General features: G+C 43.9%; 49 protein-coding genes and 2 riboswitches (1 of these 51 running past the window's edge). Of the genes, 28 read left to right on the top strand and 21 right to left on the bottom strand.

The window, feature by feature from the left end:
* The 12 genes from Q8W40_RS11415 to deoD form a co-directional block, all read left to right on the top strand.
* Positions 1 to 1323, top strand: the 3' portion of a protein-coding gene (locus Q8W40_RS11415; RefSeq protein ID WP_305397264.1) for a sugar ABC transporter ATP-binding protein. Its footprint begins 192 nt before the window's first position; 1323 of the gene's 1515 nt are visible here — the last part of the coding sequence; its start codon lies beyond the left edge, outside the window; it ends in the stop codon at positions 1321 to 1323.
* Positions 1320 to 2312 (top strand): ABC transporter permease, encoded by a 993-nt coding sequence (locus Q8W40_RS11410; RefSeq protein WP_305397263.1) that lies wholly within the window; start codon positions 1320 to 1322, stop codon positions 2310 to 2312. Before Q8W40_RS11415 ends, Q8W40_RS11410 begins: the two co-directional genes overlap by 4 nt.
* A gap of 26 nt (positions 2313 to 2338) precedes the next feature.
* Positions 2339 to 3346, top strand: a complete 1008-nt coding sequence (locus Q8W40_RS11405; RefSeq protein WP_305397262.1) for an ABC transporter permease — start codon at positions 2339 to 2341, stop codon at positions 3344 to 3346.
* A gap of 34 nt (positions 3347 to 3380) precedes the next feature.
* Complete coding sequence (locus tag Q8W40_RS11400) at positions 3381 to 4157, top strand: SDR family NAD(P)-dependent oxidoreductase (protein WP_305397261.1); 777 nt, start codon at positions 3381 to 3383, stop codon at positions 4155 to 4157.
* Between the two features lie 89 nt (positions 4158 to 4246).
* Positions 4247 to 5821 carry an FGGY-family carbohydrate kinase gene (locus tag Q8W40_RS11395; protein ID WP_305397260.1) on the top strand — a complete coding sequence of 525 codons (1575 nt, stop codon included), beginning with the start codon at positions 4247 to 4249 and terminating at the stop codon, positions 5819 to 5821.
* Positions 5822 to 5887: 66 nt separating this feature from the next.
* Positions 5888 to 6922 (top strand): zinc-dependent alcohol dehydrogenase, encoded by a 1035-nt coding sequence (locus tag Q8W40_RS11390; protein ID WP_305397259.1) that lies wholly within the window; start codon positions 5888 to 5890, stop codon positions 6920 to 6922.
* A 17-nt stretch (positions 6923 to 6939) separates the two neighbouring features.
* Positions 6940 to 8490 carry a xylulokinase gene (locus Q8W40_RS11385; RefSeq protein ID WP_305397258.1) on the top strand — a complete coding sequence of 517 codons (1551 nt, stop codon included), beginning with the start codon at positions 6940 to 6942 and terminating at the stop codon, positions 8488 to 8490.
* A gap of 104 nt (positions 8491 to 8594) precedes the next feature.
* Complete coding sequence (locus tag Q8W40_RS11380; protein WP_305397257.1) at positions 8595 to 9371, top strand: TatD family hydrolase; 777 nt, start codon at positions 8595 to 8597, stop codon at positions 9369 to 9371.
* A 206-nt stretch (positions 9372 to 9577) separates the two neighbouring features.
* The gene (locus tag Q8W40_RS11375; protein WP_101113207.1) at positions 9578 to 10840 is read left to right on the top strand and encodes a NupC/NupG family nucleoside CNT transporter; all 1263 of its coding nucleotides are present in this window, start codon (positions 9578 to 9580) and stop codon (positions 10838 to 10840) included.
* Positions 10841 to 11265: 425 nt separating this feature from the next.
* Positions 11266 to 12042, top strand: coding sequence for a deoxyribose-phosphate aldolase (gene deoC / locus Q8W40_RS11370; protein WP_305397256.1), 777 nt, complete (start codon positions 11266 to 11268; stop codon positions 12040 to 12042).
* Between the two features lie 214 nt (positions 12043 to 12256).
* Positions 12257 to 13585, top strand: a complete 1329-nt coding sequence (gene deoA, locus Q8W40_RS11365; protein ID WP_305397255.1) for a thymidine phosphorylase — start codon at positions 12257 to 12259, stop codon at positions 13583 to 13585.
* A 187-nt stretch (positions 13586 to 13772) separates the two neighbouring features.
* A complete protein-coding gene (gene deoD / locus Q8W40_RS11360) occupies positions 13773 to 14489 on the top strand; it encodes a purine-nucleoside phosphorylase (RefSeq protein ID WP_101113204.1) in 717 nt (238 codons plus the stop codon).
* Between the two features lie 84 nt (positions 14490 to 14573).
* Here the strand turns inward: deoD and Q8W40_RS11355 are convergent, their stop codons facing one another.
* Positions 14574 to 15188: a YtjB family periplasmic protein gene (locus Q8W40_RS11355; RefSeq protein ID WP_305397254.1), complete on the bottom strand. Its 615-nt coding sequence runs from the start codon at positions 15186 to 15188 to the stop codon at positions 14574 to 14576.
* A 98-nt stretch (positions 15189 to 15286) separates the two neighbouring features.
* On the opposite strand from Q8W40_RS11355, the gene serB reads away from it, so the two are divergent.
* Complete coding sequence (gene serB / locus Q8W40_RS11350; RefSeq protein WP_305397253.1) at positions 15287 to 16255, top strand: phosphoserine phosphatase; 969 nt, start codon at positions 15287 to 15289, stop codon at positions 16253 to 16255.
* Positions 16256 to 16448: 193 nt separating this feature from the next.
* On the opposite strand, the gene Q8W40_RS11345 is transcribed toward serB, so the two are convergent.
* Positions 16449 to 18791, bottom strand: coding sequence for a PilZ domain-containing protein (locus Q8W40_RS11345; protein ID WP_305397251.1), 2343 nt, complete (start codon positions 18789 to 18791; stop codon positions 16449 to 16451).
* Positions 18792 to 18929: 138 nt separating this feature from the next.
* On the opposite strand from Q8W40_RS11345, the gene radA reads away from it, so the two are divergent.
* Positions 18930 to 20309, top strand: a complete 1380-nt coding sequence (radA, locus tag Q8W40_RS11340) for a DNA repair protein RadA (RefSeq protein ID WP_305397250.1) — start codon at positions 18930 to 18932, stop codon at positions 20307 to 20309.
* 75 nt (positions 20310 to 20384) lie between these two features.
* On the opposite strand, the gene Q8W40_RS11335 is transcribed toward radA, so the two are convergent.
* From Q8W40_RS11335 to Q8W40_RS11325, 3 genes are all read right to left on the bottom strand, one after another.
* Positions 20385 to 21863: a hypothetical protein gene (locus tag Q8W40_RS11335; protein ID WP_305397249.1), complete on the bottom strand. Its 1479-nt coding sequence runs from the start codon at positions 21861 to 21863 to the stop codon at positions 20385 to 20387.
* A 31-nt stretch (positions 21864 to 21894) separates the two neighbouring features.
* A riboswitch (cyclic di-GMP riboswitch) is annotated at positions 21895 to 21988 on the bottom strand.
* 182 nt (positions 21989 to 22170) lie between these two features.
* On the bottom strand, positions 22171 to 23688 hold the full coding sequence (locus Q8W40_RS11330) for a hypothetical protein (protein WP_305397248.1): 1518 nt from the start codon (positions 23686 to 23688) through the stop codon (positions 22171 to 22173).
* 39 nt (positions 23689 to 23727) lie between these two features.
* Positions 23728 to 23826: riboswitch (cyclic di-GMP riboswitch) on the bottom strand.
* A 196-nt stretch (positions 23827 to 24022) separates the two neighbouring features.
* Positions 24023 to 25525 (bottom strand): hypothetical protein, encoded by a 1503-nt coding sequence (locus Q8W40_RS11325; protein ID WP_305397247.1) that lies wholly within the window; start codon positions 25523 to 25525, stop codon positions 24023 to 24025.
* Between the two features lie 538 nt (positions 25526 to 26063).
* On the opposite strand from Q8W40_RS11325, the gene Q8W40_RS11320 reads away from it, so the two are divergent.
* Positions 26064 to 26945, top strand: coding sequence for an HAD family hydrolase (locus Q8W40_RS11320; RefSeq protein WP_305397246.1), 882 nt, complete (start codon positions 26064 to 26066; stop codon positions 26943 to 26945).
* Between the two features lie 350 nt (positions 26946 to 27295).
* On the top strand, positions 27296 to 29380 hold the full coding sequence (gene fusA, locus Q8W40_RS11315; protein ID WP_101113196.1) for an elongation factor G: 2085 nt from the start codon (positions 27296 to 27298) through the stop codon (positions 29378 to 29380).
* 100 nt (positions 29381 to 29480) lie between these two features.
* On the opposite strand, the gene Q8W40_RS11310 is transcribed toward fusA, so the two are convergent.
* Entirely contained in the window at positions 29481 to 30020 is a 540-nt protein-coding gene (locus Q8W40_RS11310; protein WP_305397245.1) for a dihydrofolate reductase family protein, read from the bottom strand.
* A gap of 103 nt (positions 30021 to 30123) precedes the next feature.
* Here Q8W40_RS11310 and Q8W40_RS11305 point away from each other — a divergent pair, with 103 nt between their 5' ends.
* Positions 30124 to 30693: a TetR/AcrR family transcriptional regulator gene (locus tag Q8W40_RS11305; RefSeq protein WP_305397244.1), complete on the top strand. Its 570-nt coding sequence runs from the start codon at positions 30124 to 30126 to the stop codon at positions 30691 to 30693.
* 17 nt (positions 30694 to 30710) lie between these two features.
* Here the strand turns inward: Q8W40_RS11305 and Q8W40_RS11300 are convergent, their stop codons facing one another.
* On the bottom strand, positions 30711 to 31658 hold the full coding sequence (locus Q8W40_RS11300) for a LysR substrate-binding domain-containing protein (protein ID WP_370693385.1): 948 nt from the start codon (positions 31656 to 31658) through the stop codon (positions 30711 to 30713).
* 109 nt (positions 31659 to 31767) lie between these two features.
* On the opposite strand from Q8W40_RS11300, the gene Q8W40_RS11295 reads away from it, so the two are divergent.
* Positions 31768 to 31977 (top strand): DUF1127 domain-containing protein, encoded by a 210-nt coding sequence (locus tag Q8W40_RS11295; RefSeq protein ID WP_370693381.1) that lies wholly within the window; start codon positions 31768 to 31770, stop codon positions 31975 to 31977.
* Positions 31978 to 32114: 137 nt separating this feature from the next.
* Here the strand turns inward: Q8W40_RS11295 and Q8W40_RS11290 are convergent, their stop codons facing one another.
* Positions 32115 to 33050 (bottom strand): LysR substrate-binding domain-containing protein, encoded by a 936-nt coding sequence (locus tag Q8W40_RS11290; RefSeq protein WP_305397242.1) that lies wholly within the window; start codon positions 33048 to 33050, stop codon positions 32115 to 32117.
* Between the two features lie 111 nt (positions 33051 to 33161).
* Between Q8W40_RS11290 and Q8W40_RS11285 the strand changes: the two genes are divergently transcribed.
* On the top strand, positions 33162 to 33374 hold the full coding sequence (locus Q8W40_RS11285; RefSeq protein WP_305397241.1) for a hypothetical protein: 213 nt from the start codon (positions 33162 to 33164) through the stop codon (positions 33372 to 33374).
* A gap of 165 nt (positions 33375 to 33539) precedes the next feature.
* On the opposite strand, the gene Q8W40_RS11280 is transcribed toward Q8W40_RS11285, so the two are convergent.
* Positions 33540 to 35231, bottom strand: coding sequence for an AMP-binding protein (locus Q8W40_RS11280; RefSeq protein WP_305397240.1), 1692 nt, complete (start codon positions 35229 to 35231; stop codon positions 33540 to 33542).
* Between the two features lie 370 nt (positions 35232 to 35601).
* On the opposite strand from Q8W40_RS11280, the gene Q8W40_RS11275 reads away from it, so the two are divergent.
* A complete protein-coding gene (locus Q8W40_RS11275; RefSeq protein ID WP_101113188.1) occupies positions 35602 to 35808 on the top strand; it encodes a Flp family type IVb pilin in 207 nt (68 codons plus the stop codon).
* A gap of 159 nt (positions 35809 to 35967) precedes the next feature.
* Positions 35968 to 36552: a hypothetical protein gene (locus Q8W40_RS11270; RefSeq protein WP_305397238.1), complete on the top strand. Its 585-nt coding sequence runs from the start codon at positions 35968 to 35970 to the stop codon at positions 36550 to 36552.
* A gap of 9 nt (positions 36553 to 36561) precedes the next feature.
* On the opposite strand, the gene Q8W40_RS11265 is transcribed toward Q8W40_RS11270, so the two are convergent.
* Together Q8W40_RS11265 and chrA are read right to left on the bottom strand one after the other, a co-directional pair.
* The gene (locus Q8W40_RS11265; protein WP_305397237.1) at positions 36562 to 37716 is read right to left on the bottom strand and encodes an HD domain-containing phosphohydrolase; all 1155 of its coding nucleotides are present in this window, start codon (positions 37714 to 37716) and stop codon (positions 36562 to 36564) included.
* Positions 37717 to 37915: 199 nt separating this feature from the next.
* Positions 37916 to 39070, bottom strand: coding sequence for a chromate efflux transporter (gene chrA, locus Q8W40_RS11260; RefSeq protein ID WP_305397236.1), 1155 nt, complete (start codon positions 39068 to 39070; stop codon positions 37916 to 37918).
* 170 nt (positions 39071 to 39240) lie between these two features.
* On the opposite strand from chrA, the gene Q8W40_RS11255 reads away from it, so the two are divergent.
* On the top strand, positions 39241 to 40152 hold the full coding sequence (locus Q8W40_RS11255) for a LysR family transcriptional regulator (protein ID WP_305397235.1): 912 nt from the start codon (positions 39241 to 39243) through the stop codon (positions 40150 to 40152).
* Between the two features lie 11 nt (positions 40153 to 40163).
* Here Q8W40_RS11255 and Q8W40_RS11250 read toward each other — a convergent pair whose 3' ends face one another.
* Positions 40164 to 40523: a hypothetical protein gene (locus Q8W40_RS11250; protein ID WP_101113183.1), complete on the bottom strand. Its 360-nt coding sequence runs from the start codon at positions 40521 to 40523 to the stop codon at positions 40164 to 40166.
* Positions 40524 to 41024 carry a type VI secretion system amidase effector protein Tae4 gene (locus tag Q8W40_RS11245; RefSeq protein WP_305397234.1) on the bottom strand — a complete coding sequence of 167 codons (501 nt, stop codon included), beginning with the start codon at positions 41022 to 41024 and terminating at the stop codon, positions 40524 to 40526.
* Between the two features lie 156 nt (positions 41025 to 41180).
* On the opposite strand from Q8W40_RS11245, the gene Q8W40_RS11240 reads away from it, so the two are divergent.
* Positions 41181 to 41993, top strand: coding sequence for a LysR family transcriptional regulator (locus tag Q8W40_RS11240; RefSeq protein ID WP_305397469.1), 813 nt, complete (start codon positions 41181 to 41183; stop codon positions 41991 to 41993).
* A 47-nt stretch (positions 41994 to 42040) separates the two neighbouring features.
* Here the strand turns inward: Q8W40_RS11240 and Q8W40_RS11235 are convergent, their stop codons facing one another.
* The 3 genes from Q8W40_RS11235 to Q8W40_RS11225 form a co-directional block, all read right to left on the bottom strand.
* The gene (locus Q8W40_RS11235) at positions 42041 to 43072 is read right to left on the bottom strand and encodes an HlyD family secretion protein (protein ID WP_305397233.1); all 1032 of its coding nucleotides are present in this window, start codon (positions 43070 to 43072) and stop codon (positions 42041 to 42043) included.
* On the bottom strand, positions 43069 to 43632 hold the full coding sequence (locus Q8W40_RS11230; RefSeq protein ID WP_305397232.1) for a magnesium transporter: 564 nt from the start codon (positions 43630 to 43632) through the stop codon (positions 43069 to 43071). Before Q8W40_RS11230 ends, Q8W40_RS11235 begins: the two co-directional genes overlap by 4 nt.
* A gap of 126 nt (positions 43633 to 43758) precedes the next feature.
* Positions 43759 to 45264, bottom strand: coding sequence for a hypothetical protein (locus Q8W40_RS11225; RefSeq protein WP_305397230.1), 1506 nt, complete (start codon positions 45262 to 45264; stop codon positions 43759 to 43761).
* Positions 45265 to 45786: 522 nt separating this feature from the next.
* Between Q8W40_RS11225 and Q8W40_RS11220 the strand changes: the two genes are divergently transcribed.
* Together Q8W40_RS11220 and Q8W40_RS11215 are read left to right on the top strand one after the other, a co-directional pair.
* Positions 45787 to 46155: a helix-turn-helix domain-containing protein gene (locus tag Q8W40_RS11220; RefSeq protein ID WP_305397229.1), complete on the top strand. Its 369-nt coding sequence runs from the start codon at positions 45787 to 45789 to the stop codon at positions 46153 to 46155.
* 257 nt (positions 46156 to 46412) lie between these two features.
* The gene (locus Q8W40_RS11215) at positions 46413 to 47018 is read left to right on the top strand and encodes a response regulator transcription factor (protein WP_305397228.1); all 606 of its coding nucleotides are present in this window, start codon (positions 46413 to 46415) and stop codon (positions 47016 to 47018) included.
* A 61-nt stretch (positions 47019 to 47079) separates the two neighbouring features.
* Here Q8W40_RS11215 and Q8W40_RS11210 read toward each other — a convergent pair whose 3' ends face one another.
* The 5 genes from Q8W40_RS11210 to Q8W40_RS11190 all read right to left on the bottom strand — a co-directional run bounded on the left by Q8W40_RS11210 (position 47080) and on the right by Q8W40_RS11190 (position 52234).
* The gene (locus Q8W40_RS11210) at positions 47080 to 48702 is read right to left on the bottom strand and encodes a hypothetical protein (protein WP_305397227.1); all 1623 of its coding nucleotides are present in this window, start codon (positions 48700 to 48702) and stop codon (positions 47080 to 47082) included.
* 219 nt (positions 48703 to 48921) lie between these two features.
* Positions 48922 to 49479, bottom strand: a complete 558-nt coding sequence (locus tag Q8W40_RS11205; protein ID WP_305397226.1) for a hypothetical protein — start codon at positions 49477 to 49479, stop codon at positions 48922 to 48924.
* Between the two features lie 251 nt (positions 49480 to 49730).
* Entirely contained in the window at positions 49731 to 49880 is a 150-nt protein-coding gene (locus Q8W40_RS11200) for a hypothetical protein (RefSeq protein WP_022611397.1), read from the bottom strand.
* Positions 49881 to 50029: 149 nt separating this feature from the next.
* The gene (locus tag Q8W40_RS11195) at positions 50030 to 50179 is read right to left on the bottom strand and encodes a hypothetical protein (protein ID WP_022611398.1); all 150 of its coding nucleotides are present in this window, start codon (positions 50177 to 50179) and stop codon (positions 50030 to 50032) included.
* A 66-nt stretch (positions 50180 to 50245) separates the two neighbouring features.
* On the bottom strand, positions 50246 to 52234 hold the full coding sequence (locus Q8W40_RS11190) for a PatA/PatG family cyanobactin maturation protease (protein ID WP_305397225.1): 1989 nt from the start codon (positions 52232 to 52234) through the stop codon (positions 50246 to 50248).
* A gap of 334 nt (positions 52235 to 52568) precedes the next feature.
* On the opposite strand from Q8W40_RS11190, the gene Q8W40_RS11185 reads away from it, so the two are divergent.
* The 3 genes from Q8W40_RS11185 to Q8W40_RS11175 form a co-directional block, all read left to right on the top strand.
* Positions 52569 to 53684, top strand: a complete 1116-nt coding sequence (locus Q8W40_RS11185) for a hypothetical protein (RefSeq protein WP_305397224.1) — start codon at positions 52569 to 52571, stop codon at positions 53682 to 53684.
* Positions 53685 to 54150: 466 nt separating this feature from the next.
* Positions 54151 to 54762 (top strand): phage tail protein, encoded by a 612-nt coding sequence (locus tag Q8W40_RS11180; protein WP_305397223.1) that lies wholly within the window; start codon positions 54151 to 54153, stop codon positions 54760 to 54762.
* Positions 54763 to 54816: 54 nt separating this feature from the next.
* On the top strand, positions 54817 to 57671 hold a 2855-nt coding region (locus Q8W40_RS11175; protein ID WP_305397222.1), incomplete at its 3' end, for an MBG domain-containing protein.

Raw genomic sequence — 57671 nt, 5'->3', positions numbered from 1 at the left:
GACGGGCAAGAAGCGGATCTTGGCACCCCGAGTGCATCGTTGCAGCAGGGCATAGTTTCTGTGCAGCAGCACCCCGAAATGATCGATGATTTTACAGGGTATGAAAACATCTTTTTGGGAAGGGAAAACAACAGCTTTGGTCTTTTCTCTTTTTTCAATAGTAGCGTTCTAAAGCGCAGAGCCGATGCATTGCTGGAAAAACTACCCATTCCGGTCAATCTGGATAAAACCATTGCTGAAATGAATCCGGTGGAAAAGGAAGCCACCGCGATTTTGCATTCAATGGTTAACGACAAAATCACCGCTCTTATTTTAGATGAACCGACCTCGACCTTGACAGAAAAAGAAAAGCAGCACTTGTTTGAGTTGATGTCGATCCTTAAATCCAGCGGTGTATCCATTATTTACATTACTCACCGCCTTGAAGAGGTGGAACAGATAGCGGATCGCTTCACTGTGTTTAGAAATGGCAAAAATGTAGGTTGCCATGATGTGACGCGAGAAGCGTTGTCTCCAGCAGCCATTGCCGAGCTAATCCTAGGGAAATCGGTCGAAAATTTGTTTCCACCAAAGTTGGAACAGGCTTGCGACGATGAAGTGTATTTAAAGGTGGATAACCTCTCTTTTGACTCATTTCAGAATGTCTCCTTTGATGTCAGGAAGGGTGAGATTTTAGGCATTTTTGGCTTGGTTGGTTCAGGCATTGACCATTTGTCTAAAGTGATATTCGGAGCAAGAGTCAAAGGTGGCGGCAGTATTCATGTTCGCGGTAAAGAGGTGACGTTCGAAACCACTCAAGACGCATTGAATCATAAGTTGTTTTTGCTTCCCGGTAACCGTTTGAAAGAAGGGTTAGTACTGGAAGAAAACGTGGTATTCAACATTTCACTGGCCAACCTTGATCGTGCCTCTTCGGGTATGGGCGTGCTCAATTCAGAACAAACTCATGAAGATAGCCTTGATTTGGTTAACCTAACTGAGCTTCATCCCGCGGAATTGGACGAAGCCGCAAGTAACTTTAGCGGCGGAAACCAGCAGAAAATTGTGATGTGCAAAGGCTTGTATGCTGAGGCCGAAATTTATGTGTTTGTCGAACCCACTATTGGTGTCGACATCGGTGCTAGAGCGACTATCTACCGTCTACTGAGAAAGCTTTCGCAAACAGCCGCGGTTGTCGTGATGTCTTCGGATTGTGATGAAGTACATGGCGTGTCGGATCGTATGTTCGCTTTATACAAAGGCGAGCAGGTATCGGAACCCGTGAGTGATATCAGTAGAGATGAGTTGTTGATTGCTGGCATATCAGGGGAGTACCGAGTATGACCAAGACTAATGCTAAGAAAGCCGCTTTTATTCGAGTTGGGCTGTATTTGATTATCGTCGCTTCCATTACATTGACGTTTTATCTGCTTGAACCTAGGTATGTCACTACGTCTAACATTACCGCTGTTTTACGCCATTTAGCGGCAACAGGCTTGGCTGCATTAGGGCTAACGTTTGTAGTGGTTTTGAAGAAGTTTGATCTCTCATTCCCTGGCGTCATCTCTTTTGTGGCGATGACAATAGGGTTTGGTATCGCAGCGGGTATTGACTTGTATTTGTCGATCTTAATCGGGCTCGTCGTTAGTGTCGCATTTGGGCTGATAAACGGTTATGCGGTCAGCTACCTCAAGTTACCCGATATCGTGACCACCATAGCGGTTGGGTCGATAGCCGGAGGCGCAGCTTTCTTATTCAGTGGTGGACCATCTTTATTCCGCAACTTCTTTACATCGGGTTTACTCGACATCAACGACGGGCGCTGGTTCGGAGTGAACTATTCCACTTATCTGCTGGTGGCGGTGTATGCGCTGTCTTGGTTCTATCTGCACCGTTCTCGCTTCGGTAATAGCTTGTACGCTGTCGGGTATAATGAAAAATCGGCATTTTACTCTGGAGTAAACGTACGTAAATACGTCTGCATTGCTTACGTGATCTGCTCCACTCTGATGCTGTTTTCTGCCTTATTGGTGATCGCTGAAACCGGCAAATCAGAACCCATAGCGGGTAATGGATTTTTAATGCCTGCCTTTGCCTCTGTATTTATTGGTATTGCGTTTTTTGGTAAAGCCTCAGTACTTGCCACTCTTGCAGGGACGGTATTGATTTCCATGGTTTTGAACGGGTTTACTCTGATCAATATTCCTTACTACTGGAGCGATGGCGCCACCAGTATGTTGATGCTAGTGGGCAGTATTCTATTTAGCCCCGACACCCGAGAAAGAGTGACAGGGTGGGTCAAGGCGAGAGTCCGTCTTGTTTCCCACGCTTAGATTTCGCAGAAATGAGGTTTTTGACCATGAGTAACAGTAACAGAGTAACCACTTGGCTGATGAAATATGGTGTGCTGGTGGGGCTGTTTATCCTTTTGTTTGGGTTTGCCTTTGTCAGGCCGAATATCCTTTTGCCACAGAACATCACCACCATTTTCGCAGCAGCCAGTATTTCATTCATTATGTTTTCGGGGGTGACATGGATTTTCTCCATTGGGGAAGTCGACGTTAGTTTCACCAACATTGCTGCGCTTTCCAATGTCGTAACGGCTTGGTCGGTTCAACAAGGTATGGGGTGGGGTACGGCCATTCTAGCGGGGCTAATGGTTGGTGTGGTGTTTGGTATTTTAAACGGTGTATTGGTTGGGTATTTGCGCTTGTCGTCATTGGTGACCACGATAGCGACGGGTGGGCTGACTCTCTCTATTGCGAAAGCCATTGGCGCAGGCGCATCTTTTAGGATTGACGATACAGGCTTCATGGGCGATTTGGTGAATGCGTCGTTTGGCATTTTCCCTGTCACCATGCTTTTGGCACTGCTTATCGCGTTTGTCTTATGGGTGTGTCAGGAAAAATTGCTTCTGGGACACTATATTTATGCACAGGAGTCCAATTATAAAGCCGTACACGAAGCGGGTATTCCGGTTAAAAAGCTGAATGTTTATCTCTTTCTTTTTGCTGGCGTCATGGCGGCGTTGTCGGGGTGTTTTATCGCGGCGAGCTTGTCTTCAGGGCAGCCTGGCATCGGTAATTCCTACTTCATTGACGGGTTGACCGCCATATTTCTGGGCAGCTTAGCGTTCAGGCAAGGGAAAGCCAATGTCTTAGGCACTCTGATTGGAGTCTTGATCCTCACGGTATTAACCAATGGAGCGGGTTTGTCTGGTTGGGCAAATTATGAAAGGGATATGGTGAAAGGGGGGCTGTTACTGCTTGGGGTGTTTGTGCTGATCCGCGGAGGACGCATTCACGCGCTAAAGCCTAAAGAGAAACAGCTTTACGAAGCCGATAAATCGGTGCTTTCGTCAAAATAAGACCAAGGTCAACAGACACTAGGGATGGTGAAAAATGCAAAATACGAGTCGATTCGACGGTCGAACGGCCATCATTACCGGAGCCGGGAATGGTATTGGTCGAGCGTGCGCACTCAAACTGGCGAAGGATGGCGTAAAGATCCTGATATGTGACATTAACAACAAAGGGCTCGAAGAAACTCAGACGCTTATTGAAGCCGAAGGTGGATGCTGCCACTTACAGGCATTCGATATCTGCAATGAAGATCAGGTGTCGGAATCGATTGGACGCTGGGTGTCGGAATTCACAGTGGACACGCTAATTAACTGCGCAGGGATAGTGCAGGAAAGCAGTTTTGTTGATATCTCGCTTTCCGAATGGGAGAAAGTATTTTCCGTTAACTTAACAGGGGTATTCCTGGTCACACGTGCTGTTATCCCGTCCATGTTGGAAAACAACTACGGAAAAATCGTCAACATCTCTTCTCAGTCTGGCATCTTCGGTAGACCTAGGCGCGTGGCGTACAGTGCGTCTAAGTTCGGTTTGAATGGATTAACACAGGCGTTGGCGCTGGAATTGGCTCCGCACAATATCAACGTAAATGCCATCTGCCCCAGTCGAATCGAATCGAAAATGACCGAGGAAATACTCGAGTCTCGGGTTGAAAGCACCGGTGAAGATTACGCCTCGGTTCGTGCAAAGTACGAGAAAAGCGTACCCATTGGACGGTTAGGAACTCCAGAGGATGTCGCCTCTTTAACGGCTTATCTTATCAGTGACGAGTCGTCCTACATTACAGGGCAGTTCATTTCATCGTCGGGTGGTCGCTAAGTGATCTTTAACCAAGAGATAGGTTTAAGCTAGGGACAGGTTTTAACAAGAAATGGGCAGACGTTATCTTTTTGAAGGAATAAATAGATATGAGCGCAGACAACAATGCAGAACCTTTGGTTATGGGGATTGATGCTGGGACGGGTGGTTTAAGAATTGGCGTATTCAATGCTAAAGGTGAATGCCGATACCTGCGAAATCAAGATTACGCCACTTGCTTCCCCAAGCCAGGGTGGGCAGAGCAGAGCCCAGAAGATTGGTGGAGTGCGTTAGTAAACTCTGTTCAAACACTGTTTTCAGAATCTGACATTAAACCCGAGCAAATCCGTGCTATTGCTGTGGATGGAACCGCGAGTACCGTGGTATGCGTGGACGATAATGGTGAATCCATAGGACCTGCTATTTTATGGATGGATGCCCGTGCCAGCGATCAGGCTGAGAATATCTTTCGCACTGGACATCCCATTTTAGAGCGATCAAGTGCTGGGGTCAGTTCTGAGATGATGTTGCCCAAGTTATTGTGGCTGAAAGAGAATGATCCAGAGCGTTTCGAGCAGTCCCGCTATTTTATGGAAGAAGTGGATTATCTGACGATGAAACTCAGTGGTGTTCCTGCGTTGAGTATCAATCACATTACGCATCGATGGTTTTACAACCCTCGTACAGGAGGTTGGCCGCATGACTTTTATCAACATATTGGGCTCGGCAATATTGTTGAAAAATTTCCAGAACGTGTGCTGCCAATGGGAGAGTCGGTCGGTAAAATTTCGAACGATGTCGCGGAGTTAACAGGGTTATCGCCCGATACCTTGATAGCCATGGGCGGCTGTGACGCTTACGTAGGAATGTTAGGGCTCAATGCCGTAAGAAAGAATCAAGCCGCGTTGATCACAGGATCTTCCCATGTATTTTTGCCTGTATCAGACAGCACGACACCGATTAAAGGGGTGTTTGGACCTCATCCAGATTGTGTGATCCCCGGTTTAACGGTGTATGAAGGGGGACAGGTTTCGAGTGGTTCGATCATTAAATGGTACAACGACAACTTCATTCATGAAGCGATGTTCGACAACCCCGGGTTACCGGAAAAAAACATAGATAAGTTAGAGAAACTGACTCAAGAAGCCAAACAGATCTCGATTGGGTCTGAAGGGGTAATTGTATTGGATTACTGGCAGGGAAACCGAACGCCGCATACCGACTATAAAGTTCAAGGTGCCATTTGGGGGCTGACGTTGAAACACAGTAAGGCCCATGTGTATCGAGCGATTTGTGAATCTATTGCCTACGCGACAGAAAGTATGCTGACTCGGCTTCGGAAAAACGGTGTCCACATCAATGCCATGTATTTTGGGGGGGGATTCTCTAAAAGCGAATTCAGTTTGCAGCTTCATGCCGATGTTAGCAACGTCGATATTTATGTTCCTGAGTTTACGGAAGCAACCGTGCTTGGGTGTGCAATCTGCGCGGCTAAAACTGCTGGGTTTTACGGCGATTTGGTCACCGCTTCCGACAATATGGTCACCATCACCAAGGTCATTAAGCCTAACCCGAAATCTCACCAAGATTATCAATTCTATTTTGATTTGTACGAAAAAACGTACGACGCGATGATGCCTCTCATGCACGAGATGGCGGAGCAACCGGATTCTGAAAGTACGTAGAACCCGAACGATACCCAATTGAAACAGGTCAACAGACCTTAATTATTCTATCTACGCGAGGCATACATGAAAGCGCTAGTAAAAACTCAGTCAGGCGTTGGGCACCTGAGGTTATCTGACATCCAAAAACCCGATCCTCTCGCCAATGAAGTATTGGTAAAAGTCAAAGCAGCAGGAATATGTGGAACCGATCTTCACATCAAAAAAGATACCTTTATTAATTTTCCACCTGTGACTTTAGGGCATGAGTTTTCTGGGGAAATAGTCTCTGTTGGAGAGTCGGTAACGGGCTTTCAGGTAGGCGAACGTATTGTTTCCCAACCCCATAAAGGCGGCTGTGGTCATTGTCGATATTGCAAAAATGGACAGGTCGAGATCTGCCCAGAGAAAAAAGCCATTGGTTACAAAATTGATGGCTGTTTTTCTGACTATATATGTATGCCCGCGGCGTCGCTACACCGCATACCCGACTCGTTATCTTTTGAAGAAGCCGCGTTAGCCGAGCCACTTGCTGTCGGCGTGAAAGCTGTGTTAGAGCGCTCCAAAGTTGAACCCAACGATGTCGTGGTGGTGCTTGGTTGTGGTGCGATAGGGCTGCTTGCAGCTGCCGCAGCTAAAGCCAGTGGAGCAAAAAAAGTTTTGGTAACAGGCATGGACAGTGATCTTGATGTCCGGCTAAGGATTGCTAAAGAGATGGGTATGGACGATGCGGTGAGCGTTCAGCAGGTGGATATCAAAGAGAAGATAGCGGATTGGACGAATGGATTAGGTGCCGACTTAGTGGTGGAAGCCAGCGGGGCTCCTGCTGCTATTAGCCAAGCATTTGAATTAGTGCGCCGAGATGGTCGAATTTGCGCCATTGGATTAACGGGAAAAGAGTCGGTGCCTGTTCCTTGGAACCTTGCGATGCATAACTCCGTTACTTTATCGTGCAGTTACAGCACCAGTTGGACCAGCTGGGAGACCGCGATTTCGTTACTGGATTCAAAGCGCGTCAATGTCGCGCCTTTGATGTCAGGAACGTATTCACTCCACGAGTATGAAGATGCGTTTCGACAGCTTGAAAACCTCCAAGCCGTAAAAAACTTATTCGTTTTCTGAGAATATGAGAGGGTAGCATGAACAAAAATGAAAGATTGCTCATTGGTGTAGACTGCAGTACCAGTGCAACCAAGGTAATTGTGTTTTCTATGTCGGGGAGAATTGTTGCTCAGAGTGCTCATAGCTACCCTCTTATTATGGAAAAACCGGGTTGGGTAGAGCAGAAAGCTGAAGATTGGTGGAATGCGTTTATTGCAGGGTGTCAGGACGTGATGTGTCACCCAGATGTAGATGCGAGGAAAATTTCTGGCATCGGTATTACTCATCAACGGTTCACTTTTGTTCCCGTTGATTCAGATATGAAACCGCTTCGAAATGCCATTTTGTGGAACGACATTCGATGCAGTGAAGAGGCAGAATTTGCTGGAAGAGAAATTGGTGCACAACTGATATTCAGTAAAACAGGGTATGCGCCAGGGCAATGGACTTTGTACAAAGCTTTGTGGTTAAAGCGCCACGAACCGGGCTTGTATTCACGAACGTTTAAACTGATGCTGGTGCAAGATTACTTGGTTTACCAACTTACTCGCCAATTGGTTACCCTTAGCGGTGCGGCAACCATGACAGGTGCCCTCGATATCGAAACACCGACTCAATGGGCGAGCGAAATTATTGGTGCTCTAGGTGTAAGAAAAGACATATGGATTGATACGATATTACCCGGTTGTAGCTCTGCGGGAGCCGTCACGAAAGAAGCTAGCCAGATAACAGGGCTGCCTGAAGGGATTCCCGTTGTGGTGACGGCCGGGGATCAACCATGTGGCATTCTTGGTGCGGGTGTTACGGAACCGGGTGAGATTGGTATCAACGGTGGTACATCTTGCACCAATGAAATGCTGGTGAAAAGTTTGCCCTCCCGAGATCGGCAAGATTACATTATTGAACTCAGCCCTTCTGGTAACTATGTGATGGAAAATTACATCTCAAGCGGTGGCTCGGCACTGATGAAGTGGTATAGAAATAATTTTTGTTTGAGTGGTAATAACGAAGAAGTGTGCCCTGATTGGAGTGATGTTTATCGATATGCGGAGCGAAGCCCCGTCGGGAATAGTGGCATGATGATTGTGCCGTATTTTCAGGGAGCAAACGGACCTTATTGGGATTTAAATGCACGTGGGATGGCGTTCGGGCTTCACACTGAACATGGTCAACCACAGATGGTTCGCGGAATCATGGAAGGGCTGGCTTATGAGTCGAGACGGCAAGGTGAGCTGATGGAAGTGGGCGCGAAAACGGTAATAGAACAGATTAAAATGTACGGAGGCTCTGCGCGAAGTGATGTATGGAATCAGATTTTCGCTGATGTGTTTAACAAGCCCGTACTCGTTCCTAATACCTCAGAAACCACCGCCTTGGGTGCAGCGATTTGTGCCGCTGTCGGTTGTGGTGAATACAACGATTGCAAGTCAGCTGCAGAAAACATGGTGTCGGTAAAATGCTGCTTCAATCCGATTTCAAAGAATGTTGATATCTACAATGAGTATTATCAGAAAGTGTACTTACACCTTCACGACGCCGTGAAAACCTTATCTAAAACCAATGCTCAAATTACCTCGAATCTCGTTTGAAAGCCCAACAAAAGGCTGCGGCAGCAGATATAGCCTTACCCCTGCATTTTGAGCTGGTTTGGGTATAAACTAAACGAAGAATCTCAGCACAATGTAGTCAGTCCATGTCTTCACTCTTTGATACCCATTGCCATTTCGACTTTGATGTTTTTTCTGATATTGATGCAGAACTTGCATTAGCCAAACAATCTGATGTAGAGCGAATCTTGATTCCTGCTGTTGGCTTGGTTAACTGGGATAAAGTGAACGAGCTTGCTTCTAGCCACCAAGAAATTTACTTCGCATTAGGGCTTCACCCTTATTTCATCGACCAACATCTGGATACGCATTTGGAACAGCTGGACGACAGGCTCCAAGATCGCAGTGACAAATGTGTTGCCGTTGGTGAGTGTGGGTTGGACTTTTATTCCGGTAGCGATACCCAAGCGAAACAAGAAGCGCTCCTTCAGGGGCAGATTGAATTGGCAAAGCGACACCAGCTTCCACTGATTCTTCATCAAAGAAAGTCCCATCAATCGATGGTATCGATGCTCAGAAAGTCACGATTTGATGGTGGGGGAGTGATTCATGGTTTCAGTGGTAGCTTTCAACAAGCCAAAGATTGGATTGATCTCGGGTTTGCTATTGGTGTTGGTGGGACAATTACTTACCCAAGAGCTCAAAAAACACGCAATACGATCACCAAATTACCCCTCGATTCCTTGGTGCTAGAAACCGATGCACCTGATATGCCTATGAATGGATATCAAGGAAAGCCAAATCACCCTAAGTACTTACCTCTAGTCTTGGAATGTCTTGCGGAGCTCAAAAAAAGAACAAAGCAAACGATTGCGCCACAGCTGTGGATTAAAAGCAATTTAGTGTTCGGAATTTGTGAATAAATCGCCATCTTCACTGAAAGTTCCGCAAGCATACGATTGCTTTGTGTGATTGTTGTCACAATTTATAATGATACAAGAGTGAATAAGGCACGAATTTGTGACTATGCCATTACTTTATTTATAGCGGGGTGCTTATAATGCCCACGCTTCATATAAGCGCCAATTTGTAACACGCCAATAAATAACTAATAAGGAAGTCATAAACTATGAGCCTGTTTATGAGCCTCGTCGGTATCGTTGTACTGCTAGGAATTGCAGTACTGTTATCCGGCAACCGCAAAGCAATTAATTTCAGAACAGTGGGTGGCGCTTTTGCTATCCAATTCGCACTCGGTGCTTTTGTTCTATACATCCCTTGGGGTCGTGATCTTCTGGCTGCATTCTCTGCAGGTGTTCAGAATGTGATCGACTACGGTAAAGACGGAACAGGTTTCCTGTTCGGTAGCTTAGTTAACTTCTCTGTTGACGGTATTGGCTTCATCTTTGCTTTCCAAGTTCTACCAACACTAATCTTCTTCTCTGCACTTATCTCCGTTCTTTATTACGTAGGTATCATGCAGTGGGTAATCAAGATTCTTGGTGGTGCTCTTCAAAAAGCATTGGGCACATCTCGTGCAGAATCCATGTCGGCAGCAGCTAACATTTTTGTAGGTCAAACAGAAGCACCTCTAGTGGTTCGTCCATTCGTACCTAAAATGACTCAATCTGAGTTGTTCGCGGTAATGTGTGGTGGTCTAGCATCTGTAGCAGGTGGTGTACTAGCAGGTTACGCATCAATGGGTGTACCTCTAGAGTACCTTGTTGCCGCGTCCTTCATGGCAGCACCTGGTGGTCTTCTGTTCGCTAAAATCATCATGCCTGAAACTGAAAAGGCAAAAGATGACCTTGATTCTGATATCGATGGTGGCGACGACAAACCAGCTAACGTAATTGATGCAGCAGCAGGCGGTGCCTCTGTTGGTCTTCAGCTAGCACTAAACGTTGGTGCAATGCTATTGGCATTCATCGGTCTTATCGCTCTAGTGAACGGCGTTCTTGGTGGCGTTGGTGGCTGGTTCGGTATGCCTGAACTGACTCTAGAACTTGTTCTTGGTTGGGTATTCGCTCCTCTTGCATTCGTTATTGGTGTGCCTTGGGAAGAAGCAACACTCGCTGGTTCATTCATCGGCCAGAAGATTGTTGTAAACGAATTCGTTGCTTACTTGAACTTCACACCATACATCGGTGAAGGTGCGAAAGTTGTAGCGGAAACAGGTCTGCCAATGTCTGAGAAGACGACAGCAATCATCGCATTTGCATTGTGTGGTTTCGCGAATCTTTCATCTATCGCGATTCTACTTGGTGGTCTAGGTAGCCTTGCACCTTCACGTCGTCACGACATCGCTCGTATGGGTGTGAAAGCGGTTATTGCAGGTACGCTATCTAACCTAATGGCAGCGACCATCGCTGGTCTATTCTTATCTTTCTAAGTGTAAAGAGAAAGATTATATAGACGCCACGAAAACCAACCCCGTAGCAAGAAATTGCTACGGGGTTTTTTTGTTTTAAATGGACTGAATTTTTTGAGATACAAACCGTTTGCGTCACATGGAATGCTATTGTTTTGAACAAATAGAGCGTATTGTATAGATCGTGAAAAGGTCAGACCTTTGCAGGAAGCAAAGAGACCAGAATTTGTGAAAAACGTTAGCCACGACTTAGGCATAAAAACTTAACGTTGTGCCATAGACCTTATGGGTACTGTGCGGTGACAGGGATAGCAATTGAACTCGACATCTCGCTTTCTAGTAATGCGAAAATGAATGAGTTTAAGTCTTCAGGGAACCAAGTCCGTTCATGTTGTGATGAGTTACCAAACTCACTTACTAATTGAATAAACTGATCGGAGATAGAAATGAGCGATTTAAAAGCAGCAGCTCTACGTGCACTTAAACTGATGGATTTGACTACGCTGAACGATGATGACACTGATGCGAAGGTTGTTTCGCTATGTCATAACGCAAAATCAGCAGTCGGCAACACGGCCGCCATCTGTATTTACCCTCGCTTTATTCCTATTGCTAAGAAGACACTGCGCGAGCAAGGTACACCAGACGTTCGCATCGCGACCGTTACCAACTTCCCACACGGCAACGACGACATCGAAATTGCGGTTGCTGAAACCAAAGCAGCCGTCGCCTATGGTGCTGATGAAGTTGACGTTGTTTTTCCATACCGCGCACTCATCGCAGGTAATGAGAAAGTCGGCTTCGAACTGGTTAAACAGTGCAAAGAAGCGTGTGGTGATATCCTTCTTAAAGTGATCATTGAAACAGGTGAACTTAAAGAAGAAGCATTGATCAAGAAGGCGTCTCAAATTTGTATTGAAGCGGGCGCTGACTTCATCAAAACCTCTACGGGTAAAGTACCTGTCAATGCCACTCCTGAATACGCGCGCATGATGCTGGAAGTGATCCGCGACATGGGCGTAGCAGAAACCGTTGGCTTTAAACCAGCAGGTGGTGTTCGTACTGCGGAAGACGCAGCAGCATACCTAGCAATGGCAGATGAGATCCTAGGTGATAATTGGGTAGATGCTCGTCACTACCGCTTTGGTGCATCAAGCCTGCTAACCAATCTACTGAATACATTAGAAGTAACAGACAAAACGGCTGATCCAGCTGCGTATTAATATTTGAAGCTTCAGCGTTGCTGACTGCGTAAGTTCATCCTAATCACATAGGAAATCTATGCTCATACGGATGAACTTACTTGTCGCCTAGCTGCAACTCCAACTATTTAGAGTATAAAAAAAGATCTGTTTGATTGTGGGCGATGTTCTCTCGCCCATATTCTGCCTCTATTCCCTACAAAGCCGGACCAATAGAGTCCGGTAGGAACTGACAATGTATTTACCTCAAGAAATTATCCGTAAAAAACGTGACGGCGAAGTGCTGTCTGCGGAAGAAATTCAATTCTTTATCCAAGGTGTTGCGAAAGGTGAGGTGTCTGAAGGGCAAATTGCTGCGTTCGCGATGGCCATTTTCTTTAATGAAATGAGCATGCCCGAACGAATTGCACTGACTTGTGCGATGCGAGATTCCGGCATGGTGATTAACTGGGATCACATGAACTTTGGTGGCCCGATCGTCGATAAGCACTCCACTGGTGGTGTAGGTGATGTGACGTCTCTCATGCTTGGTCCAATGGTGGCTGCGTGTGGCGGTTTTGTACCCATGATATCTGGTCGAGGTCTCGGTCATACTGGTGGCACACTGGATAAGCTGGAATCCATTCCGGGCTACAACATTACGCCAAACAACGATGTGTTTGGTGACGTAACCAAGGATGCGGGTGTGGCGATCATCGGTCAGACAGGCGATCTCGCGCCGGCCGATAAGCGTGTTTACGCTACCCGTGATATCACGGCAACGGTCGATAACATTTCCCTGATTACTGCTTCTATTCTGTCTAAGAAACTGGCTGCCGGTCTGGATTCACTCGTGATGGACGTGAAAGTGGGTTCCGGTGCGTTTATGCCGACTTATGAAGCGTCGGAAGAACTGGCGAAATCAATTGTTGCGGTTGCCAATGGTGCTGGTACTAAAACGACTGCCATCCTTACAGACATGAATCAGGTGCTTGCGTCTTCTGCAGGTAACGCAGTGGAAGTACGTGAAGCGGTGCAGTTCCTGACAGGTGAATACCGCAATCCACGTTTGCTAGAGATCACCTTAGCACTGTGTAGTGAAATGCTGGTACTAGGCAAGCTTGCAGAAGATACCGAAGATGCGCGCAAAAAGCTGATTGCAGTCCTAGATAATGGAAAAGCGGCTGAATGCTTTGGCAAGATGGTGGCTGGCTTAGGTGGCCCTGTCGACTTCGTAGAAAACTACGACAATTACCTCGAAAAAGCCGAGATAATCAAACCAGTTTATGCCAAAGAGAGCGGTATTGTTTCTTCGATGGACACCCGAGCGATCGGCATGGCAGTTGTGGCGATGGGCGGTGGTCGTCGCGTGGCAACCGACAGTATCGATTACGCGGTTGGCTTTGATCAATTCGTTCGCCTTGGTGAAGTTGCAAGCAGCGAGAAGCCACTGGCGATGATCCACGCACGGACTGAAGCGCAGTGGAATGAAGCGGCGGATGCATTGCACAGAGCCATCACAGTTGGTGGCGAATATCAAGAGACGCCAGATGTATATCGTCAGTTCCGTTCACAAGACGTATAGACAAATCTCTTTATGGAAAAAAGCCTTTCATGGATAACAAAATGAACCGTGCTTTCTTTCATTTTATTTACTCATAATAAGAGCGTAGGCAAAGGTGTTACCGAACGTAAATTGGGTTGATCTCATTAAGCGATAAACGGTATTTTGCCTGCATCGAACATTTATTACTTTTATAAGGACCACTTCAATGGCTACTCCTCATATTAATGCTGAAATGGGTGCATTCGCAGACGTTGTATTGATGCCTGGCGACCCGCTACGTGCCAAATACATCGCAGAAACATTTCTGGATGACGTTGTACAAGTCTGCGATGTTCGCAATATGTTTGGTTACACGGGGACTTACAAAGGTCGTAAGATCTCTGTTATGGGACACGGTATGGGTATCCCTTCGTGCTCAATTTATGCAACAGAATTAATCAAAGATTTCGGTGTTAAGAAAATCATTCGTGTAGGCAGCTGTGGTGCAGTAAACGAAGACATTAAAGTGCGTGATGTGGTAATTGGCATGGGCGCTAGCACGGATTCAAAAGTAAACCGTATTCGTTTTAAAGGGCATGACTTCGCAGCAATTGCGGATTACCAGATGGTAAAAAATGCTGAAGAAGCAGCGAAAGCTCGTGGTATCGATGTGAAAGTCGGCAACTTGTTTTCGGCAGAGCTATTCTACACGCCTGATCCAGACATGTTCGACGTGATGGATAAATATGGAATCGTTGGTGTAGAAATGGAAGCAGCGGGCATCTACGGTGTATGTGCGGAATACGGTGCAAAAGCGCTGACGATCTGTACTGTGTCTGACCACATAAAAACGGGTGAGCAAACCACTTCAGAAGAACGTGCAACGACGTTTAACGAGATGATTGAGATTGCGCTAGATTCTGTTTTGCTTGGCGATAAGTAAGCCAAGAATTTATGAATTAAAAAGCCCCGCTAAGTTGGTTTAGCGGGGCTTTTTTTGTTATTGGAACTCGCCAATATGTTCCGACTAAGATGCGACATTCTTGAGCAGTAAATTTTCACCTTTTTGGCGGCTACGACGCTGGCGTCGGAACAAAATCGCAATCAATATGCCGCTGGCAAAACTCATCAAAATCATTAAGTACATAAGGCGGTCACTGTTGCGATAGTGGTGATCCGATATCGCGGTCACACGACCTTTTTCAAAGGTAATGCGCATAAAGCCAATCATGGCACCATCGTTGTAAATCGGTTCAACCAACTGCTGACGCCCAATGGCTGCGGTGCCTAATGGGGTATCTAGCCCTAACACTTCACGCACGGGTTTCGCTTCGTGACTGGCGGCCAGCTTAACGCCTTCCGCATCATAGATTGTTGCATCGAGCACAAGACGATCTTTAGACAGTTGCTGAGTCAGCTTAAGCAGGTTTTCCTGATCTTGATTTACCAGCATATCACTGGCAGACAGCGCTGCTTGGGTGACCAAAACATTGGTCAGCGTTTCAAGCTGTCGAGCCTGAATCGCTTCGTTCCCCTTACTGATAACCACGCTGTTTTGCACCATGGAAAAAACCAGCAAAGCGAGCACGATCATCGCGATAATGCGTAAGAAGGCGCGGAATGAAAATAGGGAACTGCTCATATAAAGGTTCGCCACTCGTTAAGATTTAAATTGATCATAAACTTGCGTTTCCAAATTGCAATAGGTTAAGTTTACGTTCACTACAGGATTAAACTGTCATGGACGCAATGAAAACTCTGCCAATTAAGAAACACATCACACTACTTAAACGTCTTCCAGAAACACGATTTGCCTCTCGCATCGATTTACAACGCGCGAACTGGATCATTTTTGCTGATTACCTTTCCCCTAACCATTTTGACGACATTGATTTTTATACCGGAACCTACAATGCCGTAGTGGCAACATGGAAAGTCGGCAAATACGAAGTGGCGTTGATGACGGGCGAACTGACCAGTGAGCATGAAACCATTTTGCAAGCGCTATCCCTCGATTACGCCAATTTGCATGATGTTCCGGATCTCAGCAAGCCAGGGTTGGTCGTGATGGATATGGACTCCACTGCTATTCAAATCGAATGCATTGATGAGATCGCTAAGTTAGCAGGTGTGGGTGAGCAAGTCTCCGAAGTAACAGAGCGCGCAATGCAAGGTGAGCTGGACTTTGAAGAAAGCTTGAGACAACGCGTCGGCGTGTTGAAAGATGCCGATGAAAGCATTCTAGAAGCGGTGAGAAGCGATTTGCCAATGATGCCAGATTTACGTGAGTTCGTTGCTAGCTTGCAAGCGTTTGGCTGGAAAACGGCAATAGCGTCTGGCGGCTTCACGTATTTTTCCGATTACCTAAAAGAGACGCTCAACCTAGACCATGCTCAATCCAATACGTTGGAAATTGTGGGTGGTAAACTGACAGGGCAAGTGCTGGGCGATGTGGTATCGGCTCAGACTAAAGCAGAAATCCTCAGTGAGCTTGCTGAACAGTACGACATTGAAACCCACAATACTATTGCCGTTGGTGATGGTGCCAACGACTTAGTCATGATGAATGCTGCGGGCTTAGGTGTGGCGTATCACGCTAAACCTAAGGTGGAGCAACAGGCGCAAACTGCCGTCCGTTTCAGTGGATTGGGTGGAGTGCTTTGTATTTTAAGTGCAGGGCTGGTGAAACAACAGAAAGTGGCGTGGTAGCAATAAACCTACTTGGTGACACCCCTGCTTTAATTTAAAAACACGCGACATTCAAAATCAAAAAGCGGGCAATGTAAGCCCGCTTTTTGTTTTCAGGAATATTTCTATCTGTTCTCATAAGTAATTAACTATCGGGTCCCATAAAATAACTATCTGTTCCCATAAAATAACTATCGGTTCCCATAAAACGAAGTTAGGTCAGTTCTAGCCTTATCAGAACTTCTTCCGTAATATCACTGAATTCACCGTACCCAACGAGGCTGGTAAATTCTTTCTCTAACGCTCTAGCATGGTGAATAGTCGCTTTGGCCAAGCTGCTCAACTCCTCATTGAGTAAGTTGGTTAGTGAATCGAAAATGGGCATGCCAGAGATACGAATAACATAAAACTGACCGATAGATTTGGCTTTCTTTACAAATCGCATGCGTTCTTTTATCGATTCAAAATCACTGATTAAGCGAGTGTGGATTTCTTCGATCTGCTTGCCATTTTGAGTGACTGCTATATACAACTCATGAAACGCTGGCTCTGCTCCTTCAATAGGGCGCATAGGTGTTGCTAGCAACGTATTTGTTCGGTTCTTAAAGATAGGTTCGAGTGAGAGTTTGCCACCATGCCCTAAAGACTGGAAAATTTTAGCGAGACCATCCATTGGGAAATTCACACCAATGGCTCTTGGTTGCAATATCCGGTCTTTCTTTTCAATGTAGAAAGGAACGGACACCATTCTTCCTAGTAATAAATGATGCATGGTGCTCAGCAGCTCTGAAGAGGGGATGGGTTCATTGTCTTCTTCAAGCTTACCCTGATTATGGGTAATCAAACGTTTTAAGAAATTTAGGCTGCGTGTACTTTGAGGGTTTTCAATGATCGATAGGTGGACATTTTTACAATCTGGGCTGAGCTTGATCACCTTGTACGGCACTTCTGACAACGGCACTCCACTGTCGTAGCGTTGAAGCTCAATATAGTTCACATTGATTTCGTCGCCGGCTTTGGCCTGCATAGGCGTTGCCAGTTGAATGTTCAACCCTCTACTGGAAAAGTCGATGGTTTTCCCTTTTAACGGTTCTGCACTTTCCAATTGGGCTTCGACGGGGGAATCAAATACAAACCTTGGCTCTGTACGACGAGAACTGGAATCAAAGTATATGCCTTGTGGCGAACCCACTATCTGACGAGTATGGCGGAATCGATTGAGCTCTGAGCTTGGTATGCTGGGCTTTTCTGTTAACAAATAGTCGTGGCTGGTTTGCGCGTCGCTCACTTCTTGTAAAATGCCAGTGTGTGTCAGAGTTTTGATGGTTTCTGACATTTCTGGTGCCACTTCCAATAAGTGCGAGATCTCGTCTTTAGATAACTCAAACATATGCAGTCGGAATACACGCCAGCTATCACGTCTAGCGCCTACATGCCAAAAGAGCTGTCTTTGTTCACGGGAAGCTTCAGGAAGCATCATACTGTAAAACAACGTTTTATCTTGATGTTCGTGAGTAAATGAATAGATAAAGTTACTACTGGTCTTCATTCCCGGTGGGGTAAGAGGGGCCATGCGTTCACGATTAAATAGAGTGCCTAGAGTCTGCTGGTTGCGCTCGTCATGCCAATATGTCCAAAGCCCCTGGTTAGCATCCGTTAGCAGTGAATACCGGAGTTCGGTGCCCGAGAAAAATAATGGAAGGTTACTGGTGTGTTTTAGATAGCTGTGTTCGTACCCTCGAGAACGCGCGCGAAGAATGTGGTCTTGGTTGTCGTGTTTGGCTCTTTTAGAGTTGTTTTTTAGCATCAGCTCTATTGCATGAGAAATCGCATCGGTTTCGGTGAGTTTCATCAAACGAAGCCATTTTACGCTGTTGTTTTCAAAGCAATTGTCTACACCGAGAATTCGATATTCGAGCGCCTCTTCTAATTCGGGGTTATTGGTTTCTTTCGCAAGCTGTACGAAGCGTGCCCCTATGACTTCACCGAGTTTGTAGTCGAATGCACTTGGTACTTTGAATTTTGCACCAGAACACGACAAATCAACACTGACGCCGTGGATCTCTTGACCTGACTTTAATTTGATATCAACTTGACTTGCCATGCGTAAGCGGTTTTCTTGACGACGTAAATCGTAGCCTAATCGGATAGGTTCTGCTTCGTATGGGCTGTCTGGGTCGGTGATACTGTAGGTCATGTTCGGGCGATTTTTACTCATCACCCTAAAGTTATTACGAGTGTTGACCAACGCTTCCCACACGCCTTCGGTATAGCCACCAAAGCGCTTCACTTTTTTGTGATAGGCATTAATCGCTACGTCGTCGAGCCAATGGGTTAGCTCCTCCAGTTTGTATTCCCGACATTCCCCTTGTACTCGTCCTCTCAAATCTATGGTCTTGGTACATGGCGCCATCACGCGCTTCATTTCCATTTTGACCAAAATTTTGACCGACGGATGCTCCCCTTCTGTCATTTGTGACAATACAAGGTCGAAATCATCCGAACGGTATACGGGTATGAGGCGCTCAACGAGCGAGAGTATTTCAGCTTGTTCCATTATTTCTGTTAAAGTACCTGTCCTAACTGGGTTATCGACGACGTAATCGTTATCTTTAAAATAATTATACTCTTATGATCAGAGATATGACCCCAATGTTAAATTTTTATTGTAAATAATTGAGGGACGGCAAGTTCTATGGCGAAAGCAAAACGTGCATATGTTTGTAATGATTGTGGTGCAGATTTCCCCCGCTGGCAAGGGCAGTGCAACGCTTGTGGGGCTTGGAACACCATATCTGAAATTCGTCTTGCCGCTTCGCCAACTGTAGCCCGTAATGAAAGACTTTCAGGGTATGCCGGCTCTGGAACAGAATCCAAAGTACAAAAACTTTCGGAAATTGATCTTCAAGAAGTGCCTCGCTTTTCTAGTGGGTTCAAAGAATTAGATAGAGTACTTGGTGGTGGGATTGTACCGGGGGCGGCTATTCTGATTGGTGGTAACCCTGGAGCCGGTAAATCAACACTTCTTTTACAAACCATGTGTTTGCTCTCAAGCCAAATGCCCTCGCTTTATGTGACAGGTGAAGAGTCTTTACAACAGGTAGCAATGCGAGCATCGCGATTAGGCTTGCCTAAAGACAGCCTCAGCATGTTGTCTGAAACCAATGTTGATAAAATTTGCCAAATTGCGGAAAAAGAACAACCTCGCATTATGGTGATCGACTCCATTCAGGTGATGCATGTAGCAGATGTGCAATCGTCACCTGGCAGTGTGGCACAAGTTCGTGAGTCAGCTACCGCTTTGACACGCTATGCAAAACAGAACAATGTGGCAGTTTTTATTGTTGGTCATGTGACGAAAGATGGCACGTTGGCGGGGCCAAAAGTGTTGGAACATATTATTGACTGTTCGGTCTTGTTAGATGGTGGTACAGACACTCGTTTCCGTACTATGCGCAGCCACAAAAACCGTTTTGGTGCGGTGAATGAGCTGGGTGTGTTCGCTATGACAGGGCAAGGACTAAAAGAAGTCAGTAACCCTTCTGCCATTTTCTTGTCCCGTGGCGAAGAGGAAACCTCTGGCAGTTCGGTCATGGTGGTGTGGGAAGGAACGCGTCCGCTTTTAGTTGAAATTCAAGCGTTGGTGGATTATTCGCAGCTGGCTAATCCTCGCCGGGTGGCGGTGGGCTTGGAACAAAATCGCTTGTCTTTGTTGCTGGCGGTTTTGCATAAACACGGCGGTTTGCAAATGGCTGACCAAGACGTGTTCGTTAACGTAGTGGGTGGGGTTAAGGTGACTGAAACCAGTGCCGACCTTGCGTTAGTGTTGGCGTTATTATCGAGCTTTAGAGACCGACCATTGCCGAAAGATGTCGTGGTGTTTGGTGAGGTTGGGTTAGCGGGTGAAATCCGCCCAGTACCAAGTGGACAAGAACGATTGATGGAAGCCTTCAAACACGGGTTCACCAAAGCCGTTGTACCCGCTGCCAATATGCCAAAAGGCGGAATTAAAGGCATGCAAATCCACGGTGTTAAGAAACTGTCAGAAGCGATTGAAGCCTTTGATGAGTTGTAATGCTTTATACCCAAGTATCTCGAGATAACCTGGGTATAATTATTTAATGAAAGCCACCTCGCGGTGGCTTTTTGTTTATTGAAGCTTCAGGTTGCGGATGTCGAAGCCATCGTTGTTTTCGTCATATCCAGCCTGAGTGGTGGGTATGATATGCGTACGGTCTTCAAACCGTAACGCGAGCAGCAGACAATTTTGATATTTAGCGTCGTTAAAGGTTTTATCTATTACCCCTTGAGTGACCAAAAGATTGTCGTCGCGTTCAGTTCCTATGGTTTCCCAACGAGTTTCTCGCGTACCGTTAGCCGCTAAACAGTTCAATTTAGCAAGTACATAACCTTGCTCTGCGTAACGTTCGTAGTCCCAGTTGTTTGAAGTGAACTCTTGTAAGGTGACTTGTTTGTTGAAGATAGGACACGCAGAGAGTTTACCGTTGTTTGACATGTTGAACGTGGAAATACCGCCTTTACCCACAGAGTAGAAATGCTTCCAGCTGAAGATGTTTTGAGGGTTGTAGCGTGAAGGCTCATTTGGTGCTCGTTCGCCGGCTTCATCAACTATGAAGTTACCCAACTGAGAATCGATGTTCAGGTTACAGCTAATTTCTGAAGGTACACCGGTGGAGCCGCCATTCAAGCAATTTTGCAGTTCAGCGCTTCCAGCTGGATAAAGAAGTTCGCAAAGCTCTTTATTTGGGTTTTGCTTCGTGACGAATACTTTTACATCTTTCAACATTAGCCCATAAGAGTCAGGTAACCCCTTGTCGCGGAAGACGATGGGTGTATGAAAACGGTCGGCTTTAAAGTGAACGACTGCTTTGTTGAAACCTTTTATAAGGTTAGTGTCGTTCAACTGAATCGGAAATTGGAGGCGATGACCGCTGATTCCAACGCCACCATGTCCGTTCACTGTCGCACTCGTGATTTCTCCACCGACATTGTTAATAAGGTCGCGGTAGTAGTTATTCGCTTGTGAGGTTGGTGTGTAAGCGCGTCTCTGATATTTAAATACCAAGCGATACTCCGCTCCCGGAGTTGTCGGTACAAACGTGCGAATGTTGACTGCGGCTTCATTATTATTGAAGTTGAGTGGGTAGTACGTTCCGCCAACATTTAAGCGACGATTTTTAGGGCAATGTGATGTGTCTGAATCTAGCTCGGCAAGATAGCCACCGCCTTTGTATTGTTGACCGTAAGTTTTAGATGTCCCTACTTCCAACTGAGCTTCACAGTGATGATTGATACGGCGGCGAACTTCTTCTTCACCAATGGTACTTTCCAAATACTGGTATTGGGATTTCCCGAGCACATGGCGCATGGTGCGTTTGGTCCAACGAGGTTCAAACAGTAACGTACTGCCTGATGTGTAAGCTTGCGGGTTACTAGGCGTTAGCTGCTCACCGGAAGGCGTAAAATCGACCAACCCCCAAGTACCGTGTTCTAGCTGGTTTTGATAGGTATTAAATAGTTGGGTGTATTTGTCTAATGTGTCTGCTGCGATAGGGAAAGCTAAGACTGCAGAAGCCAGGCTTAAACTTACCAATGTTTTTTTTATCATGACTCTAATCCTTGTGTTTTTAACAGAAACACTCAGCAATGCAGCCTACCTGAATGCATACCACTGCGATGTTAGGTACTGTCATTTTGCGTCCCGATTTTTCAATCAGTTTGCCCTAAGAGTGGTGATAGATTAGAACAGGCAGAAACGAAAAAAAGGCTAATATAAATAAATTCTTAACTTCGATTTACTGTCTTTCTTTTAAGAATAATAGAGAGTGAAATTCGCCTCCATTCATGTGTTCGTGACATAAAAAATGCCACCAGTAAGCGGTGGCATTTTTGGAAGGTATTACTCGAAGAGGTGTTTAGTTTTCGATACGCATAGCACGCACATCAAAACCATCACTGTTCGCATCGTAACCAGACTGTGATTCTGGAATTAGATGCGTACGGTCAACAAAACGTACTGCAGTAAGTAAACAGTTGTCGTACTTAGTGTCGTTGAACAATTTGTCGATTTTTTTGTTTGTGATTAGGTAGTTGTTCTCTAGCTCCGTTTCAACGACTTCCCAGCGGCTCGCACGGATGCCATTGTCAACACAAGAAAGTTTAACTTTCACTAAGCCTTGCTCAGCCCAACGTTCGTAATCCCAGTTGTTTGCTGTGTACTCGTCCAGTCTTAGACGCTTACCTTTGATAGGACAACCAGAATATTTGCCGTTAGAAGCCATGTTAAAGGTAGTGATACCTTCTCTGCCTACACCGTAGAAGTTTTTAGTGTGTAGGATGCTTAGAGGGTCATAACGCCAAGGTTCACTTGTCGCACGGTAACCTTCTTGGTCTACCACTACGTTACCAAGTGTAGAGTCCACTTCTAGGTTACAGCTGATAACTTCAGGTGCTGGCTCGCCACCGTTCAAACAGTTAAGCAGCTCTTGGCTACCTGCTGGGAATAGCACTTCACAGGTTTCTTTATTTGGATTCACTTTCGTTACATGAGTACGTACCTTGTTCACCAAGATACCGTATGAATCAGGAAGACCTTTGTCTGCAATAGCAACTGCAGTGTGGAAGCGGTCTGCCGTAAATTTAATACGTGCAACGTAGAAACCGTGACCATCGCGGCTAGCGTTCGGAGCGGCTGGTAAGCTTACACGCTGACCATCAAAGCTTGCGTTTGAACCACCATCCAGTTTTGCTGATTCGATGTCGCCACGAACCCATACTGCTACGTCACGGTATGCATTGTTGGAACTATTATGGTAGTTACGTTTAGTGTAACGAATTTCAACTTCGTACTCAGAGCCCGGTGTTGTTGGGATAAATGTACGTAAGTTTACCGTAGAAGCGTTGTTTTTAGGGTAAGACAAGTCGTAACGCTTACCGCTTACATAGATGGCAGGTTTGTGCTTCTGGCAGTGATAAGTATCTGAATCTAACTCTGTCAGATACTGTTTCTTTTGCTCCCACCAAGGAAGTGGGCTGCCGAAGTTATATGTTTTGTGTTTACCTACTTCTGCGCGAGCTTCACATACTTGATCAACAAGACGGCGGATTTCATCTACACCGATGCTGTTGCGAAGTTCATCAAATTGGTTTGAGCCCAGCATTTTTCTAAGTGTGTTCCAAGTCCAGCGGACTTCGAATAAGATGTTTTGATTGCTGGTGGTGTAGGCAGCTTTGTTACTTGGCGAAAGCGTTTGATTTGGTGATAGGTCAACGGTTGCCCAGTAACCCCAAACTTGATTCTTGTAGCTGTTAAAGTCCTGTACGTACTCTTCAGCTTTCGGTTTGTTATTGTCGATTACACTTGCGGGTACAAATGCTTGTGCTTGTGTGGCTGCAAATGCAACTAAGCCTGCAACTAAAAGTTTCAATTTCATTACTCTAAATTCCTTTGTGTTTTCGTCTCGGTAAAAACACTCAGCAATGCAGCCTACCTAAAAGCAAACACCCTAAAAGGTTGTTTAGGTACTGTCATTTTGCGCCCTCATCTCTCAATGAGTTAGCCCTAAGAGTCGCGGTAGAATACATGATCTCCATTCAAAAAAAATGCAGGAAAACAGGTATTCTCATATATGCTACTGATGTCTTACATCAGATATGACTAATTTAGATGATGGGAATTAGCACCGAAGAGAAAAGGAACTGCACAACTCCGGGGTTGGAGGAGATTGAGTCATGCAGTTCAACCTAAGGTACTAGACCCTAAGACTTCTAATTTTCGATACGAAGGTTACGAACGTCATAACCATCACTTGCTGCGGAGTAACCAGGTTGGTCTTCCGGGATAAGGTGCGTTCTGTCTACGAAGCGAATCGCGCGAAGTAAACAAGACTGGTAATCATCATCGTTGAACACTTTATCAACTTTCTTATTGGTGATAAGTAGGTTATCTGGGCGTTCAGTTTCTAATGTTTCCCAGCGTGCTACACGCAAGTTGTTCTCGTCTAAGCATGCTAGTCGTACTTGAATCCAACCTTGCTCTGCAAAGCGAGTGTAATCCCAGTTGTTACCAGTGAACTCTTCTAATCTTAGTGTCTTGCCATAGATTGGACAGCCAGAATATTGACCATTGTTCGCTAGTCTCAAGGTTGAGATGCCACCTTTACCTACGCTGTAGTAGTTTTTCACGTGGAAAAGGTTGTTTGGATCGTAACGCCAAGGTTCGGCTTCAGCTCGGTATCCTGCTTTATTTACTTTGAAGTTACCTAATGTCTCGTCGATTTCTAGGTTACAGCTCAACATATCAGGTGTTTGTTCACCACCAGAGGTGAGACATTTCTTTAGACCGCCGCTGTTGGGTGGGAAGAACAGCTCACAGGTTTCTTTAAAAGGATTAACCTCGGTAACTTCAGTTTGGATTTCATTGATCAATAGACCATACGAGTCTGGGTGACCACTGTCTGCCAATGCAATTGGTGTGTAGAATCGATTTGCTGTGAAGCTAATAGTCGCTACGTTGAATCCATCTTCTTGGTTGGCGTCAGAGATCGAAGGATTGGCTGGCAGGCGTACGCGTTGTCCAGTAAAGGTAATATCGCCAACACCTTGAAGGGATGCTTCTTCAAGCGCTCCACGAACCCAAACATTCATGTTGCGGTACGCTTGTGCTTCCGTGATCCCGAAACGACTATAGTTGTAGTTACGTTTATGATACTTGATGGTCAGTGAGTATTTAGAGCCCGGTGTTGTTGGCATAAAAGTACGCATATTCACAGTAGAAGATTTCTGCGGATATGAAAGAGGGTAAACAACACCGTTTACAGTAATTTTGGGATTGTAACGGTTACAGTGATAGATGTCTGAATCCATCTCAGCTACATAGCCACCGACAGAAGGTGCACCATAATTATATGTTCCCTGTGTTCCCACCTCAATGCGAGCTTCACATTGCGTATCAATAAGCTGGCGAAGCTTTTGAACACCAATTTCCTTTCTTAACGTATTGAATGTTTGTTTACCCAACATGCGGCGCATAGTGTTCCAAGTCCATCGAACCTCAAATTGAAGTTCATCGCTGTCATTAACATATGACGCTTTATCAGAAGGGGTTAGGTCAGGTGTTCCAGGTGTAAAATCCACTGTACCCCAAGAACCTCGATCGGTTTGGTTAGCGAAACCGTTGAAGTTCTGAGTGTAAGTTTCCCCTGATACAGTAAATGTAGATACTGTCGCAAGAGCCAATGTAGAGGCAGTTAAGAGCAATCGCTTAGTCATAACGTCCATTCCTTGTGTTTATAGTTAGTGCGGTGCTTGGCGAAATACCGCTTTTATAGACAATCCACTTAAAACTTTCTCCCCAAGTTCAAAGTGGTAAATTGGCAACCTGCTGTTTGACTGGTTTGCCAATAAGTGTTGGGCAAAAAATAAGCTAAATAGGCAACTTCGCCTACATGATAAAAGTGTTAATTGATGAGGTGGAGGTCAGTCTGGGAGGAGGGTTTTCTGGTACTTTACTGAGCGGTATGAACTATGTAATAAAAATGTCATATATATCTATCTAATTTACTTGATAAATATGAATTGAAAAATTGGCTGTATCAATATCGATACGCTTTCAAGCATTACATACTTTGTTTGAACTAAAATTATAAAAATGTGATTTTTTGTCTTTTTAATGTGATCTTATGTCAGAAATCTACCTTGCTATTGTATTGACATTCGATATTTTCACTCAAGGGAGAAGAATTATTCGCTGAAAATGTCTTCTTGAAGTAACTTGATCTTAATGCGCGACTTAAAAACGGAGCCTTCATTGAATTCATCTTCCTATTGGAACGAAACCCCTGTCTATTTTGCTTGGAAACAAGCGCTGCATAATTGGATAGACCCGCAATCTCCAGAATATCTTTCAGTAGAGAAGCGGGTGGCCGTGTTTGATTTAGATGGCACCATGTGGTGCGAGAAACCGTATTTTGCTGAAATCTTCTTTGTTGTTGATAAGTTAAAAGCGGCATTGCATGAAGATTTGGATGAAACTGTTCGCTCTCAGGTTTCTGATGCGGTAGCGCTGGCTGAAAAACAGCTTGCGGGTTCTGGGGCGGCTTTAATTGATGCCTTTAACCTTGCATACCCTGATTACTCGAACACACAGTTGGAAATGATGAGTGGTGAATGGCTGGATAGGGCACAACATCGGGATTTCTCATGCTCTTATTTGGATCTCGCTTATTTACCCATGAAAGAGTGGATAGATGAACTTCATTCCCAGCAATTCACTTGTTACGTTTGTACCGGCAGTTCTGAACCATTTGTTCGACCATGGATTGAAGCGGTATTCGGTATTCATGCTGATAAGGTATTGGGATCTGAACTGTATGGTAAAAATGGAAACCAACCGATCGCCCTTAATATAAATGAAGAGAAAGTGTGTTCTGTTGAGTCACGTTGTGAAATCGCTCCGGTATTGGTGGTTGGGAACTCGGATGGTGACTTGGAATTATTAGAGTGGGCGTTAAAGAAGAATCCTTCCGCTCAATGTTATGTGGTTGACCATGATGACTCTGAAAGAGAATACCAATACCCGCTAAGCCACTCCATAGAACATTGGCTTGCGCAAGATAACACCCAGTTAACGCGTATTTCTATGAAGAATGATTGGTATCGTGTCTTTACAGACAACCATAAAAAAGTCTAACCTTTGAATCTGAAAATGTGTCCCCACTTATACCTGTACAAACTCGAAATGCAGAGTTCAAAGATCGAATTTCTTAACTAAGAAAGAAGAGTAACGCTCGTTGAGGGGAAGTAAGGTCGCTGAATGGCATACCTTTTCAAGGTAATGGAGTATATAAAGGGGCATGGTGAGTTAACGCGTATTCATCAAATTGAAAAACTTTTAAGGCTACTTTTTACTTCCAAGAGCTACTTTTTATTTCAAAATAATGTTAAAAAGTTTTTTTTCTACAAATGCACGCAAGGGTATCAGTCTTGACAGATTGTGATATACTCTGCGCGCATTTTATATCCTATTAATAGAGTAAGACAATGGCAGATTTATCGAAATACAGAAACATTGGTATTTTCGCGCACGTTGATGCGGGTAAAACCACTACGACTGAGCGTATCCTAAAGCTTACTGGTAAGATCCATAAAACTGGTGAAGTACATGATGGCGAATCTACTACTGACTTCATGGAACAGGAAGCTGAGCGCGGTATTACTATCCAGTCAGCAGCGGTAAGTTGTTTCTGGAATGATCACCGTTTTAACGTTATCGATACTCCGGGACACGTTGACTTTACTGTAGAAGTTTACCGTTCTCTTAAAGTACTTGACGGTGGTATCGGTGTCTTCTGTGGTTCTGGTGGTGTTGAACCACAATCAGAAACTAACTGGCGTTACGCGAACGAATCAGAAGTTGCACGTATCATCTTCGTTAACAAACTAGACCGTATGGGTGCTGACTTCTACCGTGTTGTTAAGCAAACTAAAGATGTACTAGGTGCTAACCCACTAGTTATGGTTCTACCTATCGGTATCGAAGATGACTTCGTTGGTGTTGTAGATCTTCTAACTCGTAAAGCGCACATCTGGGATGATTCTGGTCTTCCAGAAAACTTCGAAATCACTGATGTTCCTGCGGACATGGTTGATAAAGTAGAAGAATACCGTGAGATGCTAGTTGAAACTGCTGTAGAGCAAGACGACGACCTAATGGAAGCGTACATGGAAGGCGAAGAGCCATCTATCGAGCAACTAAAAGCATGTATCCGTAAGGGTACTCGCACGATGGACTTCTTCCCTGCTTACTGTGGTTCTGCATTTAAGAATAAAGGTATGCAACTTGTTCTTGATGCTGTTGTTGACTACCTACCTTCTCCAACAGAAGTTGATCCACAACCTCTAATGAACGAAGAAGGCGAAGAGACAGGCAAGCACGCACTCGTTTCTGCTGATGAAACATTCAAAGCGCTAGCATTCAAAATCATGGATGACCGTTTTGGTGCTCTAACGTTTGTACGTATTTACTCTGGTAAATTGAACAAGGGTGACACCATCCTTAACTCGTACACAGGTAAAACTGAGCGTGTTGGCCGAATGGTTGAGATGCAAGCAGATGACCGTAACGAACTGACTTCAGCTCAAGCTGGTGACATCATCGCTATCGTTGGCATGAAGAACGTACAAACTGGTCACACTCTATGTGATCCTAAAGATCAAGTAACACTTGAGCCAATGGTATTCCCTACTCCAGTAATCTCTATTGCTGTAACGCCAAAAGACAAAGGCGGTTCTGAGAAGATGGGTATCGCTATCGGTAAGATGGTTGCAGAAGATCCATCATTCCAAGTTGAGACTGATGAAGATTCAGGTGAAACAATCCTTAAAGGTATGGGTGAACTTCACCTAGACATTAAGGTTGATATCCTTAAGCGTACTTACGGTGTAGACCTAATCGTTGGTCAACCTCAGGTAGCTTACCGTGAGACTATCACTCAAGAAATCGAAGATAGCTACACGCACAAGAAGCAATCAGGTGGTTCTGGTCAGTTCGGTAAAATCGATTACCGCATCAAACCAGGTGAGCCAAACTCAGGCTTCAAGTTCTCTTCAATAGTTGTTGGTGGTAACGTACCGAAAGAATTCTGGCCTGCAATCGAGAAAGGTTTTGCTGGCATGATGGACAACGGTGTTCTAGCTGGTTTCCCAACTCTAGACGTAGAAGTTGAACTATTTGATGGTGGTTTCCACGCAGTCGATTCATCTGCAGTAGCATTTGAAATCGCAGCGAAAGGTGCATTCCGTCAATCTATGCCTAAAGCGGGTGCACAGCTTCTAGAGCCAATCATGGCTGTAGACGTGTTTACTCCAGATGATCACGTTGGTGACGTAATCGGTGACCTTAACCGTCGTCGCGGTATGATCAAAGATCAACAAGCTGGTGTTACTGGCGTACGTATCAAAGCTGACGTTCCTCTTTCTGAAATGTTCGGTTACATCGGTACTCTACGTACAATGACTTCTGGTCGTGGTCAGTTCTCTATGGAGTTCGCACACTACTCAGCATGTCCACAAAACGTTGCTGAAGAAGTAATCGCTAAAGTTAAAGAAGAGAAAGAGAAGAAGTAATACTTTTCCTCTAATGTAACTTTAAAGCCCCGTCAGCCTTGCTGACGGGGCTTTTGTTTTATGAGGGGCTTTTATGCCATTAGCCTATGTGCTTTATGGGTTATGTTTTACTTTTTCGAACGTAATGGCTTTGTGTAATAGCAGCGTTGAACGTTTGGCTCTCTACCAGTTCAAAGTTGAGTGGCGCACTCAGGTTTCCAAACAAAGGAGAACCACCACCTAGCAGTACAGGAATAGATGTTAAAATCAATTCGTCTATCAGATCTTCCGCTAAGAAATTTTGTATGGTGATTCCACCATCAATATACAAATCGATAAACCCTTTCTCGCTCAAGTCGTTGAGCACGGATTTCAGCTCACCGTTGATAAGAACAATTTTATCCTCGTATCCTTTGGGTACCGAAGTCATGGAGTGGCTCAATACGAAAACGGGTTTACTGTAGGGCCAATCAACGCCAAAGCTCAAAATGGTATCCAGCGTATTTCTTCCCATGATTAGACCGTCAACACGCTCCATCAGAGCTGAAAAGCCCATGTCATTGCCCTCTGGTGTTGAAGCTGAGTGAAGCCAATCGAGGTTGCCTTCTTTGTCTGCAATATACCCATCGAGGCTGGTCGCAATAAAAACGATGTTTGCCATGAGTGATCTCCTTTTTAAGAGGAAAGTAAGTGACTTGGCAAATATGCCAGATTAAATTATTCTACAGCGTAGAATTTATTGTGAAGTTTAAGAGAAAATTGAAATGACTGTCAAGAAGAAGCGAGGGCGTCCAACGGGCAACAAACCTCAATTGAGTTCGGAAACCATCCTTTCTACAGCAAAAGCGTTATTAAAGAGGCAAGGACAATTGCCAAGTATCAGAGGGTTAGCTACTGCCCTCGAGGTAGATGCTATGGCGATTTACCATTACTTTGAAAACAAGAATGCGCTGCTTGAAGCGATCACCACATCGCTTATTGAAGAGATCTACATGCCCACATCAACACTTGAATGGGAGCCGGAATTAAAGGCTTTGTGTGCGAGCTATGTTTCTTTATTGGATACCTATCCTGGTCTATTGGAAACCTTACTAACAATGAGCTCCACCAGCCCAGCGGAGGTATTTTTTGAACGCTTTAAGTTGGTGACACAGCCACTTGAACTTAACGATGAACAAGAAAAGCAGGCATTAGATCTATTGGGGGATTACTTGCATGGCTTTGCGTTAGCGATGAACTGCAATCAGGATAAAGATGCGCTGAATATACAGATGCTTGATGGTGCATTAGCATTTTACTGTGTCGCTCTAAAGAATATTCATCAGAGCGACTAGAGGGAGGAGAACTTAACTCACGTTCTGTGTTTTTTCCCATTCCACTTGAGTGAATAGTCCGTTTCGATGATCGTTAACCCTTCACGACCAAGGCTACAAAACTCTTGCACTTGCTGCTGTATCCAAGTAGCAAATGTTTGGATTTTTTCCCGGTGAAAGTAACCGGAGGGAGCACATAGAAAGTAATTAAATTTGGGCTTTAAGCCAACATCGCCAATTCGTACCAACTTTCCTTCTTGCAGATAACGATAAGCGAGGCTGTGTTTAACCAACGCAACGCCTTGTACCGATAATGCGCCTTCTAAAACGAAATGCGAACCGTCGTACTGAAGGGTGGACTTTCCGGCTTCTATACCAAGCGTTTGCTGCCACAATTGCCAATCCATATCTGGCCACATATCTTCAATTAGATCGGCTTTGCTTAGATCTTCAATAGTGTGGATCTGATGTTCTTTTTGGTAAAGCGGATGGCAAACTGGGTACACCACTTCATCCATGAGCCAAATACTTTCGACGTTTTTGTAATTTCCCGTTCCATAGCGAATGCATAAATCGACACTGGAATCTTGGAAGGTGACCAATTCATTTTTGGGCTCGATAAGTAAAGCAATTTCTGGATGTCTTTCTCTGAAATGGCGAATTCTAGGTACAAGCCAATGTTGAGCAAATGAAGGAAGCGTGGAAATGGATAAGCGATTTGGATCGGGATCTTGGTTTATTTGTCGAATTCCATCCTGTAAATGCGCAAAGCCTTTTTGAGCTTGTCTGAATAACATTTCGCCTTCATGGGTTAAGTGAACTTTCCTATGTTGACGGACAAATAACTCGGTTCCCAGCCAATCTTCAAGCAGCCGAATTTGCTGGCTAACGGCAGCTGCCGTTACAAATAAACGGCTAGCCGCTGCTTTAAAGCTTCCCGATTCCCCAGCAATATAAAAATAGTAAAGTCCTTGAAGCGGCGGCATTTTATCTTTCACTTAAGTTTTCCTTAACTCAATGTCAATTTCTATCGTTTGTCTACGCACTTAAATTGATTAATTATTGATCCCGAAGCTTAAACTAATCAAGGAGGAAATGATGACTGCATCAGCGATTTATTCAGCACGAGTAGTGGTAAGAAAGCCGGCAGGCTTAATCAAGAAAATTTTCTCTGAGATTAAGCGATGGCATCGAAATTACCACACGCGTAAGCAGATGACGGAAATTCCCGCTCACTTGCTTGACGATCTCGGTTTGACGAAAGAACAGGTCTATCACGAAACTCGACGACCGTTTTGGGATTAACTCCAAGTTAGCGACCTTCCTGTATCCCGTTTTGTTGTCGGCGTAGGAGCTAACAAAACGCTTAATGTGTCGCGCACTCAGCATGGTAGTCATGCTGAGTTTTTTCTTTTTTGGCGGCAGTCTTTTTGCTGAAAAAATCATCCCGAAAGGTCAACAGATTCTAAGGCTACGTTCTCTGAAATAGCGGATACTTCGAAATGCATCCAATCTGAGAAGGCTTTGATTCGGTCACGGCGCGGAGAACTAGGGTCGGAATACAAATGAAATTTAAGCCCCGGTGTCATACCAATATCAAAGGGTTTTACAAGCAATCCACGTTCAATGTAATCAGATGCTAAACACTCTGTTGCTAAACAAGCCCCGTGACCTGCAATGACAGCATTCATAGCTAAATCAAAAGTACCTACTTCCATCCATTGAATGAATGATTTTTTCATTTTTACATCTACAAGCTTAAACCAATCTTCCCATGGGAAACATTTCGATTCGTAATGTATTAGCCAACAATTGAGTAGCTGTTTCGGGTCGGTAAAATTAATGGAATTCGCGAGAGCAGGAGAGCAATAGGGAAAAATCGGTTCTTCCAGCAACATGTCTTTAATCAAGCCTTCAGAATTTTCCATATCATCGCCTTGCCAAACCGCCACATCGATGTTTCCGTGGCGAAGATCTAAATCGTCACAAGTAGTGATTACTCTGATAGGAATGTTGGGGTGAAGCATGGAAAATTTCCACAAACGAGGCAGCAACCAGCGAGAGGCAAATGAAGGTGGGGCACTCACCGACAATACACCGTCGATGGGTTCGTTGGTTATTTGATTTAAACCTTTCAATATATGCTCAAAGCCACGAGATACTTGCCCGAAAAGCGTTTTTCCTTTTTCCGTCAATGCCATTTCTCGACCTTGGCGTATAAACAATTTACACCCCAACGCCTCTTCCAATTGGCGTATTTTCTGACTTACTGCTGCTTGGCTAACAAATAGCTCTTCTGCTGCTTTGCTGTAGCTGCTTAAGCGCGCTGCTGTTTCAAAATACCGGAGCCCTGATAAGTGGCGTAGTCTTGAGTCCATAACTTCTACTTATATTATTTGTAAGTAATCGTCGTTCGATTATTGCCTGTTTGAATCTCATAATAACGACAAATGATAAGAAGTAACAAGCGGAACATGAGGAGATACATTATGAGAATTGCACTTAATTGGGGTTTTGATTTTGAGATTTCATTTCCTAACTATCAGTTTTCTTGGGGTTTTGGTGAAAAAAGAAAAAATAGACGCTCAGTGAAAGAAAAGGAACATTACTCGGAGATTTCCGACATGTCTAAGCATCTTCAAAAAGATGTCGGTGTTGAAGTAACCCCAACAACCAATCGGGACTATGTACGATTTCTATAAGCCGGGGTTATTTTTTAATGTGTAGAAAATAAGGGGGAACGACCACAATTGATATTTTCTAGCGCCTAAATAACGAACAGTATCGAGTGACAAGAAAGAAAAAGGGAACCATTTGGCTCCCCGAGTTAATCAATGCGATGGGTTAATCAATACAATGGGTCGGCGTTACTCTTCCCAAACGATAAGCTTGCCTTTTGGCCAGTTTGCACCGACATCGTGATATTTCTTTTCCAGTATATGGCGTTTAATTTTAAGCGTAGGAGTGAGAATGCCATTCTCAATGCTCCAAGGTTCTTTTACCATGAGCACGCCTTTAATCTGTTCATGAGATTCTAGCGTCTGATTCATGCGCTCGATGACTTTGGCGGCACGTTTTTCATAGCGAGCTGGATCGAAATTAGGATAGGCATGAGGTATCGCAAGTAATATTGGAGCTGGCAACCCTGAACCTATCAAGCACATCATTTCTACTTTGCTGTACTCAAACAACTTTTTCTCAATAGGTACAGGAGCGACAAATTTCCCTTTGGCCGTTTTAAAGGTGTCTTTCTTTCTACCTTGAATGGTTAAATAACCATCGCTATCAATAGAGCCAATATCGCCAGTGTGCAGCCAGCCGTCTTCATTAAACGATTCTTTGGTGGCTTCATCATTGTTGTAGTACCCCGCAAACAAACCTTGGCTGCGCACGAGAATCTCTTCATCTTCAGCAAGTTTCAGTTCTACGCCAGGCCCTGCATTGCCCACTGTACCAATTTTATCTGCTTTAAATGGGTAGTTTAGCGTGCTGTATGCAAAGGATTCGGTCATGCCCCAAGCTTCGGTAATGTTCAAACCAACGGAACGATACCATTCCAGAAGTGCAGGGGAGACAGGTGCCGAACCACAACCCAATATTCGAGCTTCATTCAGTCCTAGCCCATCTGCCAATTTCTTTTTGATGAGTGAGTTAATGAATGGGATTTTCAGCAATATATTCAGTTTTCTCTGAGGTAATTTTTCTTGAATCCGCTGTTGGAAGACCGTCCATAAACGTGGAACGGAAATAAACAGTGTCGGTCTTTGCATCTTCACATCTTCAATAAAGGTATCCAAAGACTCTGGGAATGCGGTCATAACACCTTCGCGAATCGATGTACCAAATATATAGACGCGTTCCGTTATATGGGCGAGAGGAAGATAGGACATCAATCGATCGTTACCATCACTATCTACGCCTAAGTGCTCAATCAATTTCTGGCTAGACCAATTGAATGCGCCGTAGGTTAACATTGCGCCTTTTGGTAAGCCCGACGTACCTGAGGTGTATACGATAGACATCAGTTTGTCGTCGTAATGTTCGGGCCTTAGTTCGCTGGGAGCTTGATTCTCGATCAGTGTCGTGAACTCATATTGGCAAGCTGGTGCGGAGTCGTAAGGTAGCGAAATGGTGATCAAGTCGCTTAGCTTATTCATGACTTCGGTTGTTGCGGCAGAGTCATCTAACTTGCCTGCAATAAGCGCTTTACTGCCACTGTGCGTTATACAGTGTTCTATCGTGTCACTACCTGCTGTTGGGAAAATAGGAACACTTATGTAGTCTCCCAGCATCAAGGCAAGATCAGTGATAAACCATTCCGCACAGTTTTTAGAGATCAGCGCTATTTTATCTCCGGGCTCTAAACCCAAAGATTGCAATGCGGAAACCAGCTTAAGTGCTTTATCGGCAACATCAGCGTAGGTGAATTCTACAAATTGTCGGTTAATGATCTGTTTGAGATAAACCTCATTCGGGCGTTCTTGTGCCCATTTCAAGATCAGTTCATTCGGAGGTGTGAGAGAGCATTTCGCGTTATGTGTCGTTTGAGGCTGAACCATCAGGTGACTCCATGTCTTTTTTTATAATGAATTGTAATTGTTATCATGATGTTAAACTAGTCGTTAAGTATAGCCTCGGTCAACCGTAGTATTCAAATTTTGCGAGGTCTTGAGATCGTCTACTCACTTGATGATGTTAGAACAACTTGAGTGCCGAAAGGCCGATGGGGAAATGATGTTAACCATTTCAAAAAGGTAGAAATGAGGTCATAATTTTCCATTCTATAGCCAAATTTCTTTTTGAATCATTACATTATTTATCGCCGATTTTTTGTTCTTATATCGTGCTTATCTTTGTTTGAAGATCTAACTATATCCAACTAGCCTTATAGATGAGAGACAGTTCTCTGGCAGATAATTGGAGTGAAGTATGGGTTCAGCAATTATACATCTCATCAGGATCTGTACTGGCAAGGTGATAAAAAACCAATCCGGCGTTACTGCAATCGAATACGCGATCATTGGCGTGGCATTATCGGCAATTGTGATCGCGATATTTGACAATGATTTACAGGTATTCCTTTCAGAAGCGATCATTTCTATTTCTGAAGGTGGATCTTCATCTTACTCGGAATAAATGTGTGGTGACTGATTCATTCGTTTACTCGAGCAGTAATGGTTTACTTGTGGTTTTACATCGCTTCAATATTGTTTTGTTCACTAGCGAGAATCGGTTTTTCATGTCGTTAATTGGACAACATCCATTGTTATATAAACATGAAGTTCAATAAGTTTAATGGACACAAAAAATAGCTTATTTCTATATGTTCCTCTCTTTTTTCTGGTTTCAGCCGTCAGCGTTGCTTCGCATCTAGATCGTCGTTCAAACGGTCTTGTTATTCATTGTGATGCGCCAGTGATTGAATATCACCAAACCATTGGGCTGGGGAAAGGAACAACAGGCAAATATGTAAATCAAAATTTGGACTCGTCATTTATTCATGCACAACCCCATTTTGATGCTAAAGCAAAGCCAATCAATCAGTGGCTTATTGCCGATATTCAAAACTTGGGTGTCGATAAAAAATGTGCAGAATATTTGGTGTCTCGTGGCGAAGTTTCGGTAGCGAGAGAACCCGACTTATTAGCGTATGTAACGTTTACTTTTAAGAAAGATGAGTTGACTCAAGAATCGATGTGGGTATTGGATTATATCGCTAAATCCGTTACGCAAAGCTACTCGTCCTTACAACTTGAAAAGCGAGCCGACCAAAGCGGTAATCACCTATCGTTGTCGATAAGGTTATCCGACGAGATCGAAGCATACCTTGCTCTATATAATATCAATCCTAATACCTTAAACTTGTCGGAAAGACATTAAGGCAAAGGCTCAATGATGAATCACACCTTCACGCGGATCGTGCTCCGGGTGCTGTTCAAGAACTTGGGTAATGTAGCCTTGATGATCTCGAAGTACGTTAACGCAATTGCCGTCCAGTTTTCCATCCGCCACCATTTTCTCTAACTCAAGAAGCGCCGATGTCACACACCAAGCTTGGGCATATGGACGGTGGCTGGTTAACGCATCAAATATATTCGCGACGGCAACAATCCTTGCTGAAACAGGAATGTCACTATGGCCAGCCCCGTTAGGGTAACCACTGCCGTCCAGAAACTCATGGTGATAAGCCATAATATCTTTGAGTACTTGAATACACGGGTGTTTAGGAGAACCCAAATTCTGGAGGATTTTATTGATAATGATTAAGCCTTTATCAACGTGGCTTTCCATGACTTTTCTTTCTTGTGCATTGAGCGTAATTGGCTTGAGCAACAAGGTTTCGGGTAAAGCAACTTTGCCAATGTCATGGAGGCGAGAAAACAAATGAATATGCTCGATGGTTTCATCATCTAGCTCGTATAACTCGGATACTTCTAACGCAATCAATTTGGCGTAAAGGCTTACTCGCAAAATGTGTTCATCAGAATCGCTCTGCGCACCGGGGTATATGTCTCGCGTCAATTCAGCGGAAGTTAAAATGGAATGCACCAAGGAATATTCCGAGTTTATGGTGAAGTTGATTTGTTCACAAAAAGGCATTAACTCATTTTGCACTTGTGGGCTAAAAACATGGCTTTGGTGAGAATTGAAGTTAATAAACCCAATGAATTGATTGTGGTGGTATGTCGGAACGGTAAATGAAGAAAGATAGCCTTGCTCAATTAACCATCGTGAATGGTGTCGATTGGAATTGACCGTAGTCGCAATGTCATTGATGACCCGATAAAGATTTTTATTGGCACATTCTTGAAGGGATCGACATTCCGAAAAAGGGTATTCATGGTGGCTTAATGTATTTCCATCCGTATCGCTTTCAGCGTAGGTGCGAAGGAGATCCAAATGCGCGTCGTATAAGGTAAATGAGATCCGATCCACTTGAGGCACTTTATCTTTTATTTGATGGTGAACGTGCTCAAGATGTTGGTTTAAAGATGCCATTTGACTCGGAAAAGAATGGAACGACTGACGCTGCCGAATAAACATAACCACGATCCTCTATGTCTAAAGCCTTGAGTGCGAATTTTTATTAATAAATGTGCACTTAAGATAAGTGAATATCTAACGATCAAGTCTAGTCAAGGAAACGATCTTTTGCAGAAAAAATGCTCAATAAATTAGCTATTAAAGAAAGTGAAAAAACCGAGCGGATCAAGCTCGGTTTTATCTTAAATTTAGACAAGCCTTAAGCCATTAATTGACCAAGAAATATGCCAGCGGCAATGAAAAATGCCACAAGAGCAACGATGGGAAGTTTGCGTTGTTTCAAAAAATAAAAACCGGCCAAAACTACAGCCATATCTGCCCCCGTTAATACACCACTGGTAAAAACAGGCTGATAGAGAGCTGCTAATAAAAGGCCGACTACCGATGCGTTTACACCTGCGACAGCCCCCGCTAATTTGGGTTTGCTTGCCAACGCTTGCCAGTTATTTAATACCGCCAATAACAGTAAGAAACCCGGAAGAAAGACGGCTATGGTTGCCAGTAATGCGCCAACAACAGGAGACGTGGGTAAAAGCTCGTAACCGATGTAAGTAGCAAAAGTAAACATAGGACCCGGCACGGCTTGAGCTGCGGCATAACCAGTAAGAAATGCATCTTGGCTGATTTGTTCACCGACAATATTTTGCAACAAGGGCAGTACCACATGACCGCCGCCAAATACTAAGCTACCTGCTTGGAAAAAGTCACTGAACAGTTGGAGCTCTTTCATTAAATTACCCGCGATAGGTAAACCCATTAAGAGAACAACAAACGCAATGAGAGGCATCCAGTTGATTTGTATTGGATGGGAAGTGTCGTTTGCTTTCGGTTGCCCTTTCAAAAAGGCTTGCCCTATAAGAGCGGCAACCACTAAAACCATCATCTGCGTATACAGGTTAGGAAATAACAGAAGTGCCATAGCCGTTGCAACACACAAGGCAATAGTTATTTTATGTAGGCAGAAATTCCGATACATGCCGATCGTCGCATCGGCAACCACAACAACAGCGAGCAACTTCAGTCCGTGAATGACATTTTGGAAGAGGCTGGAATCCGTGAGTTGGCTACTGAGAATAGCCAGCCCCAACATCAGAAGAATAGAAGGCAAAGTAAAGCCTAAAAAAGCCGCCGTTGCCCCCGTAATTCCTCCTTTGCGATAACCGATCGCAAAGCCCACTTGGCTAGAACCTGGTCCAGGTAAGAATTGGCTGAGTGCAACAATCTGAGCGTATTCTTCTTCACTTAGCCATTTGAGCTTTTCAACAAAGGTATTTCGAAAGTACCCAATATGCGCTGCTGGGCCTCCAAAGCTTACCCAACCAAGCAGGAAAAAGGTTTTAAAAATCGAGAACATCTACCAAGTCCAATTTAAATACAGTGGTTATTGGTAGAAAGACTACTGGCACAACATAAATGATTCAAATTGATAGTTTTAATATAGAATATGAATGAAATGGGTTTGGGTTTTAGTTTGGGTTTTAGTTTGGTTTTGGTTGAAAGTAATAGTGAGGCAGGGAGTGAGGTATGCGTCTCGACATTAATTGGAAAAGCATCGATTTAAATCTTTTGGTGGCATTTTCTGCCTTGTTTGAAACTCAGAGTGTGAGTGCTGCTGCCAAACAGTTGCATGTGAGTCAATCGGCGATGAGCCACAGCTTGGCTAGATTACGAGTGTTGTTGGATGACCCGTTATTTGAGAGACGCGGCCATATCATGTTGCCGACCGAAAGAGCACTCTCATTAGCCTCTACCGTCGAGAGCATATTAGATAAAGTCACCGGAGAGCTGCTGTCTCCCAAAGTCTTTTTACCCAAAGACTATAAAGGTGTGTGCCGAATAGGTTTAACGGACTACGCAGAGTTTATTTTTGCACCTGTATTGTTTGATGTTATCTCCAGACAGGCACCTGAAAGCCAGATATGTTTTGTTAACGTCAACCGAAGCAACTATGTTCGATTGGTTGAAGAGCAAAAGCTGGATGTGGTTGTGGGAAGCTTTCCTGATCTGGATGCGAGATTTCAAGGTGAGCACCTATATGATGAAGAACATGTGTGCCTTTTTGATGAGTCTCTGTTTGGCAAGGTCAAAGTGCTAAAACTGGAGCAATATCTGTCAATTGACCATGCGCTAGTCAGCCCGGGCGGCGAACTGGTCACCGGTATCGATAAACATCTGGAACAGATGGATGAATCCCGTCAGGTACGTGTAGCTGCGGGGAATTTCCTGACTATTCGGCAATTACTTTGTCAGCGAAAGCTGCTTGCCATTGTGCCCAAGCGAATGGCACAAATTGAAGGCTTTGATGACCAACTGGTGATGACTAAGTCGCCCATTGATGTGAACGACTTTGCTATATCTTTGATTTGGCCATCACGCCAGCACACCAGAGACAAAAATATATGGCTCCGCGAATTGGTAAAAGAAGAAATCAAATAGTCTTTACTCTATTACTTTGCGAGTGCAATTTCCTCTATCTTTTTTGCAAAGTTCTTATCGAAAGGTATCTCGAAGCATTTTGTTAAGTTGGTATCAACGTCAGCTTTGTACTTGGCGCTAGATTCGTAACTTTTTACGAGTTCGTGTACACGCACAAATTTTTCTGGGTCTAGAGTACTTTTTTCAACAATTCCAGCTGACAGGGTTCTAAGATCTTCAGTTTCATACCCCATACTTTTCATGTAGTTAAACAGGCAGTTTACATGGGCAAAGTTTAACAATTGCTTGTGCTCTAGTCCTGCGTAGGAAGGAGCGCATACAAGCAGTGCTGTAGATAGGAGCGACAACATTAATGCTTTGCCTTTCTTCATTTACGGAGCCTCCCAAAATAAAATTCTATGAGCAGATGAATCGTAGCTAGCGTAGACGCAATCTTCCCCATCCCAAAGATCAGCATGTCCAGTGGCGTCATCCCATCCGTTAACTTCAAATATAATAATACCTTTTTTCCCTGATATTTCTTTTTTATATTCACTTGGGATATAGGTGCTGGGAGAACCATATTTTTCAGTTAGGTATTTGATTAAAATTTTCACACGAAAAATGTGCCAATTCTTGTTTTTGCCAGAAGAGACTTGAGCTTCCATTCTTCCATTTGGACCTACAGCTTTGTAGTATGGGATTTTGTGTCTCCCCCCTGAGCCATTTAGAGCTTTAGAAATTCTAGTAGCACAAGCATTTTTAAAAACACCAATTTCGTAATTTAAGGCTACTTTCCCACCAATCTGCGTAAAAACAGTAGCAGCAGGTAGGTTTGGAAAGTTTCGATTTAAGGTTTCCCAGTTTGGTAGTGCATAGTGTCTAAGTCCCAATAAAAACTATGTGGATAATTGTTTATTGAATAACAATATTCAACTTGTTTACTAGTGATTTAGATGCACCATTAGTTTAATGCTGAAATGAATGTAATTGAGAGTGTTGTTTTTATTTCATTAAGCTATTTGTAACGAATATGAGGTAACAATTTGATAAGCGATTTAAACTCCATTCCCGTTTTCTTAGCATTGATGCAAACCCATTCAACTCAACGCGCTGCGCTAAAGATCGGTCGCTCTCAATCTTACGTGTCTAAAGTATTGGCACAGCTTAGAGATGAGTTGGGTGACCCATTGTTTGTTCGTGGTAGTGATGGGCTGACTCCCACGTCTTACGCGTGCGAAGTCGAACCCAAACTCAAAGCAGCGCTAGAACAAGTACAGCAAGCCCTTCACCCTGAAGAGTTTAAGCCAAGTAAACTGGAAAACATCTCGTTGCATTTGGTCGAGCCGTATTTAGTGGCGTGTGGTACAGAATTGATCAAAGCGATTAGGGAAGAAACCCAAGCCGTCATCGAATTAAGAACTTGGCAACAAACCAGTGAGTCTCTTATTTTAGAAGAAGGTGTCGACCTTGGCGTTCATATTCTTAGCGACAAATCTCAGCACTTCTACCAGAAAAAATTGCATAAAGGTGCGGGTTTTATCGATGGTAACCCTAGCGGAGAATATGTGAAGTTTTTGGTTTCGGGCATCAATGAATATACGCACCATTTTCATGCAATAGACCCATCAATAGAGCCAACGATTCAGATCGATAACTATGAGTTAATGAACCGCTTAATGGAAGATTGCTACACCATTCGCTACGCGCCTTTTTCTGGGCAACAAAATGTGACGCCAATTGAGCTGGATGTGGCCATCATCGTTAAAGCTTCTCAGCGCAACAATCCTAAAACTCAATGGTTAATGGCGCTGGTGGAACATGTCTTAGAGCAGAAAGCTCAAAGCTGGATGGAGAAATAGCGCAGCCAATTTATAGGAGACTGCGCTTTCGATAAATCAACCAATATTTACATGGCAGAGAAGTACGCTTTGTAGGATTTTAACCTCACCGTCGCGGCACCAATGATGTCCATAAAACCGAGCATTTCATGTGGCTTGGTCGCTGATATCCAACCAGAACCGGTTGCGCCAATGGGAACGTTGTAGCCCTGAGGTTCTTCAAATTCGATGATGACAGTTCGCCCATGTGTCCCTGCATTGTTATTGACGTGTTGGCGTACGTGTTGTGTGCCATTCACCACAGATACTCTCGCTTCCCCTGTTCCTGCCGTAACACTATGAACACGCCCTCTGAATATTTCACCGGGGTATGCATCCACATAAAATTCAGCAAATTGACCAGCCTTAATATTGCGATAGGTTTGATCCGCAATACGCATTTCCACAAACTTTTTCGACGTGTTGTATAAATGCATGTTACCAACACGGGTGCCTTCAGCAAGGTTAGCAATCGACACCTGTCCATCAAAAGGTGCGCGAACCTCTCGGCGATCATTTTGCCATTCGGCTGTCGCGATCTGTGCTTCAATCGATTTGATTTGAGCAAACACTGCCGCCACTTTTGCGTTGTTAGCATCGATTCGTGTTTTGGTATCGTCTCTATGCGATTCTTGGGCAAAATCGTCCAGCTTTTCCAATCGACGTAATGTTTTCTCATCGTTGGTGATCTGATGTTTTAAGGCAACAATTTCCGCTTCTGCTGCTAACTTTTGTGCCTGTAGCCCTTTGACTTGTGAATCCGTATCTTCTGACTTCAATACGTAAATCAAATCGCCTTCACGGACGTGTTGGTTGTGGCTTACCAGCACTTGTTCCACCTCCTGACCAACGAGAGGGCTCAGTACTGCATGAGGGGCTTTTACTGTTGTACTGTCGGTAAGGTCTGCAGGTGACCAAAAGCGATGAGCGGTAAATAACATAAAGGCGATAAAAGCGCCTAGCCCCACCATCACAACCGCGTTTTTAAGCGTCCAAGCCACTACTTTTAGCCTGACCAAAATCCAACAGATCAGAATGTAAGGGAGCATAATCTCTTTCATGATGACTCCTTAGTGCCTTTGGTTATGTGAAGACCTTTACGAATGATGTTGGAGAGCGAGTCTGAAACAATGTCCCAACGAGTAAAGGCAATAATGATAGCGAGTACCCACCATGCTTTATCAATAAACAATCCACACAGAGAAAGCGCAAACACAATTTGGGTATGAGCGGACGACATTTTTTGTGCTTTATGAACCGCGACTTCGTGTAACTGCCACAATAAATACAACACATACACAATCACACTAATGGTGACGCAGAAGATGACACCCATAAAAAATTCAGAATCGAGCAATACCAATATACTGGGGTAACCATCCACAAAGTAAGTTTCTGGCAATTCCGTACCATGTATCGTGCTTAATTTCGAAAATGCCAGAGACGCGAAATACAAAGTGCCTAAGCCGATTGCGGTTTTTATTAATGTTGCTAGCGCGGTTTTTATGGTTTTGCAGAGCGCTGATGCTTTGGCATTTCTAAAGCTAAGTGTTGGTATTGCTTTCCATGAAAAAGAGTTTGATGGCGTTCCTTGCCTCGTATTCGAGTGGTGTCGAGACATTGTGATTGACCTGTTGTTACGCTTTGGAATGAGCGTAACAACGGTGCGAAGTAAAAATGGAATAACCGAAATTCCATTTTAAAGAAAGGAGATGAGCGAACGCTTAGAATGCTTATCTTTCTAGACTTAAGCTGGGCGTTTTTTCAGTGTGATGACTCTGCTGTCTTTAAATTGTTTTTTCGGTTTACCAGAACGCTCGCAATGCCTGACTAACCAAGCTTGCACTTCCAGTTTTACATTACCCGTGTGTGAGCGAGTGAATGCCAGGGTCATAAAGTGTTCTTTATTCTGATAGTAATTTTTCAGCATGTACCATTTGCTGACGAGCTCCGATTTTGTGCACCACACATCTCCGTATTCAACGCCTTCATTGTGACCTGAAAAGCGAGGTAGGTTTTTCACTCTCCTAGGTGTCGCAGCGGAAAACGTTCCACCATCGGATGCAGGAATGTTCGACATTGGAGAAGAAATGACTTCATGCAGAATAGCTTTTTTACTGCCAATCTTAACGCTGGCAATTCGGCCGTAATGCACATCCCCCGACAAACACAGTATGTCGTTTCCAGATGCGGCTAATGCATCAAGCAGTTGCTTGTACTGGCTTTCATAGTTGGCGAGGTTGTAGTCCGACTCAGTACCCGGTTTAACGATAAGTGGTTGAGGCAACACTAACACGCCCACTTTATCGAGGCTTTTTGCCCAGTCGATAAGCTGTTTAAACACCTTACTGGTGGTCAGCGATTTTGGTGGTTCACGTTTGTCTCTGTCTGTTCTTAAGTCCACAAAACAGAAAGACAAATCGTCACCAATATCGAACGTTCGAAATGGGGTAATCTGCTGCACGTTTTTAACGCCATCTTTCGCGCTTTTCGTCCACGCTGCTTTGATCTTTTTGGATAAAGTAATCGCCCACAAGTACGGGTTGGTGCCTTGGACATACGGATAGTTATTCCAATATTCATGATCATCGGCTAAAAACCAACACCCACCATGTCGGTACATCTTACGGTTGATATCCCACGTTTCTTCATAATCCGTCGCGATTCGTTTATGGACTTCATTAACCACGGGTGAGAGTGAGTCCACCCCAATATCGAGATACACTTGATCGCCAGTAAGAAATTTAACATGAGGTTGCTCTTCAGGTTTTCCCTGAAAATACAAATGAGTGTACGCTTTCGCCGCTTGTCCCTTCTCATGCTTGCCGTTGTAAAAGCAACTTCCGAGCATGGCTACAAAGGGTTCGGTTTCTGAAAGCGAAGTGGGTAAGGTTTTGAGTGTGCCTGTTTCTAGCACTGTTTCCTGAATGGTTTTACTGTGATCTTCACTGCAGCTAAACGTGTGCTCACCGCGAACAAAATCGACGTAATACGTTTTATTGGGCTCTAACCCCGTGATCGTCACCACCTTAAAAAAGCGCTCACGTAGTTTTGTAAATGGTCGTTCCCAGTCTTGTTTCTGTATGGGATAGGTAGCGATGGGCTGACGCTCTCGCTCAGTGATAGGCTGCGTGAACACGTTAACGGTAAAGGTGTCCGGTTTACCTTGGTATTCAGATAAGGTACCAACCCAAACTTTTGCTTGGTGTGTCCCTACCTCTTGAATCACCAATTTCCATTTGTTTTTGCTCATCATCAATCCTTTGCTCTATCAGGCGATAAAGCAGGATTCGCCTATGTTATATGGAATGTCCGCCTGTTATTCTTTATGTAATTGTTATTATTGTCAATTGCCAATGTGAGAGCTATATCCTGTTAGCTCAATAAAGAATTAACGTCTCCTCTTCCAAATTTCTGTGATTGTAAACTTCTAGAAACATCCCGGCTAAATTCCACTCATTTTACAAATTTTGTTTTTCTTTTTTATCAATGGGTTAATTGTAATTAATTGTTTTATTGCGACTTGTACCAGCAGTGTTAAGGAAGGCTTGTTTCATATAATTTAATGAGGAATTTATAATTATTGTGTATGCGTTGCGTTTTCTGATTACTTATTGAGATATGTCTCGAAAAAAAGACCGTTTTTTATCTGGTGAGGTAACTCATAGAGATCGCAAACAGAAGCTTTAGTGTAACGCCGTGTAATAGACTGTGGAACTCTTTTTCGGAATTCTAGGTGTTTTATTTTTAATTCTATTATTTATGGAGGGTGGTTATGGAAGATACGATATCCCGTTATAGAGAGAGGGAGCGAGTTTTTCAAGTGGCGATAGATTATATGATGGGCAGGATAGGAGAAAAAATAACCCTAGTAGAGTTGTGTAAATATGTAGGGGTAAATCGAAATAAAATGATTTCTCTGTTTCGAAGGTTTACCAACAGTACACCATTTGAATGGTTGCGGAAAAAAAGACTCGATACTGCCAAAGCTTTAATTGAAGAATCCGATGCACCAATATCCATTATAGCTATGGAGGTTGGGTATTCTGATGCAAATAACTTTTCAACAGCATTTAGAAATGAATTTGGCATTAGCCCAAGGAGATATCGCGAATACTTTAATAGAACAATAGAGCTATCTTAAAAATCATAAGGATGGTTCGATAAGGATTTTCTATCTTAGCGATGAAAAATAAATCACCAATTTTAATTGGTTTTAACGTAACAAAGGAATATTGAAATGAAAGAGAGTGTCATTATGCTAGTTGGATTTGGTAAATAAATTTTTTAGAAATAGAAAACGTTTTAAAGAAAAATGGGTGTAGAGTAAAGTATACAACTTTATCTGACATATCAGAAGAAGTAATTAATTCCGTACCCAATGCTATTATTTTAGACGTTATGGAAGAAAACGAACCGATTGCTTCTTTTTCAGTGTTAAGAAAAGCTATCCAAGGTATTTCTAACCCTCCCGTGGTTCTTGCATTGACTCACGCATCTGAAAACAACAGGCGTTCTATTTTTGAAGAAGGTTTTACAGATTATATTAGCTACCCAATTGTTCCGGAGGAAGTTATTCGTAGAGTCAGTGCAATTAAATACATGCCTGCCGCCATTCAAACACCACCGTTAAGCAAAAAAGAAATACTGGTTACCAGAGCTATAAGCATATTGAAATCTCGCCTTGATGAAGATATTACATTGGGGCAACTTAGCCAAGAGCTCTCCAGTAATAGAAACACCTTGTCTGAGGCATTTAAAGATATCGTTGGGCAAACCATATTTTCTTGGCTACGCGAGCAGCGTTTACAAAAAGGTGCAGAGTTGCTTGAAAAAACGGAATTGAATGTCACCCATATATCACTGGATGTGGGGTACAATAACGCCAATAACTTTTCTTCGGCTTTTAAGCAACACTTCAATTTGACACCACTTCAGTACAGAAAGCACAGGCTTAAACTAAGGCAAGAACAAGTACGCCATTTGATGCCACAAAGTAACGACTGAATACACCCACGGTTAAAATCTTGAAACTTGCCCTACTTGCAATCGCAGGTAGGGCATCAATTTACTCGTTCAAAAACGCTACCCGACGGTTGAAGCGATCTTCAGGCACTTGTCGCCAAAGCTGGCGGTTGCACAGTACGGTATAGAACCCAGCGAAATTGTTGCTGGCAACATAAGACTGAATCAGCTTTCGGCTGTTGGGCGTGTAATCTCCGCGGTATCGCAAGTCCACCAGCACGGCTTTTATTTTGTTATTCAGCGTATCCCAGCTCACATCCCCATAAGCCGCCACGCAATCACTTTTGCTGCAAATCCGTTTTACATCGGCTAATAGGGATTGATAACTGATGGCAAACAGCTTTTCCTGTTGTTCAACGGTAATTTCGTCATCATCAAGTTGGTTATCAGCAATAAAATCAGATGCTTGTTTACCACTTAACCCTGAAGCACCCGCTAACTTTTGGGCTTTCGCTAACGGTAACCCCGCTTCACAAAGTTGGTTGATAATTTGGCTTGTACTCTTTTCCTTACAGTCGTACCCACGCCCAATGGTGAGCCCAGAAGATCCAGAAGGAACATGAAGCTTACGGCTGTGGTAACGCCCTCCTTCGGTGCCTTCGGCATCGTAGGTGAGTTTACCTAACTGCAAAATCGTTAGGGTATCTTGATCGTGTTGAGGTTGATTGAAGTGAGTTTCCGGTTCCTTATTCATGTTCGGCGTACCCTTTGCCATTCTATCAAGCGCACCAACTGGCGTTTCAGCATTTCCTTGTTCGCTCTCAGTGATATTCGCGCGTATTTCGGTAACAGGTTGCGAGTTGGGTGGTATGCTATTCGCGTTCTCTGCAACTTTTGATTCGTACACAACATGTCTAGCAGGGCGTGGATTCGCATGATACGACGAGCGCTTTCCTCGCTCACCAGATGGCTGGCTTTTGAACAGTTGTTCCACCAATTCCAGCAGCCTGGATAAAAAGCGGTAAAGCACATCTGAGCTGAACCCGCCTAAAATGGCGGCGAGCGGTTTGTCTAAATCCACCATGGTACTTTCACTTCCAGCAGCGGCCTGCATTTGCCCTAAAGGCAAAAGTTCCGCGATCATCAACCCACTCATAAACCCCATGATGATTCGAATCCAGTAGGTTGAGTTAAACCGTGGGTCGTACGTCATGGCATCGATATACAAAAACAGCTTGTTCAAATTCGAGAAGGTTGCCCCTAATCCGGCACAACAAAGTAAAAACAGCAGGTTTAGCAGTAGGGAAATGCCTGAATTTTCGAACAAATCCTTATTGATGGTTTCTCGGTTGATTTCGGGGGAAAGCGCGAGTGCAATGGTCATAACCACGCAGAAAATCGCCAGCCCCGTCAGTTGCCGAACCAAGGTAACTGGGCCAAGAAACCCCAACATACCTTGCTGCTGCTCTTGTTGTTTTATCAACAATACTGAACGGGGCTGTGCTGGCTCTATCAGTTCAGCCATCATTTGGTGGTAGTCGGTTAACTGTTGGAGATCGTCAGCGGTATATGGGGATGGGTATTCTTCCCCTTGCGTTTGATTTTGCTTAAACAACAAATGATCCAAATGATGCAACATTCCAGCAGGTAATGGCTCGCCCAACCCTGTTGCGTGCTGCACCATGGCGTTCAGTTCGTTGATTAGGGTGTTGATTGTATTGTTCATAAGCTTTAACCGTTCAAACAGGGGGTATAAAATTTCGGTATTTGCGAGATCCATATTTTCAGAGAATTGTTACCTATACCCAATTACTAGTTATTTTTAGGGTATAAATCAGCTGTCGATTTTTTAGGTTAATATTTTATGGAAGAAATAAAGTGAGCTAAGGAAACTAATTTAGCTCACGTGTTAACTTATTAAACCAAAAAATCATTAGTTACATTTTTATTTTGTACTTTGTGGAACACCTTTAAAGTAATGAATATTAGTTATATCTTTTAATTTCTTGGTTACATCGTTTTCTGTCCAAATATTATCTCCATCTAGTGAATATATTGAAATTGAAATTTCACCATCTTGTTCCACAGTTTCCTTCCAGATGCGGCAGTATTCAATAGCTCGAGCCAGCGGAACTTTTGAATCAAGGGGTTTAGACATTTTTTTACCGCGAGAGTTAACTAAATGTTCAGGGGATATTAATTTGTTTATTGCTGATACCCCGTCAATTGCAATATCTGTCTGATCTTTGATATATGTACTATTTCCATCCATATGTAGTGAATTTAGTATGTTGTAGCTATTGTTTATATTTTCACTTCTAATACTAAGGTAAAAGTGAGGAGGAAGGCCGTTTCTATTTTTCGTTTCATTATTAATAAAATCATCTAATTTGCCATTTTGGTCACAGTGATGAATTTCATTGTCAACTTTTGCACCTAATAAATAAGTAAGCCCTTTTAAATCTTTTGATTTGGCGTTTGGTAAAATGAAGTTTCCTGGCATAATAATACCTTCTGTATTTATATATAAAGACTATATAGCTCAAGTGCTGATAAGCTATCTCATATTTATCATTTTGATATGATAAAATTGTTAAATTATTTTGTTTAAAAACCTAGTTCTGAATAATGAGTTCTACATTTATATAGAACAAGGTGTGCATTGCGTTTTAATTGCTTCTTGCTCATAGGTAAAACATTAATCAGAAAAATGTTATTACCCAGAACTGAGGTTAATAAGGTTTCTATGGCTGCTTAGCTCATTACACCTTGCAATGCACCTTTGCCCGCTTTTTTCAGTACGTCGAATACGCCGCCCCAAAATGCAGGGTTAACGCCGGCTGCTTGCGCGGCTTCTAAACGGTTTGAACGGTCTACGCCTGGTGCTTGAGTTGGTAGTTTCATGGTGTTCTCCTTATTGGATATGGGTTAATTAAACACATTGTTGTGTTGGGTAAGGTTTTAAATACGCTTCATCTTTCACGAGCAATGGAAGTGAACATGAAGCGGGTGGCATTCATTCAGTGAAAGAAGAATGAATGCCTGGGTGTTGCTTAGCTCATCACGCCTTGTAGCGCGCCTTTACCGGCTTTTTTCAGAATGTCGAAAGCCGTTCCCCAGAACGCAGGGTTTACGCCTGCTGCTTGCGCGGCTTCTAGGCGGTTTGAACGGTCTACACCTGGTGCTTGAGTGGGTAGTTTCATGGTTATCTCCTTATTTAAGATAGAGTGGGTTAATGGTTGGGCGTAACGCCCGGTTAAGGGTTTCAATTAATATGCGTGCCACATGCGCACTTTACCGACGGTGACGGGCATAACGTCACTCACGTCAATGGTGTAACGGTAAAGCTTGCGAGCTGCGGTTAAGCGCTCTTTCGGGTTAAAGAATTCGAGTACTACGTCTAGGCAAATCGATTCTGGGCGAGTGATGGGGCTTTGGTCTGCGGTAATTTTGTTCAAGAAGAGGTTTTCTTTGAATGCATCGGCAAAGATCTCTTTCATTTGGAACGCATTGGTGGCGGCAAAATTAATGGCGCGCTCTCCATCAATTTCGCCACGGTTACGCAACTCGTAGTACACGCGGTTTAGGAAATCGGACATCTGCTCGGTTTGTTGAGCGGTGACACTTTCTGCATTGCCTGATGACAAATTGGTGTTTTCCCCATAAACAGAAACCGCAAGCGCTTGCGATGTCCAATTGAACATGCCGCGCAATACTGGCGAAATACGTGGGATCACTTGGCCATTAAACAGGCGAGTTTCACCGGTGATCACACCAGCAATGGAAACGCGCTCGACGCCTTGGGTTTCTTGGTCGTGTAAGAACTGCACGAGGCGCGCAAACTGCAGCACAGCAAACTGGTTGTCTGGTTCAATGGCGTATACAGGAATGCCATCGATTTTGAGTGTCCAGATCAGGGCATTCGATTGCTCAACGTTGTCACCTGTACTGAGGTGCCTTGCCATATGCACTGGGTCAAACGGGTGTGCGTTTTCACCGCCCATCACTTGCGTGAAGTAGTCTAACCTCGCTTCGGAGCCGAAGTCGTAGCCAATTTCACCAATCGCGAATACTTTATTTAGCTGGCTGACTACTCGTGCATCGGTTTGCTCGCTCTGTGGCATAACCGTTGTTGCAGCACTGTGCGGGGAAATATGCCCAGCTGGGTCGTTAATTTTAGGCAAGTTTAGTCCAGATGAAGTCGGGACTCCTGCTTGCCCAGACGTGTTGCCGGACTGCACATTTTTGACAGAGCTAGGTGTAATTTCTTCTAATAATGCGTGTTCTTCTTCGGTTGGTAGCACCGCATCAAGGGCGTTACGCTCTTCCGTGCTGGGTGCAAGTACTTCGGTGTGCTTCGGTTCATCAGTAGGCATTGTGCCCCTCCTCGTGTTAGGTAATTTCTGGTGTTTTAAACGTTTTTTCTGTACCAGTTGCGCCAGTTTGTGTAGGTTCAACCGGTGATAGGTTTGTTGGTTGTGCAAAAATTGGGTACTGGAATCAAACAACCATTTCACTAACTCATCGGGCGTTATTTTTATTTCTGCGGATTTCGTCATGTTGAGTAATAGCGCATAAACCCCACACACTACGGGTGTGGCGAAGCTGCTCCCATTTACTATGGAAAAGCCGAGTTGAGGTAATGCCACAGGCATGTCCACGCCTGAAGCGAGCAACATCTTTCTCTGTAATTTGGTGCCGTGGTTGTTGAATGAAGCCAGTTCACCTTGCTTGTTACACGCTCCGACCGCTAGTACAGAGGGGAGTGATGCGGGTAAAGACTCGCTCCTTTGCCCGTCATTGCCTACCGCGGCAATCACTTTAATGCCTGCTTTGTCGCACGCCTTAATCGCATGGCGTAGCTGATCGGATCCGTGACCATTCACGGATAAACATGCACCGCTGATGTTGATCACATCACACTGGTGTTTCACCGCTTGATGAATGGCTTTACTGAGCTGATATTCAGAGCACCCCTTCACTTGTCCATCTGGCGTTTGTGAAAAAACGGGAATACTCACTATCTCAACTTCTGGTGCGACCCCTATACCCGAGCCAGCTAATTGGCTGCAAACTGCCGTTCCGTGCTTGCTTCCTAGAGGTTCATGCTGATTCACGTGTTCTATCTTCAAGTGCTGAAGTAATGGGTGATGGCTATCAATATCGCCATCGATAACGGCAACTTTTACTCCTTTTCCTGAGTGCCCCCATTCTTGCAATTGCTCAAGCGGAAGAGAATTATTTTCAGTTGCAAACATTTGGGTACGCTCCGTCACATCCGTTTTATTTAAGTTGGTGTGGATCTCAGTTTTGTGTTCTGCCCACCGCTTAGAAATAAAAAGGAGCAGTGAGAAGTTCCGTTTAATAGCTCAGTGCATGAAGCCGTTGCCATTCGATGAGAAAGATATTACCCGGATAGCAGGTTTAAAAAGTATTCCAAATACATTTGTTTCTCTTCGAAATGCATTTTTGAACGTGAAAGCATTAACGTTGTATGTTTTTGGAAATAATATTGTGCAGCAATCAAATTCTAAAGTGCTCATGGTTAGTTGATAATAAAGAACTACATTGATTAGTGATAAGGAAAGTAAAGTGAAAAATGAAAGAATATATTGGCGCGTGGTCGCGTTGATATCTATGTTTATAGCGGTATTGATTATGGGAATTTGGTATAAGGTGGATACAGGGTATCAGCCCAATCAGGCTCAGTTAACTTCTGTAGCGCAGGCAAAGAATGAGATATCTAAGTTATATCAAAGCCAAGGGCAATCGATTGAGCATAAAGTGAATGTACCAACAGGAGTCTTTATACATTCAATGCATTTCGATTCTGCCAACGATATTTATTTTAATGGCTACCTTTGGCAGAAATTCCCAAAAGGACTTGATATCGGAGAAGGGCAAACCTTTATTTTTCCCGAAGAAGTTAAGGGTATTAAAGTACCAGTTGTAGAGCATGATGTACTAGTGGGGAATGAACGCGTTATTGTTTGGTATTTTGAAGTATTAGCTCGCCAACCGTTTAATTACAGCCATTACCCGCTTGATCATAAAACCGCATGGCTTAAAATTTTGCCCCCAATTGGTGAAGATTGGGTATTTATTTCTGATCTATCTGGATACCCTAAAACGGGCTTACAAGACAAGTTTGGGCTAGACAACAATATTGTGTTAGGTGGCTGGAAAGTTGATGATACTTTTTTTGATTATAAATTAAACACATACCAAACAAATTTAGGTTTTCTCGATACCATGCTTGGTGAGGTACCTGAACTCCACTTTAATGTGGTGCTAAAGCGCAAATTTAGCAATGCGTTTGTGGTGCACCTTATTCCCATGATTACTGTATTTGTTTTATTGTTTGCTCTTTTATTGACGTTAAGCCATTGCCCCAAAAAAGAAGCGGCACATGGTTTTTCTATTATGGGCATTATAGGCTCAATTGCCGCCTTATTTTTTGTGGTGGTGTTGTCTCATGCAGAGGTTAGGACCCAATTTGCGACGCAAGAGGTGGTCTACATTGAGTTTTATTACCTAACGATGTACGTATTGATGATACTGACCGTGGTGGTGAGCTTTATCTACAACGTACCCAATCGCTGGTTTAGCCCCTTGGTTGCGAGAGATGCGCTATGGATTAAGCTTGCCTATTGGCCGGCGAGTTTATTTGCTCTGTTTATCGTGAGCTATTTGGTGCTCATGCATTAGGCCAGCTCATATAAAGTGTATTGGCTTTCAACTAAGATACCGATGGATAGATATCATTGTTCCAAATTGAGAGTCGGTTATTCAGGTGAAAGCCAAATAAGCTCACTTCTGGTCGCGTTAATTCTGTTATGCCCAGCCTCAAATAATTTGGAAAAAACGCCCTATGCCTCTGTCTGTTTTCTCTGATTTGACGCTAGAGTTCGGCGTTGAATTTCACGCCTTCTCCCCCTTTTAAGAAAATGCAATCGATACCATTCCTAACCACCTTTGCCTTGTTCACAATTACCTTTGATTAATTCACCGATTGCGTAAGCAGTATTTTTTACGTCTTTGTGATTATTTACAGTGCTGGGTTGATTAAAGGTACTGATTGAGGCTAAGCCAGCAAATAGAAGATTATTAGAGGTGAGGTTGTAAGAAGAGTCACTTTAATTGAATTGCTAGTTTTACATATATGGAGAGTTTTATGGACGGCTATTTAGGTCAAGTTATGTTGTTTGCTGGTGATTATATTCCAGAAGGGTGGCTGCCATGTGATGGCAGAGAACTGCCTTCAGGGGTGATTTTGGAAGGGCAAGAAAATCCATATCATGCATTGTGGCATGTCATTGGTAACGCGTTTGGAGGTAGTAAATTTCAGAGTACATATCGGCTTCCTAACTTTATAGGGCGGGCTCCTGTTCACTATGGTCGAGGTATGGATCGAACGCATGTTTTGCCGGATGGATCTCGTCACACACATCACCATCATTATAGATTTGGCCGAGAAGGTGGGCATATTGAAGCACGCTTGAATTCAACCAACCTTCCGAATGCTGAAATTACGCTTGAGGTGACAACTGAAAATGCAGATCTAACCAGTCCTACAGAAAATAGCCATTTAGGTGTTGTTAATAAGAAAGGAGCATTTACTACAGAACAGTTTAATGCTTTCAAAGAGAGTCCAGATAAAAGCAAGTTACAACAAATCAAAGCAGGCACTTTGGCGGGAAGAGGGTCTCCTATATACACAGAGAGTCCCTACACGGTGATTAACTATTTGATTTGCTATATCGGCATTAGTTTGCCAGAGAACTAAAGCTGGAGTATTCGCACTAGTCGTTAATTTGTACCAATTTAATCTGAGAACATAATGAAAAAATACATTTACAAAAGTTTTTGTAAACTAGTCGGAATATGCATTCTGTTATATGCAAATATAACGATTGCTCAGGCATCAGAGCTTGTTTTTACAACTGAAACCGGAGGGGACGGATATAAGCGCATAACTGGCGCTAAAACTGTTGCTGGAACTGAATTAAGTATTGAGGCGAGTATTCAAAGCGTTCAAACAGACGATATTCAGGCTCTGGTTTTCCCTACAGAAGTACCAGAAAATCATATTTTAAATTTTAACTTCACTCATAGTGTCTATGGTGCTGAAAAAGTTCACTTCAAAGTGGCTGGCGCGGGAAAGAAAATAAACTTCAATGCTTTTAAAGTTTATGTTCAGTTAGCTAACCCTCAAAAACCAAATTTTTCCCTAACTATTAGTTCAAGTACACAATCAGATGAGTGTCTTGTTACGTTTAATCAGGTTGCTACATGTGAATTAACAAATATTAAAGCCTTATCATCAGATGAGTTGATTATTTCAAATGTTAATTGGCCCCACCTAACATCAATACCTATCTATTTTTTTGGTTTTGATGCGAATGATGTAAACGGCAATGCAGCGCCGTCATTTACCGCAGGCAGTACCACCTCGCTCGTTGCCAATGAAAACAGCAGTGCGGTAGCCATCTCAAACCTCACAGTAAATGACGAGAACAGTGACGATACGTTAACTTGGTCCCTTGACTCAACAAACCAACCCCAAAAAGGTATTGTCAATATTATCAGTGGAACCGTCACCGGATCGGGTTCTCCTGCTACAGCCACGTACACACCTAATGCGGGTGAAACGGGCAGCGACAGTTTTGTGATAAAAGTCAGTGATGGGAATGGTGGTGAAGACACGATTACCGTTAATGTCACCATTAACAATGTGCCTGAAGTGGTGAATATCACGCCGCCAAACGCGAAAACCTATGGTACGGGAGAGGCACTTACGTTTACTTATGTGCTGGACGAAGTGGTAACCGTCACTGGTGCACCTAGATTAGCATTAACCATAAATGGACAGACCAAATATGCGACTTATCAATCTGGAACTGGTACTAATTCGCTAACATTTATTTACACCATTGAAACCGGAATTGAGGTGATGGGTATTAGTGTTGCGAATGGTATCGACCTCAACTCAGGAGTAATTAAAAATGCAGCGAACCTTACGCTGTCTACCACCGGTTTAAATGTTGATTCTGTGAACCAATCTTTACAGAATATTGTCATTGATAGCCCGTCACCCCTAACACCTACATCGATTAATGGTTTTACCGATATCACTGCAACCTATGGTGATACAGCGATAAGTCTAGGTGCGGTAACAAACTCGAGTGGAAGTATCTCATACAACATAGTAGGTAGTGCAAATGGTACAACATTGGATGGCAATACCGTTACTTTAGGTAATGCTGGTACTGTGAGTATTAAAGCCAGTGTAGCTGAGACTCCAACCCATTTGGCAGCAGAAAAAAACATCACGCTTACGATAGCTAAAGCACCGTTGACGATTACAGCGGATGATAAATCAGCTCTAAAGTACGACATGATTTTACTGGATGAGAGCTTTTACACCTTCTCTGCCAGTGGTTTCAAAAATAGTGATACATTGAGCTCTCTTACTGGGACAGTGAGACCCACTAATACCGGCGGTTACTATATGTATCCTCTTGGCACATACCCCATTAAGCTTGGTGGGGTGTCATCCTCTAACTACGAAATCCGTTATTTAGAAGGGCAGTTGACAATTACAGAGCTAGCGGTTCCTACACTCACTTTTGGTAATATCAACAAAAACTATGGTGATGATAATTTTGCACTAGGCGCAACGGTTGATACCAATGTTGCTATTTCATACAGCATAGTAGGTGAAGCAAATGGCACAACGCTCAGTGGTAACACCGTTACTATAGGTAATGCGGGTACTGTAAGCATTAAAGCAAGCGTAGCTGAAACATCAACTCATGCCGCCACTGAAAAAATAGTGACGTTGACCGTTGCAAAAGCCCCTCTGACGATTCAAGTTGCAAATACAACTCGTAAACAAGGCGAAGCCAATCCTACTTTCGAGCTAGCACCGATAACGGGGTTTAAAAATGATGATTCGCTTTCCAGCCTAACAGGGAGTGCTCAGTTTAATACAGCTGCGAACAGTAGCTCGGAGATTGGTACATACGATATAACGGCGAGTGGCTTGAGTTCTGTAAACTATGCGATCTCTTTTGCAAAAGGTACGTTGACTGTTATTGCAGCAAACATAGCTCCAGTGATTACTGGCACGCCAGCAACAACCGTGAACGAAGACGAAGCGTACCGCTTTGTCCCAACCGTGACGGATGCGGACAATGGCGATAGCCACACCTTCAGCATTGTGAACAAGCCATCTTGGGCAACGTTCAACACGGCAACGGGTGAGCTTTCCGGTACGCCAACCAACGAGCATGTTGGCAGCACGCCGAATATTGAAATTTCGGTAGAAGACAAGGCTAAAGTGAAAGCCAGCCTAGCCGCGTTTACGCTGACGGTCACCAACGTGAACGATGCGCCAGTGATTTCTGGCACGCCAGCAACAACCGTGAACGAAGACGAAGCGTATCGCTTTATCCCAACCGTGACGGATGCGGACAACGGCGACAGCCACACCTTCAGCATTGTGAACAAGCCTGTTTGGGCTACGTTTAACAAGGCAACGGGTGCGCTTTCCGGTACACCAACTAACGAGCATGTAGGCAGCACAGCCAACATCGTGATTTCAGTGGAAGATGCCGCCAAAGCGAAAGCCAGCCTTCCTGCGTTTACGCTGACGGTGACCAACGTCAATGACGTTCCTGTGATTTCCGGCAT

Source organism: Vibrio penaeicida, from assembly GCF_030689305.1.
Taxonomy (GTDB): domain Bacteria; phylum Pseudomonadota; class Gammaproteobacteria; order Enterobacterales; family Vibrionaceae; genus Vibrio; species Vibrio penaeicida_B.
This window is presented reverse-complemented; position numbering and strand designations above follow the sequence as displayed.

Excerpts from the sequence above, each read along its gene's own strand:
- Q8W40_RS11410 (WP_305397263.1), top strand. The coding sequence starts at position 1,320 with ATGACCAAGACTAATGCTAAGAAAGCCGCTTTTATTCGAGTTGGGCTG.
- Q8W40_RS11405 (WP_305397262.1), top strand. The coding sequence starts at position 2,339 with ATGAGTAACAGTAACAGAGTAACCACTTGGCTGATGAAATATGGTGTG.
- Q8W40_RS11400 (WP_305397261.1), top strand. The coding sequence starts at position 3,381 with ATGCAAAATACGAGTCGATTCGACGGTCGAACGGCCATCATTACCGGA.
- Q8W40_RS11395 (WP_305397260.1), top strand. The coding sequence starts at position 4,247 with ATGAGCGCAGACAACAATGCAGAACCTTTGGTTATGGGGATTGATGCT.
- Q8W40_RS11390 (WP_305397259.1), top strand. The coding sequence starts at position 5,888 with ATGAAAGCGCTAGTAAAAACTCAGTCAGGCGTTGGGCACCTGAGGTTA.
- Q8W40_RS11385 (WP_305397258.1), top strand. The coding sequence starts at position 6,940 with ATGAACAAAAATGAAAGATTGCTCATTGGTGTAGACTGCAGTACCAGT.
- Q8W40_RS11380 (WP_305397257.1), top strand. The coding sequence starts at position 8,595 with ATGTCTTCACTCTTTGATACCCATTGCCATTTCGACTTTGATGTTTTT.
- Q8W40_RS11375 (WP_101113207.1), top strand. The coding sequence starts at position 9,578 with ATGAGCCTGTTTATGAGCCTCGTCGGTATCGTTGTACTGCTAGGAATT.
- deoC (WP_305397256.1), top strand. The coding sequence starts at position 11,266 with ATGAGCGATTTAAAAGCAGCAGCTCTACGTGCACTTAAACTGATGGAT.
- deoA (WP_305397255.1), top strand. The coding sequence starts at position 12,257 with ATGTATTTACCTCAAGAAATTATCCGTAAAAAACGTGACGGCGAAGTG.
- deoD (WP_101113204.1), top strand. The coding sequence starts at position 13,773 with ATGGCTACTCCTCATATTAATGCTGAAATGGGTGCATTCGCAGACGTT.
- Q8W40_RS11355 (WP_305397254.1), bottom strand. The coding sequence starts at position 15,188 with ATGAGCAGTTCCCTATTTTCATTCCGCGCCTTCTTACGCATTATCGCG.
- serB (WP_305397253.1), top strand. The coding sequence starts at position 15,287 with ATGGACGCAATGAAAACTCTGCCAATTAAGAAACACATCACACTACTT.
- Q8W40_RS11345 (WP_305397251.1), bottom strand. The coding sequence starts at position 18,791 with ATGGAACAAGCTGAAATACTCTCGCTCGTTGAGCGCCTCATACCCGTA.
- radA (WP_305397250.1), top strand. The coding sequence starts at position 18,930 with ATGGCGAAAGCAAAACGTGCATATGTTTGTAATGATTGTGGTGCAGAT.
- Q8W40_RS11335 (WP_305397249.1), bottom strand. The coding sequence starts at position 21,863 with ATGATAAAAAAAACATTGGTAAGTTTAAGCCTGGCTTCTGCAGTCTTA.
- Q8W40_RS11330 (WP_305397248.1), bottom strand. The coding sequence starts at position 23,688 with ATGAAATTGAAACTTTTAGTTGCAGGCTTAGTTGCATTTGCAGCCACA.
- Q8W40_RS11325 (WP_305397247.1), bottom strand. The coding sequence starts at position 25,525 with ATGACTAAGCGATTGCTCTTAACTGCCTCTACATTGGCTCTTGCGACA.
- fusA (WP_101113196.1), top strand. The coding sequence starts at position 27,296 with ATGGCAGATTTATCGAAATACAGAAACATTGGTATTTTCGCGCACGTT.
- Q8W40_RS11310 (WP_305397245.1), bottom strand. The coding sequence starts at position 30,020 with ATGGCAAACATCGTTTTTATTGCGACCAGCCTCGATGGGTATATTGCA.
- Q8W40_RS11305 (WP_305397244.1), top strand. The coding sequence starts at position 30,124 with ATGACTGTCAAGAAGAAGCGAGGGCGTCCAACGGGCAACAAACCTCAA.
- Q8W40_RS11300 (WP_370693385.1), bottom strand. The coding sequence starts at position 31,658 with ATGCCGCCGCTTCAAGGACTTTACTATTTTTATATTGCTGGGGAATCG.
- Q8W40_RS11295 (WP_370693381.1), top strand. The coding sequence starts at position 31,768 with ATGATGACTGCATCAGCGATTTATTCAGCACGAGTAGTGGTAAGAAAG.
- Q8W40_RS11290 (WP_305397242.1), bottom strand. The coding sequence starts at position 33,050 with ATGGACTCAAGACTACGCCACTTATCAGGGCTCCGGTATTTTGAAACA.
- Q8W40_RS11285 (WP_305397241.1), top strand. The coding sequence starts at position 33,162 with ATGAGAATTGCACTTAATTGGGGTTTTGATTTTGAGATTTCATTTCCT.
- Q8W40_RS11280 (WP_305397240.1), bottom strand. The coding sequence starts at position 35,231 with ATGGTTCAGCCTCAAACGACACATAACGCGAAATGCTCTCTCACACCT.
- Q8W40_RS11275 (WP_101113188.1), top strand. The coding sequence starts at position 35,602 with ATGGGTTCAGCAATTATACATCTCATCAGGATCTGTACTGGCAAGGTG.
- Q8W40_RS11270 (WP_305397238.1), top strand. The coding sequence starts at position 35,968 with ATGGACACAAAAAATAGCTTATTTCTATATGTTCCTCTCTTTTTTCTG.
- Q8W40_RS11265 (WP_305397237.1), bottom strand. The coding sequence starts at position 37,716 with ATGTTTATTCGGCAGCGTCAGTCGTTCCATTCTTTTCCGAGTCAAATG.
- chrA (WP_305397236.1), bottom strand. The coding sequence starts at position 39,070 with ATGTTCTCGATTTTTAAAACCTTTTTCCTGCTTGGTTGGGTAAGCTTT.
- Q8W40_RS11255 (WP_305397235.1), top strand. The coding sequence starts at position 39,241 with ATGCGTCTCGACATTAATTGGAAAAGCATCGATTTAAATCTTTTGGTG.
- Q8W40_RS11250 (WP_101113183.1), bottom strand. The coding sequence starts at position 40,523 with ATGAAGAAAGGCAAAGCATTAATGTTGTCGCTCCTATCTACAGCACTG.
- Q8W40_RS11235 (WP_305397233.1), bottom strand. The coding sequence starts at position 43,072 with ATGAAAGAGATTATGCTCCCTTACATTCTGATCTGTTGGATTTTGGTC.
- Q8W40_RS11230 (WP_305397232.1), bottom strand. The coding sequence starts at position 43,632 with ATGTCTCGACACCACTCGAATACGAGGCAAGGAACGCCATCAAACTCT.
- Q8W40_RS11225 (WP_305397230.1), bottom strand. The coding sequence starts at position 45,264 with ATGAGCAAAAACAAATGGAAATTGGTGATTCAAGAGGTAGGGACACAC.
- Q8W40_RS11220 (WP_305397229.1), top strand. The coding sequence starts at position 45,787 with ATGGAAGATACGATATCCCGTTATAGAGAGAGGGAGCGAGTTTTTCAA.
- Q8W40_RS11215 (WP_305397228.1), top strand. The coding sequence starts at position 46,413 with ATGGAAGAAAACGAACCGATTGCTTCTTTTTCAGTGTTAAGAAAAGCT.
- Q8W40_RS11210 (WP_305397227.1), bottom strand. The coding sequence starts at position 48,702 with ATGAACAATACAATCAACACCCTAATCAACGAACTGAACGCCATGGTG.
- Q8W40_RS11205 (WP_305397226.1), bottom strand. The coding sequence starts at position 49,479 with ATGCCAGGAAACTTCATTTTACCAAACGCCAAATCAAAAGATTTAAAA.
- Q8W40_RS11200 (WP_022611397.1), bottom strand. The coding sequence starts at position 49,880 with ATGAAACTACCAACTCAAGCACCAGGCGTAGACCGTTCAAACCGTTTA.
- Q8W40_RS11195 (WP_022611398.1), bottom strand. The coding sequence starts at position 50,179 with ATGAAACTACCCACTCAAGCACCAGGTGTAGACCGTTCAAACCGCCTA.
- Q8W40_RS11190 (WP_305397225.1), bottom strand. The coding sequence starts at position 52,234 with ATGTTTGCAACTGAAAATAATTCTCTTCCGCTTGAGCAATTGCAAGAA.
- Q8W40_RS11180 (WP_305397223.1), top strand. The coding sequence starts at position 54,151 with ATGGACGGCTATTTAGGTCAAGTTATGTTGTTTGCTGGTGATTATATT.